Here is a 42,186-nt window from a genome sequence, read left to right on the forward strand (position 1 = left end):
CGCACCATGAGTGATGCGCGCCGCCAGGCTCTGGTCGACAAGGCCAGGGAGCTGGACATTCCCCTGATCGAGGACAACCCCTACGGCGACCTCTGGTACGAACAGGAGCCCCCTCTGCCCCTGGCTGCACGCAACCCCGAGGGTGTGATCTACATGGGCTCGTTCTCCAAGGTGCTGGCCCCCGGCCTGCGCATCGGCTTCATCGTCGCGCCCAAGTCCGTGTATGGCAAGCTGACCCAGGCCAAGCAGGCCGCCGATCTGCACACCCCCAGTTTCAACCAGCGCGTGGTGGCCGAAGTCATCAAGGACGGTTTCCTGGATCGCCATGTGCCCACCATCCGTGCCATGTACAAGGCTCAGCGCGATGTGATGCTGATGGCTCTGGAGCGCGAGATGGCCGGCCTCGACGTGAAGTGGACACGTCCTGTGGGCGGCATGTTCCTCTGGGTCAGGTTGCCTGCGGGCATGGACGCCCAGGCCCTGCTGGCCAAGGCCGTGGAGCGCAATATGGCTTTCGTGCCCGGCGCGCCCTTCTACGCCGGCGATGCACAGAACAACACGCTGCGCCTGTCGTATGTGACGGTGTCTGCCGAGCAGATCAACGTCGGCATCAAGTCCCTGGCCGAGGCCATCAAGGCCAGCTTGTGATCTGAAGGCCCCCTGAGCGGCTTTGCCACCTCCCCCTCTCTGGCGCTTTGCGCCGGAGGGGGACGACAGCCTCGGTGCGCGGCGGCGCTTCCTCGCTGTCTCTGATACCCCATGGCATGTGAAATGCCACATCGACCGGCTCTGCGCCGGTTTTTCTTTTTGCCGACAATCGCTGCCCATGTCTGCCTCCGCACATACCAGCCCTCTCTCTCGTCCCTATATGACCGTGGACGTGTTCACGCATACCGCGCTGCTCGGCAACCCCGTGGCCGTGGTGCTGGGTGCCGATGGCTTGAGCGATGCGCAGATGCAGGCCTTCGCGCGCTGGACCAATCTGTCGGAAACCACTTTTGTGCTGCAGCCCACGCCCGAGGGGCTGGCTGCGGGCGCCGACTACCAGCTGCGTATCTTCACGCCTGCGGGCGAGCTGGCTTTTGCCGGCCACCCCACGCTGGGCAGCTGCCATGCCTGGCTGGCCCAGGGCGGCCAGCCACGCAACCCCGAACAGGTACTGCAGGAATGTAGAAAAGGCTTGGTCGCCATTGGCTGCGATGCGCAAGGCGCTCTTTTTTTCGAAGCCCCCTCACTCGACTCTCAGGAGATTTCCGAAGAGGAACTGGCACCCGTGCTGCAGGCTCTGGGCCTGCAGCGTGAGCAGTTGCTGATGGCACGCAGCCTCTACAACGGCTCGCCCTGGCTGGGAATGCTGCTGGACCACCCCGATACGGTTCTGAGTGTGGAGCCAGACTTTGGCGCACTCAAAAAGCTGGGTGCCAAAGCCGGTCTGGCGGCCATTTATGAGGTGGCAGAGGATGCCCCGCTGATTGGCCGCTCCAGCCGCGAGGCCCGCGCTTTTGCCAAGCAGGCGGAAGAAGCAGCTCAAGAAAAAGTGACCTCAGCGCAACCACGTCTGGAAGTGCGCGCCCTGATCGGCGATACCGCGAGCGAAGACCCTGTCACCGGCAGCCTGAATGCAGCGCTGGCCCAATGGCTGACGGGCGAGGGTCTGCTGCAGACTCCCTATATCGCCGCGCAAGGCGTATGCGTGGGCCGTGACGGACAGGTTCATGTCCAGACCGCAGCCAACGGCAAGCTCTGGGTAGGCGGCCACACCGTGACCGTCACCTCAGGCCGCGTCCTGCTTTAAACTTCAGGGCCGGCTCAGAGCTGAACTGGCGTCATCCTGCAGATCTGGTCGGCCATGGTTTCGGCCTCCTGCGCGTTGTGCGTGACCAGAATCGCCGTCTGCCCGGTGGCCCGCAGAATGTCGCGGACCTCCAGCGTCAGGCGCTCGCGCGTGGCGGCATCGAGATTGGAAAATGGCTCATCGAGCAGCAGCAAGGCCGGGGACGGCGCCAGGGCCCGCGCCAGCGCCACACGCTGCTGCTGACCGCCGGACAGCTCGTGCGGGAACTTGCTACCTGAATTCGCCAGCCCCACCACGGCAAGCAGCTCCTGCACACGCTTGTCGCGCTCTGGCTTGCCCATGCGGCGCAGGCCGAAGCCCACGTTCTGCACGGCCGTCAAATGCGGGAACAGCCCGTACTCCTGAAACATCATGCCCACATGGCGCTGCTCGGGAGGCAGATGCGTGCCGGGGCCGGAGAGCAATACCTCGCCCAGATGAATGCTGCCCGCGCGCACCGGCTCAAAACCCGCAATCGCTCGCAGCACGGAGGTCTTGCCGCAGCCCGAGGGACCCAGCAGGCTGGCGATATGACCTGCAGGCACCTGCAGATCAAAGCCCTGCAGCACGGTGTGCAAGCCCTTGGGCGTGTCATAGCCCAGTTGCAGCTGCGCAATTTGTAGAGAGGCGGTCATGCAGTCACTTCATCACGACTTATGCAAAACGGATTCGGGCAAGACGACTGCCTCAGGAGGCCGTCCGTTGCTGCATTCTTGTTTGCACAAGTCCTGTTCATCCTATTCATATTCAATAGCTGCTTGCGCAATACCCATAAGCGCTTGAGCCGATTTTCATGCATATTCATCGCTGACTACCCGACAGCTGGGCACGCGCCAGCAGCATGACGGGAACCAGCCCCGCGATCACAATGCACAGCGCGGCGATCGCGCCCTCCTCATAGGTGCCGCGCGCGGCTTCGGCATAGAGCCAGGTGGCCAGGGTATCGAAATCGGCCGGGCGCAGCAGCAAGGTGGCGGGCAGCTCCTTCATGGCGTCGACAAACACCAGCATGGCACTAGTGGCCATGGCGGGCCGCAGCAGCGGCAGATGCACGCGGCGCAGCGTGCCCAGGCGGCTTTCGCCCAGCAGGCGCGAGGCCTGCTCCAGCGTCGGCGGAATACGCACCAGTCCGGCCTCGATACCGCCCACGGGCATGACCAGAAAGCGAATCACGCAGGCAGCCACCAGCACAATGCCCTGCCCCATCAGCGGCAGGCCGCCCATACCGAACAGCTGGGCCAGCCCGGCGTCGAACGCCAGCGCTGGCGTCAACAGGCCGATGGCCAGCACCGTGCCCGGCACGGCGTAGCCCAGCGCCGCCAACTGCGCTGGCCAGCGTGACGGCGCTCGCGTGCTGATGCCGGTGCGCGTGGCCCAGGCCACAACAAGACCCGCGGCCACCGCGATCACGGTCACGCCCAGCGCCAGTCCCAGCGTGTTGAGCAGACTGGAGACCAGGCCCTCGGACACGCCCGAGCCCTGCACCAGACGCTTGCCGCTTTCCCAGGCCAGATAGGCAGCTGGCGCAGCAAAGCCGATCAGCACCGGCAGGCTGCAGGCCAGTGTTGCCAGCCAGGCCCTGCCTGCGGGCAGGCGGTGCGGCGCTATGGCCCGCATGCGCTGGGCCGAGCCAAAGCGCTGACGACTGCGCCCCTGACGCTCCAGCCAGACCAGTGCCACCACGGCCAGCAGCATGGAGCAGGCAATCTGCGCGGCACCAGCCAGATCGGAGCGCGTGACCCAGGTGGTGTAGATCGACACCGTGAGCGTGTGCACGCCCAGAAACTCGGACGCCCCGATATCGTTGAGTGTCTCCAGCAGAGCCAGGCTCAGACCCACGACCAGCGCCGGCCGCGCCATGGGCAGGGCCACGCGCCAAAAAGCACCCCAGCGGGTCTCACCCAGCGAGCGTGCGGCCTCCATCAGATGCGCCGGCTGGGTCATGAACATGGAGCGCGCCGTCATGTACACATAGGGGTAGAGCGTGAAGCCCAGCACAAAGATCGCACCGCCCATGGAGCGAAGATCGGGCAGGCGCCACTGGCGCGGGCTGTCGTAACCCAGCAACCAGCGCAGCGCGCCTTGCACCGGGCCTATGGGGTGAAGCAGGTCCAGATAGGCAAAGGCCACGATATAGGCCGGCATGGCCAGCGGCAGCAGCAGCGCCCAGTGCAGCCAGCGCCGCCCCGGAAAATCACAGGCCGTCACCAGCCAGGCACAGCCCGTGCCCACCACCAGCACCACCAGGCCCACCCCGCCCAGCAGCCAGGCCGTATTGGCAGCGGCATCGGGCAGCACATAGCGCAGCAGATCCTGCCAGTGCGCCCAGTCCGCCCCCAGCGCCAGCCAGGCCAGCGAGGCAATGGGCGCAAACACCCCCAGCGCAATCAACCAGCTTGCGCCCTGCCACACCGGCCCGACGGGTCTGAGCCCTGAACGAAGATAAGAAAACATCAAAAAATCAAAAAGGAAACGGCCCTTGGACAGGCATGCTCCATCAAAGGAACACCGAGCAAGAGCCGCCTCGCAGCGAAGGTGTTGTCCCCCTCCCGCGAAGCGAGAGAGGGGGAAGGCGCATCAGCGCCTCAGGGGGCTACTTATTTATCAAATCCCACCTTGTCGACCAGCACGCTGGCAGCCTTGCGGTGCTTGGCGATCTCGGTCAGCGGCAGCGGATCGATCTTGATCTCGCCAATGCTCTGGGCCACCACGGGGTCCAGCGCCACACCCTTGCGCACAGGGTGCTCGTAGTTGGCCTGGGCGTACATATTCTGAGCCGGCTCGGAGACCAGGAACTCCAGCAGCTTCACGGCCTGATCGCGGTTGGGCGCGTGCTTGGCCACCGAGGCGCCGCTGATATTGATATGCGTGCCGCTCTTGGGGTCGTTGAAAGTAGGCTTGACGACCTTGATGGCATCGCCCCACTTGCGTGCGTCCGTACCTTCCTTGGCCGCCTTCATATGGCCCACGTAATAGGTGTTGGCCAGGCCCACATCGCAGATGCCGCCCAGAATGTCGCGCGCCACATCGCGGTCGCCGCCCGTGGCCTTGCGCGCCAGATTGGCCTTGACGCCCTTGAGCCACTGTTCGGTCTTGGCTTCGCCGTCATGGGCAATCATGGCGGCAATCAGCGCCGTGTTGTACGGGTGCTGGCCGGCACGGCTGCAGACCTTGCCCTTGAACTGCGGCTTGGCCAGGTCTTCATAGCGGAAGGCGCCGATCTTCATGTCCTTTTCGGCATACAGCACGCGGGCCCGCATGGACAGCGCAAACCACTGGTTGTCTGCGGCGCGAAGCTGGGCCGGGATGGCCGCCTCCAGCGTGCTGGACTTGACGGGCTGGGTCACGCCACCGTCCACCAGATCCAGCAGATTGCCGATATCCACCGTCATCAGCACGTCGGCAGGCGAGCGCTGACCTTCGGCCTTGACGCGCTCCAGCAGGCCGTCCTTGACGAACACCGTCTTCACGCCGATCTTGGTCTGTGCCGTGAAGGCCGCCAGCAAGGGCTGGATCAGAGCCGGTTCACGGGTGGTGTAGAGCGTGATGTCCTCTGCGTGAGCGGACAGCGCAGGGGCGCACAGGCTGGCAACGGCGGCCAGTGCAAACAGGGGTCGTCGAAACATGAAGGGCTCCAGAAGGTGAACAGGCATAAAAAAACACGCTCCGCTTTGAAACCGACAAGCCTCCTGCCAGCCAAGTGCAGGAGATCCGTGAACCAGTACCGAAAGCGGAGCGTGTTTTTATGTTTTTGAGAATAGCTCTCAACTATCTTAACCGAGCGCCAGGCCATGCCCGCACCTCAATCCCGATGCGGGATGCGGAAATGCGAACCAGTCCGCTGTCACCCAAGCGCCACCTGGTCGCAGGCATGACAGCGCAGCAAGCGGCCAAGGCCCAACATCCGCGCCATGGGAAACCTCTACCTTGTGCGCCATGGCCAGGCCTCGTTTGGCGCGGATGATTACGACCAGCTCAGCCCACGCGGGCAGGAACAGGCCGTGCGCCTGGGTGAATACTGGCGTGAGCGAGGTCTGAAGTTCGACGCCGTCTATGCAGGCACGCTCAAGCGCCATCAGCAGACGCTGGCCGGCATCATCCAGGGCATGGGCAGCGCTTCCGGCCCCGAGGCACAAAGCCGGCCCGGACTCAACGAGTACGACAGCGAAGCCCTGCTGCGCGCCATCCACCCGGCCCCCCTGCCCAGACCCGATACGCCCGAGCTGTACCGCCATCATTTCCGTCTGCTGTGCGACGCACTGGCGCAATGGATGGGAGGCACCATCAGCCCGCAGGGCATGCCCGACTGGAACGGCTTTGCGGACGGCGTGCACCAGGTGCTCGAGGAGATACGCCACCAGCACAGCGGCCAGAACGTGCTGCTGGTCAGCAGCGGCGGTCCCATCTCCACTGCCGTGGGCCAGGTGCTTGGCACCGCGCCCGAGGTGACCATCGCCCTCAATATGCGACTGCGCAATATTGCGGTGACGGAGTTCAGCATCAGCCCCAAGCGCCTGATGCTGCAAAGCTTCAACACGCTCAACCATCTCGATAGCGCCGAATACAGAAGCTGGATCACCAGCGCCTGATCCCCCTCATGCCAGGAGCCGGCCAACGCAAAGTGCTACAAAGCCGCAATGGACTCCATCTTTCTCACCCTTGGCGATACGGCGCTGACGCTTGACATCGGCGCGCAGCAGCACCGGCTGCCCATCGGCATCGCCACCCTGGCCAAGGCCTTTGCCCAGCGCATGCCCAATGCGCTGATGCTGGAAAACGCGATTGCCGATGTGGAGGATGCCGTCATGCCGGCCGGGCGCTGGCTGCCTGCAGGCTCCAGTCTGCTGCAAACGACAGACCCGCTGCTACGGCAGTTGATCCACAGCGCCACGGCCGACCCGCAAGCCACACAGGCCTCGCGCGATGCGATCGAGAACCTGTTCGAGCTGCTGGCGCGCCAGGCCCAGCAGCCCGGCCATGCCGACCCGCATTTGCCGCAGACCGCTGAACATGCAGCCGCCCTGCTTATCTTGCGCGAAGCCATGCATCACTGGGGGCTGACTGCCCTGCAAGCAAGCGGTAACTAGCCATACCTGTGCGGCATAGCAGACAGAACGCTTTGCGGCTGCCTCCGGGCATCTTTCGGCGGCACACTCTCTGGATAAAAAGTTTCAGACAGAAGGACAAGCATGAAACGCCGCAGTTTTACCCAATCCCTGATCAGTGCCGCAGCGGGGGCTGCCCTGCTGAGCGGATTAGCCACCACCGCCCAGGCCGAAGGCCTTTCCAACCGCCCCATCCGCATCGTCGTACCCTTTGGTGCCGGCGGCGTGGCCGATGTGACGGCCCGTGTGGTGGCGCAGCAGCTGTCCACCCAGCTCGGCCAGCCCGTGGTCATAGACAACAAGCCCAGCGCGGGCGGTATCGTGGCGGCCGACACCGTGGCCAAGGCTGCGCCCGACGGACATACGCTGTTTCTCATGTCCAACGGCAGCGCCGTCACGGTGAATCTGTTCAACAGTCTGCCCTTCGACATGGTCAAGGACCTGACGCCCATCTCCACGCTGGGCTACTTTGAAATTGGCGTCATCACCGATGCCAAGTCGCCCTTCAAGAACCTGGGCGAGCTGGTGAGCTATGCCAAGGCCAATCCCGGCAAGCTGAATCTGGGCAGCATCAATGTGGGCAGCACCCAGCACCTGGCGGCCGAGCTGTTCAAGACCACGGCCGGCATCGATGCGCAGATCGTGCCCTTCAACGGCACGCCCGCCGTGGTGACGGCGCTGCGTGGCAAGCAGATCGATGCGGCCGTGGAAATTCTCACGCCCATCATGGGCCAGATCAATTCCAAGGCCGTGAACCTGCTCGCGGTGACGGGCGAGAAGCGCTCGCCACTGCTGCCCAATGTGCCCACGGCCCAGGAATCCGGCGTCAAGGGCTTTGTGGCCTCGTCCTGGAATGCGCTGGCTGCGCCCTCCAAGACACCAGCCCCCGTGATCGCGCGTCTGAACAAGGAAATCAACGCCGCCGTCAACAACCCCGAGGTCGCCAAGAAGCTGCGCGAACTGAATGTGCAGGCCCAGGCCAGCACCCCCGAGCAGACCGCCAAGCTGCTGCAGTCGGAAATCAAGCGCTGGGGCGATGTCATCACCACGGCCAAGATTCCGAAACAGTGATACTGATAGCTATGCTTTCAGTAGCTTATAGCGATTGATAGCATTGATTTTCAATACAAAACAGCCTGCAAATGCAGGCTGTTATTGCGTAAAAAGCTCCTGAATTCAAAGCGGCTGTGGTTGATTTCCCACCGTGCTCAGGGGAAGGTCATGAATTTCGCCCAGCAACCTGACCAGGCCCTGAGCCGATGAACGCACCATGGCCGCGCCACGCTCGGCCGTCGCGGCGGCGGAGTTGCCCACGGCTCCGGCCGGGTTGTAGTCCTCGATGGCCCAGCCCAGCTTGGCGCTGCGGCCATTGCCGATGAAGTGGTATTTGCCGGCCCGCTGCTCAGAGCTGGAAGCGAAGTTCTGCGCACGCTCCATATGCACGGTCTCGGGCGCCAGGTGCAGCAGCATCGAGGTCTCCACTTCGCCGCCGTGAATGCCGAAGCGATGCTCATGCGCGCAGAACTGCTGGTTGGCCGCATCGTCCACCAGCCCGAACCAGCTGGCGCTGTAGACCAGCAGGCCATGCCGGATGCGCAGCTCGCGCGCAACGATGTCCATCACGCTGACCTGGCCACCATGACCGTTGAGCAGCAGCAGCTTCCTGATGCCGGCGCGCGCCACGCAGGCGCCCAGCTCCGTCCACAGAGCAATCAGCGTGGCCGGCTGCAGGCTCAAGGTGCCTGCATAGTTCGTATGCTCGACCGAAAAACCGATGTTCTGCGGCGGCAGAAACAGCACCGGCAGCTCGGCTGGCAGTTGGGCCAGAGCGGCATCGATGACGCCCTCTATCAGGCTGGCATCCACCGACAGCGGCAGGTGCGGCCCATGCTGCTCCACCGCTGCCACGGGCAGCACGGCCACGGTGTCTGCGGCCAGGCCATTGTTCTGGGCCAGGGCAAAGTCATGGGCCGAGGCCTGGACCCAGAAGCGCGAGGGCCAGCGGGGAAGCGCGCTTGCGGGAGTGGTCGGGGTATTGCTCATGGCCATCATCGTAGCTGCGCCAGCGCCCCGAAACCACCACATGCCCCGGATTCCGGGCCCACCGCCCGTCAACCGCAACCAGCCGACATGCCCCACAATGGGCCGATGCCTGAAGCCTCCGCCAGCGCCCCGCGCCAGAGTGCGCGCACCGCCAACTCCAAGCCCCAGACCCGCGACCTGACCCAGGGCCCGATTGCCAGCACCTTGCTGGTCTTTGCCCTGCCGATCCTGGCCGGCAATGTGCTGCAGTCGCTCAACGGCTCGGTCAATGCCATCTGGGTCGGCGGCCACCTGGGCGAGGCCGCGCTGACGGCCACCGCCAATGCCAACAACGTGATGTTTGCGCTGATCGGCGCGGTGTTCGGCATCAGCATGGCGACCAATATCCTGATTGCCCAGAGCATGGGGTCGAAAAACATCGCGCAAGCCAAACGTGTGCTTGGCACCAGCGCGACGTTTTTTGGTGTTGTCTCGCTGCTGATTGCCCTGCTGGGCTGGCCGCTGTCGCGCCATCTCATGCTGTGGATGAGCACACCCGAAGCAGCGCTGCCGCTGGCCGAGGCTTATCTCAAGGTCATCTTTCTGGCCATTCCGCTGCTGTTCATGTTCAGCTTTGTAACGGCGGCCCTGCGCGGCGCGGGAGACACCAGAACGCCGTTCTGGTTTCTGCTCGTTGTCGTGGCGCTGGACATGGCGCTCAACCCTCTGCTGATCTTTGGCTGGGGCCCCGTGCCGCGCATGGGCATCCAGGGCTCGGCCGTGGCCACGCTGATTGCCAATGCCGTGAGCTTTTTTGCCCTGCTGGGATGGCTGCGCCTGCGCCGCCATCCCTTGTGGATAGGTCGCCGGCAGCTGGGACTGTTCAAGCCCGATCTGACGATCGTGCGCACTCTGGTGGTCAAGGGCCTGCCCATGGGCGTGCAGATCGTGATGATCTCGCTGGCCATGATCGCCATGATTTCCATGGTCAATGAGCATGGCGTGCAGACGGCATCCGCCTATAGCGCAGCGCTGCAACTGTGGACCTATGTGCAGATGCCGGCCATGGCCATAGGCGCGGCCTGTTCGTCCATGGCGGCGCAGAACGTGGGGGCGGGCCTCTGGCAGCGTGTCAGCGCCACGGCCAATGCAGGCATGCTGGGCAACCTCTTGATGACGGGCAGCCTGATCGTCCTCATCGTGCTGCTGGACCGCCATGTGCTGGGCTGGTTTCTGCCAAGCGGCAGCCCCTCACTGGAGGTGGCCCGCCACCTCAACCACATTGCCATAGGCTCCTTCCTCTTCTTCGGCGTGACCTTTGTGCTGGCCGGCGTGGTGCGTTCGACGGGTGCCGTCATGGCGCCAGTGCTCATCCTGGCAATTGCCATGTGGGGCATACGCGTGCCCGTGGCGCGCTGGCTGCAACCCGTGATGGGCGTGGATGCCATCTGGTGGAGCTTTCCCATCAGCTCCGTCTGCTCCATGCTGATGATGCTGGCCTATTACCGCTGGGGCCACTGGCGCCAGGCGCATATGCTGCCGGCTGCAGCCCAGGCCCCGGCACAGCCCGCAAGGACGAAGGCGCAGGCCCAGACGGCAGAGGAACTCCAAGCACAGGCCCCCGTGGACAGCGATGCGCTGATGGCCAGTGCCGAGCCTTGCAAGCGCATCGCCATCCCAGCCGAGGTGGGCGGGCAGCCGCCCAGCTCCGTCGCCAACCTGGCCGCGGAGGCCGGATCTGCTTCGCGCGAAGCTAGCCCAGGGTGATGCCTGTTTCCTTGACGATGCGCTTCCAGCGCTCATGGTCGGCGGCAATGAGCCGACCGAACTCCTGGGGCGTGCTGCGCCGCGGCATGTAGTTGTAGCCGGCAAGCCTGGCCAGCACATCAGGCATCTGCATGATCTTGTCCATCTGCTGGGCCAGATAGCCCACGATGTCCTGAGGCGTACCCTTGGGAGCCAGCAGCCCCGACCAGGAATTGAAATCCATGCCCGCTATGCCCAGCTCGCGCAGCGTGGGCAGCTGCGCAAAGGTCGGTACACGCTGGGGCAGCAGCACGGCCAGGGCCTTGACCTTGCCTGCGCGAATCATCTCCACCGAGGTGAAGGAGTCGAACGAAAAGTCCACCTCGCCCGCCACCACGGCCTGCATCTGCGGGCCCGTGCCCTTGTACTGGGCATTCACGATGCCCGGTGCCTCGATCACTTTCTTGAACTGCTCGGTGATCAGCGAAATCATGCTGCTGCCCGAGGAGGCGCTCAGCGGCTTGCCCTGCTTGGCCATGGCCGTCAGCTCCTGCATGCTGTTGACGGGCAGGTCCTTGCGCGGAATCACCACAAAGCCCACATCGCACAGATGGCTGATGGGCTCGAAGCTGGCCAGCGCCTCGTAGCCGGTCTTGTAGAGCACTGGGCTCAGGGTCTGCGCTCCCGCCGTGTTCATCAGCAAGGTATAGCCATCGGGTGCTGCGCGGGCCGCCAGCTCGGAGCCTATGACGCCGTTGGCGCCACTCTTGTTGTCGACCACGAAGGACTGGCCCGCAAGTTCGCCCAGCTTCTGCATGGTCAGCCGGGCCACGACGTCGGTGGTGCCACCGGCCGGAAACGGCACGATGACTCGTACCGGCTTGTCCGGATAGCCGGGCGCAGCGGCCGCATGCCAGGGCAGCGCGGTGGCAGCACAGGCAGCCGAGGTGGCAAGAAAGCGGCGGCGTGAGGTATTCACCATAATGCTTGTCTCCTGTAATTGCCCGGCAACGGACTCCTGCGACCGGCTCCGGCTCCGGCTGCGGGCTGCGGGCTGCGGGCTGTTTGAGCCTTGCAGGCCGAGCCATGATGGAGTCCGCCCGCGCCTTCTGTCCAATACCATGCGCCTATGCAAGCATTGGTTTTGCCAATCGGCCGCCCCCGTGCAGGGAACCAAAAACACCGCAACAGACTCCCACCGTCCGCCATGTCTTCTCAAGCCCTTTCCCTGACCACCGGACCCCGCCGCCTCTCGCAGCGCCTTTCACTCTGGCTGATGCTGGCACTGACCGTCTGGGTCTGTGCCTTCTCCACCGGTGCCGGCGCGCAGATCCTGCTCAAAAATGCGGCTTCGGGTGGCGCCACGGTGCAGACGCCGCGCGTGCAGGCCGAGCTGGTGGCCCAGGCCCCCGAGGGCATCACCGCCGGTCAGGTCTTCTGGCTGGGGTTGAAGATCACCCACCAGCCCGAATGGCATACCTATTGGAAAAATGCCGGCGATTCGGGCCTACCCACCGTGCTGCAGTGGCAACTGCCTCCGGGCCTGGAGGCCGGCCCCATCGCCTGGCCGCTGCCTCATGCGCTGCGCGTGGGCCCCCTGGTCAACTATGGCTATGAGGACACGGTGCTGCTGCCCGTGCCCATCAAGGTCGCTGCCGACTTCAAGGCACCGGCCTCAGGCGTAGTGGATCTGGGCCTGGCCGCCGAATGGCTGGTCTGCCGCGTGGAATGCATTCCCGAGTCCGGCAACTTCCAGTTGCAGATCCCCGTTCAGGGCAGCAGCGCCCCTCACAGCCAGGCCTTTGTGCAGGCCCAGGCAGGCCAGCCCCAGGCGCTGAGCCAGGGCGGCCAGGCCCTTGTCGAGTCCGGCAAGGCCGAAGGCACGAACCTGCCCGACGACCGAGTGACGCTGCGCATACCCGGACTGCCGGCCAGCCTCAAGGGCAAAACACTGGAGTTCTATCCCGAGAACGCCGACACCTTCAAACATGCCGCAGAGTCAGGCAAGGACTGGAAGCAGCACTGGGACGGAGAGGTCTGGGTGGGCGAGAACATGCCCCTGTCCGATATGCGCGGCGAAACCGCGACGCAACTGGCCGTGGTGCTGGCCCTGCCGCCTGCTGAGCGCGCTGCCGCGCTGGAGCGCGGCGAAAGCGCTGGCTGGCGCAGCGAACTGGCCGTGCAGGGCAGGTGGAGCGCCCCCGCACTGGCTGGCGTATCGCCGGCCCTGGCAGCGGCGCTGGAGGCCAACAAGACCGCTTCACAGCCCGTACCGGCAGGCAATACGGCCAGTGCAGGCAGCCTCTGGGCGGCCCTGCTGGGCGGCCTGATCGGCGGCCTGATCCTCAATCTCATGCCCTGTGTGTTTCCCGTACTGGCCATCAAGGTGCTGGGCTTTGCGGGCCATGGCCAGAACCGCCAGGCCCAGAGGCTGGGCGGGCTGGCATATACCGCCGGCGTGGTGCTGTCCTTTGTGGCACTCGGCGCACTGCTGCTGGGCCTGCGCGCGGCCGGCCAGCAGCTGGGCTGGGGCTTCCAGCTGCAGTCGCCCGTGGTCGTGTCGCTGCTGGCGGCGCTGTTCACCGTGCTGGGGCTGAATCTGGCCGGACTGTTCGAGTTCGGCAGCCTGCTGCCCAGCAGCATTGCCAGCGCCCAGGCGCGCAACCCGGTGCTGGACTCCTTTCTCTCCGGCGTGCTGGCCGTGGCGATTGCCTCGCCCTGCACGGCGCCCTTCATGGGGGCCTCGCTGGGCTTTGCCATCGATATGCCTGCGGCGCAGGCACTGACAGTGTTTGCCGCACTCGGCGTCGGCATGGCCCTGCCCTATCTGCTGGCCAGCTTCGTGCCTGCCGTCGTGGGCTGGCTGCCGCGGCCCGGCCCCTGGATGCAGACCTTCCGCCACGCCATGGCTTTCCCCATGTTTGCCACCGTGGTCTGGCTGGTCTGGGTGCTGGGCCATCAGGGCGGCATGGATGCCGCTGCGGCCCTGCTGGCCCTGCTGCTGGTGCTGGCCGCGCTGATTTGGGCCCTGGGCCTGCGCGGCAAGAGCCGCATCAGCCTCGGCGCTCTCGCCCTGCTGCTGGCCGCTGGCGTGGCCTATTACGCCCTGCCGCTGATCAAGGCCGAGCCTGCGGGCCAGGCTCAAACACAGGCCGGCGAACTCTGGCAACCCTGGTCGGCAGACAAGGTTCAGTCTGCCCATGCCTCGGGCCAGCCGGTGTTTGTGGACTTCACGGCCGCTTGGTGCGTGACCTGCCAGGTCAACAAGCGCACCACGCTCAGCAATGCCGAGGTGCTTGCGGCCTTTGCGCAGCACCAGGTGCAGCTGCTGCGCGCCGACTGGACGCGCCAGGACCCGGCCATCACCCAGGCACTGCAATCGCTGGGGCGCAGCGGCGTCCCCGTCTACGTGCTGTACCTGCCCGGCAAGCAGCCTGTGGTGTTGAGCGAGCTGCTCTCCAAAAGCGAGGTGCTTGACGCACTCAAACAGATCTAGGCCATTACCGCGCGCAAAGCATGACGCAATTCAGGCTGGCGCCACTTCCTCGTGCAGGCAGAGGTAGTTACCCTCGGTGTCCTTGAACCAGGCGGCTTTCTCGGACCCCAGCACGCAGACATGGTTGACGGTCTTGAAGTCGGGGAAGTCGTAGTCCTCAAACACCACACCCCGGCTTTTCAGTTCCCGAATGCTGGCAGCGATATCGGGCACCCGAAAGCTGATGGCCGTGTGCTCGGCCTTGGTGCCGCCAGGCTTTGGAAACAGGGCCAGCGCACTGCCGCCAACCAGGTAGACAAACTTTCCATCGGGCCGCAGCTCTCCTGGCTGCAGACCCAGGCTTTCTTCGTAGAAAGCACGAGCACGCGCCATATCCATCACCGGCAGCATCGTCGTCACAGCAGAATGGCTCAGCATAAGAACTCCTTTGCCCGGCGCTGCGGGGTCATGGCCCTGAGTCGAGCAGACCAAGCTTAGCCCCAGGGGTGAGCAGATGCCAGCCCCGGCAAGCTCAATGAACCTGGCGCAATCAACTTTACGACTGTGCACATCGGCCTCGCCTTGGAGTGGAGCGCGACTTCAAGCAGGCGCATAGTGCCTATGGCACAAACCAGGCAAAAGCTCTAGACTGGAACTGCCCACAAGCCAGGCGCAACCGCAGTTTCCAGCCCTTGCCAGCCTTGCACGCGTTGACCACTGCGGACTGCCTGAACTGCACAGGAGGTAAGCCATGCATGCCAACCTTATCCACCAGCCGTCTCACAAACGTCTTTGCCTGTTGCGTGCACTGGCGCTGGCCAGTCTGGCAATCGCCGGTCTGGCTCTGCCTTTTGCCTGGGACATCCTGGCCAGCATCAACAGCATGCCCAAGATGCACTGGTTGCAACAGGCACTGGCGCAGGCTCCTGCCTTCAGTTGGCTGATGATGTTTGTCTGGGGCGGAGCCATACCGTTGGTCTTGCTCAAGAACATGGACCAGACGCCGTCACACAAGCTTCGCACCACGGTGGTGATGCTGATCCTGATGTGGATCGCCGTCACCTGGTATGTGCACATGCCGGCCAGCAATCAGTGCAGCGCGCTTTATGGATCCTGGGATTGGGCCTGCTCGGTTCTGCAATGGGGCTACAGCATGAGTCTGGTGCTGTCCATTGCAGCCTATGCCTTCCTCATGCTGGGCCTGATGGTTACGGCGCTGGGCCTGTTTGCCGAAGGCCTGGAAGATGAGCCCGGCCACGCTGCATGACCCGTCCAGTCATCAAAAAAGCCTGTGGCATGGCCACAGGCTTTTTGCTTGCTGCTCTCGCTTCAGGCCTTCATGCGCCCGAACAGCCGACGGTAGCGAGAGGGTAGATCCTGCATGCGCATCATGATGGGCAGATCGGCCGTATTGAAGTCGCTGTCCCAGGCCGGTGCCCCCAGCACCTTGGCACCGGCACGCAGATAGCCCTGGATCAGCGCTGGCGGCTCGACCTTCAACGCATCTGCCGAGACATTGCTGATATGTGCAAGCTCCTCGGGCAGGGCTACGCAGGGGCGCACCTGCAGCTCGTGCTCGGCCAGATGGCTCTGGCGCAGTTGCTGCCAGATGCGTGCCGGGCCTTCGCCATGGGCCAGGCCCGGGTACTGCATGGGAATGCTGGCGCAGCCCACCATGGCCTCGAGCCGGTTGCGCTGCATGAATTCGGCCAACGCCCCCCAGAGCGCCAGAATCACGCCGCCCTGGCGATGCTCCGCATGCACGCAGCTGCGCCCCAGCTCGACCATCTGTGCCCGCCAGGCGTTGATGGGCGAGAGATCGAATTCCTGATCGCTGTACAGACCGCCGGCGCGCTGAGCCTGAGCGGGGGTCAGCAGACGGTAGGTGCCGATCACCTTGTTCTGCTCTTCATCGCAAACCATCAGATGCTCGCAGAAATCGTCAAAGACATCGATATCGTGGCCAGCCACAGGCGTCTGCAGCACAGCACCCATTTCTTCGGCAAAGATCTGGTAGCGTAGGCGCTGGGCCTGGCGAACCTCGTCCAGATGCCGGGCCCAGCGCACCTGCAGGCGCAAAGCGGGCGCTGCAGCGTGTGCGGGACTAGCGGGACGATGGGAAAGCGAGGGAGCCGATGACTGTGTCGTCGCGATGCTCTGGCCATTCAGCGCATCAAGAATCTCGGGATGCCTCATGTCTGCTTTCCTCCGGTGTTGGACGCAGTTGGCGGCCTGCCTGTGCCACACGGTGTGTCTGCGTGGCGCCATTGTGGAAAACGCAGATGAAGCCTGCGCGACATTTGGATGACGTTTTCGTGACAAGGCCTCGCAACAGCCATACCTGCACAGAGAGCTGAATTGCCGCTCGGGATTGTGGTGAATGGGAAAGCCGGAGTGGGCGACAATCGGCATATGAGTTTCGCCCCCCTGACCAATGACACCTTCCTGCGCGCATGCCGTCGCCAGGCTACTGACTACACGCCCCTGTGGCTGATGCGCCAGGCGGGACGCTACCTGCCCGAGTACAAGGCCACCCGCGCCAAGGCCGGCAGCTTCATGGGCCTGGCCACCAATGTGGACTACGCCACCGAGGTGACCCTGCAGCCGCTGGATCGCTTCCCGCTGGACGCCGCCATTCTGTTCAGCGACATCCTGACCGTGCCCGACGCCATGGGCCTGGGCCTGTCGTTCGCCGAAGGCGAAGGTCCGCGCTTTGCCAAGGTCGTGCGCGACGAGGCCGCCGTGGCCGAGCTGGCCGTGCCCGACATGGACAAGCTGCGCTATGTGTTTGACGCCGTCACCAATATCCGCAAGGTGCTCAATGGCCGTGTGCCGCTGATCGGCTTCTCGGGCAGCCCCTGGACTCTGGCCTGCTATATGACCGAGGGCAAGGGCAGCGATGACTACCGCACCGTCAAGTCGCTGATGTACTCGCGCCCCGACCTGATGCACCGCATCCTGGAAGTCAACGCCGACAGCGTGGCTGCCTACCTGAACGCCCAGATCGATGCCGGCGCCCAGGCCGTGATGATTTTTGACAGCTGGGGCGGCGTGCTGGCCGACGGTGCTTTCCAGGAATTCAGCCTGGCCTATACCAAGCGCGTGCTGGCTCAGCTCAAACGCACCGGTGTGGACGGCAGCGATGTGCCCCGCATCGTCTTCACCAAGGGCGGTGGCATCTGGCTGCCCGACATGAAGGACATCGACTGCGAAGTGCTGGGTCTGGACTGGACGGCCAATCTGGGCAAGGCGCGCGCCATTGTGGGCGGCGAGGTCGGCGGCCCCGGCAAGGCGCTGCAGGGCAATATCGACCCGAACGTGCTGTTTGCCGCTCCCGAGCAGGTCGCCGCCCAGGCGCGTGCCGTGCTGGACAGCTTTGGCAAGCCTCATACCGACAAGAGCACCACCGGCCCCACCCACATCTTCAATCTGGGTCACGGCATCAGCCAGTTCACCCCGCCCGAACATGTGGCCGCGCTGGTCGAAGCTGTGCACAGCCACTCGAGCCTGCTGCGCACAAAGGACTGACTCCCCCTGCAACAAGTGCCTTCCCAGGCATTTGTTGCAGAACAACGGGCCTCAATCACCCGATAAAATCAAATGGTTATTGAGCGACAATTGCCGGTCTGAGATGCAGCAAAGCGGCAGCAAATCATTGATTTCAAATCACTAAATCTCAGACCCTGAAAAACTCGGCGCCAGCAGTGCTTGGCGCTTTTTTATTTTTTCATCCACCTTGGCATCGATTGACGGAAGTTATCCACATATGGATGCTTCAAGATAACTGCATACCTCATGGCTGCTGGCTCTAGTGCTATTTTTTGAGAAGTTAAGGACTTTGCACAGCGGTTTGGAAGCATTTAGGTTTAGGGAGCTTCTCGGTTGACAGTGACTCGCCGCCTGATTTATGCACAGATATGGCGAGGCAGACTCCCTGCCAACACTCTGCCAAAGCAAGCTCCTCATCGCCTCATGAACACATATAAGTCTTTGTTTTAAATAAATTAATTATTCAACCACTCCGCCATCCTGCCGGCTTGCAAGCACGAACAGGACTTGCTCAGGCCTTTCGCGCACATTGTTTCTCACAAAGTTATCCACAGAACGCAAAGCCTTTGCAGGCCTCAAAATCTGCTATAGCTCTGAGGAACGGCGGCCTCTGCAGCGCCTTCCCCCGATCCAACTCCATGTCCCATATCGTTTACGTTGCCGTCCAGACCCCTGCCCACAGCGCCGTAGGTGATCTGTTGAGCTACGTTAGCGATGCATGGCTGGAGCCCGGCAGCTTGGCGCGCGTTCCTCTGGGAAAAAGAGAGTTGTTGGGTGTGGTCTGGGATACGCCCGCCGCCCCCGAAGCCATTCCAGACGGGGTGGAACTGCGCAGCATTGCCGGCCTGCTGCAGGGCATAGAACCGCTGAACCAGGCCTGGCGACGGCTGGTGGCTTTTGCCGCGCACTATTACCAGCGCAGCTTGGGCGAGATCGCCGTCACCGCCTTGCCGCCTCAGTTGCGCGATATGTCGCCCGAACAGCTGGCTCGGCGGCTGGCTCCGCCCAAGACAGCCAAGCCGCCAGCCGGCAAGCGCAAGAAGGTACAAGCCGCTGAAGCAGCACAAGCGAGCACCGAGACGATGGCTCACACGCCGGACACCAACAGCGCAACGCCTCTGCTCGCCCTCAGTGCCGAACAATCGGCGGTCTTCGAGCAAATTGAGCAAAACCCCGGCCCGTTCCTGCTCTACGGCAGCACTGGCAGCGGCAAGACCGAGGTTTATCTGCGTGCAGTGCAAGCCGTGCTGGATGCCAACCCGGAGGCTCAAGCCCTGGTGATGGTGCCCGAGATCAACCTCACGCCTCAGCTGGAAGAGCGATTTGTCGCCCGCTTCGTGCCTCAGTACGGCAAGGACGCCGTAGTCAGCATGCACAGCGGCATGACCAACCCGCAGCGTCTCAAAAGCTGGCTGGCCGCTCACACGGGCCGCGCCCGCATCGTGCTCGGTACGCGCATGGCCATTTTTGCCAGCGTGCCGCAACTGGGGCTGATCGTGGTCGACGAGGAACATGATGCCAGCTACAAGCAGCAGGAGGGCGCACGCTATTCAGCACGCGATCTGGCCATCTGGCGCGGGCGCGATACCGGCGCCAAGGTCATACTGGGCAGCGCCACGCCATCGCTGGAGAGCTGGCATGCCTCGGAACCCGATGTCGGCCGCTACCTGCGCCTGCATATGCCCAGCCGTATCGGCGCGGCCAGCATTGGCGCGGCCGGCTCAGGCGCGGCCGGTCTACCCAGGGTGAGAATGGTGGACATGGGCCAGCAACCCAAGCGCGCCGTGTTCTCGCCACCGCTGATCGAGGCCATTACCGAGCGCGTAAAGCGCGGCGAGCAAAGCCTGGTTCTGCTCAACCGCCGCGGCTTTGCCCCTGTGCTGTTCTGCGCCGACTGCAACTGGAAGAGCGACTGCCCCCATTGCAGCGCCCACCAGGTCTTTCACAAGGGCGACCGCACGCTGCGCTGCCACCACTGCGGCTTTACCCAGCGCGTGCCGTTTGCCTGCCCCAGTTGCGGCAACCCCGACATCCTGCCGCTGGGCAAGGGCACGGAACAGCTGCAGGAAGAGCTGGAGCGGCTGCTGCGCAATGTGCAGCGCCCCGACGGCAATCCGGCCCGTGTGGCGCGCATTGACGCCGACACCACCAAGGCCAAGGGCAGCCTTGAGCAGCAACTGGCCCAGGTGCATGCCGGCGACGTGGATGTGCTGGTCGGCACCCAGATGGTGGCCAAGGGCCATGACTTCCGGCGCATCACGCTGGTGGCCGCCGTACAACCCGACAGCGCGCTGTACTCCAGCGACTATCGCGCCCCGGAACGGCTGTTCTGCCTGCTGATGCAGGCCGCCGGGCGCGCCGGGCGCGATGCGCAATATGTGAAGGCCCAGGGCAGCCATCCTGAGATGTGGATTCAAAGCCATGACCCTCAGAACGCCGTCTACACCGCACTACGCAAGCATGACTATCCGGCGTTTGCCAGGCAGCAACTCAAGGAACGGCTGGACGCCGGCATGCCGCCCTATGCCTTTCAGGCCATAGTCCGGGCCGATGCACGCACCCAGGAAGCTGCCCAGGCTTTTCTGAATGCCGCCACCCAGGTCGCCAGAGAGGCCAAGCTGCCTTATCTGGACGAAGTGTTCATCTACCCGCCCATCCCCATGGCGGTGCAGCGCGTGGCCAATGTGGAGCGCGCCCAGATGCTGCTGGAAGCCGGCAACCGCAGCGCCCTGCTGCGCTTTCTCAATGCCTGGCAGCAGTATCTGCACTGGCTGCGCACGCTGCCCGAGCACAGGCCGCTGGTGCGCTGGCTGGTGGATGTGGATCCGCTCAGCATCTAAAGTCGTCTGAAATTTAAGGTTTTTAGCTCTTTAGCCCTTTACCCATAAGCGCTGACAGCTATCAATTTATATAAACCGCAGGCGCTTGGCAAATCCATCGGGATTTGCGCGAATGGGCAAGCCGGCATGGCTATTGCATGGTGTGAGGCTCGGCTCCACAAGAGGCCGTTTCATTCAATCACGGAGCACTACTTCATGCAAAAACAAGTCTTCCGCCAGTCCTTGCTGGCCGCCACCATCGCCGTTCTGGGCGTTCTGTCCGCCCCCGGCGCAGCTCTGGCGCAGGATGCATCGCCTGCGGCTGCGCAGGCGGCCAAGGCGCAGGCAGCCAAGCCCAATGTGGTGGTGCTGGCCACGGGCGGCACGATTGCGGGTGCTGGTGCCTCGACCGTCAACAGCGCCACCTACACAGCCGCCAAGGTACCTGTGGACAAGCTGCTGGCCGGCCTGCCCGAGCTGGCCCAGATCGCCAATGTGCGCGGCGAGCAGGTGTTCCAGATCGCTTCCGAGAGCTTCACCAACGACAATCTGCTGACACTGGCCAAGCGCGTCTCGCAACTGGCCAAGCAGTCCGATGTGGATGGCATCGTCATCACCCACGGCACGGACACGCTGGCAGAGACAGCCTACTTCCTGAGTCTGACCGTTCACACCGACAAGCCCATTGCCGTGGTCGGCAGCATGCGCCCGGGCACTGCCCTGTCCGCCGATGGCGCGCTGAACCTGGTCAATGCCGTCAGCGTGGCAGGCTCCAAGGACGCCAGGGGCAAGGGCGTCTTCGTCACAATGAATGACGAGATCAACACCGCCCGCGATGTGAACAAGGACATCAACATCCAGACCGGCGCCTTCAAGAGCCAGTGGGGCCCGCTGGGCATGGTGGTCGAGGGCAAGAACTACTGGTTCCGCGCGCCCGTCAAGCGTCACACCATGAACTCCGAGTTCAATATCGACAACATCGACAAGCTGCCCCAGGTGGACATCGTCTATGCCTATGGCAGCGTCCAGCCCACGGCCGTGAATGCGCTGGTCGATGCCGGCGCCAAGGCCATCGTCCATGCCGGTACCGGCAATGGCTCGGTGGCCGACCGCATGGTCAAGCCGCTGCAGGATGCCCGCGGCAAGGGCGTGTTCGTCGTGCGCTCGTCACGCGTGCCTTACGGCTTTGTGCTGCGCAATGCCGAGCAGCCCGACGACAAGTACGACTGGGTGGTCGCCCACGACATGCGCCCCGAAAAAGCACGCCTGCTGACCATGCTGGCGCTGACCAAGGGCGCCAACACCAAGGAACTGCAGCGGATGTTCTGGGAGTATTGAACACTCCCCCTGAGGCGCTTCGCGCCTTCCCCCTCTCTCTTCGGGAGGGGGACGACACCTTCGGTGCGGGGCGGCGGGGCCGCCTAGGCCCTTCCTCGGTGTCTCTTTGTTGGGGTGTGCTTGTTTGCGGTTTTTAGCCAAAACAGCGGTTTGCGCAGGCTGGTCTTGCGCAAGCCGCTCTTGTTTTTGATCAGGTCATCAGCGCCACGGCGGCGGAGAAGCTGAGGAAGGCCAGGCTGGTCGACACCAGGATGATGCGCGCCACGCGGCCGCCGTGGGCGCCGTAGCGCTCGGTCAGCAGCGACACATTGCTGGCGGACGGCAGGGCTGCCAGCAGCACCAGCACCACCAGAGTTTCGTGCTGAAGCCCCAGTCCCATGGAGATCGCTGCCAGTCCGACGGCCCAAACCAGCAGCGGATGGACGACAAGCTTGGCCAGCGCGATCGGTACATAGTCGCGCGCTGCCACGCGTTCGTGGCTGTTCATCTGCGAGCGCGCCAACACCGCGCCTATGGTGAACAAGGCCACCGGCGAAGCCGCTGCGGCCAGCATGGCCACGGTCTTGTCCACCGGGCCGGGCAATACCCAGCCCATGGCCGACGCCAGGCCGCCCAGCAGAATCGACCAGGGCATGGGATTGGACGCCATGCCCTTGAGCGAATTGCGCACTGCCAGCCAGATTCCTTGCCCTCCCGCCAGATCGAGCCGCGACAGCGCAATGCAGGCCGAGGTGGTGATGACCATGTCGATGGCCATGGTCACGATCACCGGCCCCGCACTCTGCGCGCCCAGCAGCGCCGCCAGCATGGGAACGCCCATGAAGCCGGTGTTGGGGAAAGCAGCGACCAGTGCACCGAATGCGGCATCGTTCCAGCCCAGGCGTGCGCGTGTCAGCAGCACGGTCGTGCCCACCATCAGCGCCGCACAGAGCAGATAGACCAGGGTGACGTTGATGTCGAGCAGCTGATGAATCGGTGTTTGCGCACCAAAGCGGTACAGCATGCAGGGCAGCGCAAAGTACAGCACAAAGGCATTGAGGCCGGGGATCGCTGCCTGGGGCAGGATGCCGCGCCATGTGGCGGCAAAGCCGCAAGCCACCAGGGCAAAGAAGGGAAAGGTGATGAGTAGAACGGACAACACGCACAAATTGTGACAGCGCCCGACTCCAACCCCCTCACGGCCTGCGATGAAAATTTTTCAGTGCAGACCTACCCAAAAACAAAGCCTGCGCAAGGCAGGCTGCTGTGACAGGTACAAGGACAGCACGTCAGAGCTTGAGTTCCTTTTCCACATCTGCAGTCTTGCGGCGCGCCAGCGCCAGGTTGGCACGAGCCTTGTCCAGCACCAGATAAAAGAACACGCCGTCATTGGCGGCCACGGGACGGATGATGTGATATTGCTTGCCCAGAGTGATCAGTATGTCGTCGATCTGGTCGTTGAGATTGAGCATGCGCATGGTCTTGATCTTGGCACGCACGACCTCGGTGTTGCCGGCCGCGGCCAGCTCCATGTCCACGCCGCCGCCGACGCCGACGCTGCCCATCAGCATGCCGCTTGCGCTGTCCACGAGAGCGCCACAGACAGCACCGTCTGCGGTCATCAGAGCGTTCAGAGAATCCTGGATAGAGGCCATAAATCCACCTTTTGAAAAGCAAGACAAGGAACTCGTGCGACGGATGCGCACCCACTCAGACTCAGAACTCCAGTGAACCTGTGATCAAGAGGGCAGGTACCCTGTGGCAACCTCACCGGCCGCCCAAAGCGCACGACCCAGCAAGGCGTTCTGATCCACCACCAGACAGAGAACGGCCGGGAAGGAGCCGTTCACCGCCTGGAAGACCACCGTGCCCGACTCCGTCTCGAAGGTCAGGCGCTTGCAATCCCTGTGTCCGATCTCATTGGCCACAGCCTTGGCCATGGCCATGAGCGAGCCTGCCATGGCCGACAGTCGTTCGGTCGGCAGATCGCTGCGAATGCGCAGCGCTGAAATCTCGAAACCGTCAGGGGTACAGAGCAAGGCGATGTGGACGCCCGCCACCGGGGAAACCACGCGCGCCAGGATTTCCCGACCTGCCTCCACGGCATGTGGCGGAATCACGAGAGAGTTATGGGTCTTCATAGAGTCTGACTTTGCAAGGACAGCAGCGATGCCAGCACGCTCAGGGCATCCAGCATCTGCTGGCGATCACGTGGATCAGCCTCAACAAGCGGGGTGAGGTCATGGCCTTTGGCAACCAGGGCGGAGCTGAATGCCTCCAGCCTTGCTCCGCTGGCGGGACGGCAACTGAGAATGACCATCAAAGGTGCCTGGTCCAGCTCTGCGATCCCCGTCAGCATCTCGCAGGCGTAGTCCACCGCGCCCGCATCGTTGACGTCCACCATCAGCAGCGCTCCCACCGATGCAGAAAGCACCCAGCGGCGCACGAAATCAAAACGATCCTGACCGGGGCTGCCTACCAGCTGCAGTCGCTCGCCAGAGCCCAGGTCGATCTCGCCAAACTCCGCCCCTACCGTGGTGAACTCCTTGCTGTGCGTCACCTTGTCCAGGTTGCGCACATCGCTGCCTGCCATGAATTCCCCGCACAGGCTGCGCAGCGCCGTGGTCTTGCCCACGCCCATGGGCCCCAGCAGACTCACCCGCAGCAGGCCCAGGCCGGGCTGCATGGGCATGAAAGATGTCATGTACGTCCTCCACGGGTAATCCAGCCCGTCAGCCTGCTGAGCCATTGACGCGTCACGGATGCGGCTGGCTGCTTCTGGGTAATTGATTTCTGCGCAGCGGAGGGGTCCTCGGAGCCGCGCAGACTACAGCGCAGGACTGCCTGAATCTGAGGCAGGGACAGCAGGGTCGATAGTTGCGACATCTCAATGCCGGCGTGCTCGGCCAGCGATCTGGCATCGATAGGCCCACGCGCGAGCAGCGCCAGCGCACGCATGTTCTGCGCGCTGTTGACGCTGCCAGGCAAGGCGACCCAGGATTTGATTTGAAAGCAATGCGTACAGTCGACTCCCTGCGACTGAAGCTCTTGCAAGGCACGCTGCAGCGGCAGGGGCTCACCGGCCCTGTGCCGGGCTCTCCAGTCCATGAGGAAAACCGCGGCACGGTCGAGCATGTCGATCAGGTCGGACAGCGTGAAGTCCACATCAAGATGTACTGCCCAGCCCTGGGAAGAACGCCCCAGCGGCTGCATGGCCGGCTCGCCGCCGAGATAGACCACGCAAGGAGCTCTCGCCTCGGCCCTGGCCAGCAGGCTCTCCAGCCCTTCGATCACCAGCACTTCGGCCGCATGGCGCGGAACCTGACGCCAGCCGGAAAGCGACTTGCGCGCGGCCACGGCGAACAGCGCTTCAAAGCGCTGCTGCACGGCAGGCGTCCAAAGTTCTGCGGCCAAGCTCACTTCACCGATGGTTCTCGCCATGCACAACACCCTGAGGGTTGAGGAAAAGACAATGAATCCCTCAACCATCGAAAATTCGCTGGCGCTGTCGGGATCAAGGCCGGACACGATGCAATCTTCACGCTACACAACTAACACCTTATTACAACAATTATTCAAGTAACAGGAGAGCGCACGTGTAGGTGAAACGCTCGCTGAGTCCCTGATTTTTGTCAGTTGTGAGCACTGTCATCAGGGCTCTTCACAGCGAAGCGGTATGCTCCCAGTCCTTGTTTTTGATGATGGGTCACTCTGCTTCATGTCTGCTGGTCTCAACCTCGCTCAGCTCCAGGCCGTGCATTACACCGAAGGTCCATGCCTTGTTCTGGCAGGCGCCGGCTCGGGCAAGACCCGTGTGATTACGCACAAGATAGGCCGTCTGATCGAAACCGGTCTGGCGCCGCGCCGCATTGCCGCTATCACTTTTACCAACAAGGCCGCCGCCGAAATGCGCGAACGCGCCGCCGGTCTGATTGGCCGCCAGGCCAAGGAGGTGCTGATCTGCACTTTCCACTCGCTGGGCGTGCGCATGGTGCGCGAGGACGGCCACATTCTCGGTCTCAAGCCCCAGTTCAGCATTCTGGACACCGACGATGTCACCGGCATCCTCAAGGACTGCGCGGGCGGCACCACCGATGTGGCGACGGCCCGCCAGTGGCAGTGGACCATCAGCGGCTGGAAGAACCAGGGCTGGGACAGCCGCAAGGCCCTGGCCATGGCCCAGGACGACAACGAGCGCAGCACCGCTCTCATCATGCAGCGCTATGAAGAGCGCCTGACCGCCTACCAGAGCGTGGACTTCGACGACCTGATCGGCATGCCCATGCGCCTGCTGCGCGGCCACCCCGAGGTGCGCGAGAAATGGCAACGCCTGCTGGGCCATGTGCTGGTGGACGAGTACCAGGACACCAATGCCACGCAGTACGAGCTGCTCAAATTCCTGGTGGGCGAGCGCGCTCACTTCACGGCGGTGGGCGACGACGATCAGTCGATCTACGGCTGGCGCGGCGCTACGCTGGACAATCTCAAGAAGCTGCCCGTGGACTTTCCGCAGCTCAAGGTCATCAAGCTGGAGCAGAACTACCGCTCCACCAGCGCCATTTTGCGAGCGGCCAACAATGTGATCGGCCCCAACCCCAAGCTGTTTCCCAAGACACTGTTTTCGGAGCTCGGCGAGGGCGAACCCGTGCGCATCGTCGACTGCGACACCGAAGAGCATGAGGCCGAGCGCGCCGTGGCCCGCATTCAGGGCCTGCGCGCCAATATGAACCCGCAGCCCGCGTGGAAGGACTTCGCTATCCTCTACCGCGCCAACCACCAGGCCAAGCCCTTCGAGAAGGCGCTGCGCAAGGCCAATATCCCCTACAAGGTTTCGGGCGGCACCAGCTTTTTCGACCGCGCCGAGATCAAGGACCTGTGCGCCTGGTTCCGCCTCTGGATCAACAACGACGACGACCCGGCTTTTCTGCGCTCCATAGGCACGCCCAAGCGCGGCATAGGCCACACCACGCTGGGCAAGCTCGGGGAATTCTCTGCCGCGCACAAGCTCAGCATGTTCGGCTCGCTGTTCAATGCCATGCTGGAGGAGGCGCTGCCGCGCAAGGCCTTCGAGAGCCTGCTGGAATTCGGCCGCTATATCAACGACCTGGAATACCGCGCCCGCCACACCCTGGGGTTTGAGGCCTCGCGCGGCTTTCTGATCGACTGGCTCAAGGAAATTGGCTACGAACAGTATCTGTATGACAGCGAAGACAGCGAGTCTGTCGCTGCCGCGCGCTGGAGCAATGTGCTGGAGTTCTGCGACTGGATGGCCCAGCGTGCTGGCGGCCAGATAGAAGATGCTGCAGGCGCCGGCACCCAGACCGAGGTCAAGAGCCTGCTGGAGGTCTCGCAGAACATCGCCCTGCTCTCCACCATCAGCGAACGCGAGAAGGAGCAGGACATGGTCGTGCTCTCCACCCTCCACGCTTCCAAGGGTCTGGAATGGCCCCATGTCATGCAGGTCGGCGTGACCGAGGGCATGCTGCCATTCAAGCTGGACGATGACGACGGCAAGCAGCAGCAGGTCAGCGATGAAACGGCAGCACGGCTGCAGGAAGAGCGCCGCCTGATGTATGTGGGCATCACCCGCGCCCAGCGCACGCTGGCCGTGAGCTGGACCAAGCGCCGCAAAAAGGGCCGTGAGATGGTGGCCTGCCAACCCAGCCGCTTCATCAAGGAGATGGGCCTCGATGCGGCCACGGCCAAGGAAGACCCGCGCGAGAAGCTGCGCAAGCTGCGCGAAGAATTTGCCGCGCGCAAGAGCCAGGCTGCGCCAGGCGCCGCCAACTGAAGAGCCGAGATGACCTTTAGAACCTTGATTTTCATAGCTGCCAGCGCTTTATCCATCAACGCTTGCGCGCAGTTTGACTCCAAGCCTACCAGCACTTGTGCGCGAGACTGGCAGATGAGCGACAAGCAGTTGCAAGGGGAATGGGTGGGTTCCGTCGCCGGCAGTGAGGGAACCGCCCTCATGGTGCTGGGCCCGCATCCCGAATGGCAAGGCAATGTCAAAGGCAGCGTCAGCCGCCTGGGCAGCAACCATCCCATGGTGGGCGATGTGAACGAGGGCACGGTCACGCTTGAAGAAAGCGCAGACGGCTCACGCATCACCGGCACCTGGCTGGGCGAGGTGGTCAAGGGCAGCTGCGGTACAGAAATTCACGGCAGTTACCAGGAGGGAGAAAATGTTCCACCACGTGCGTTCATCATGCGCAAGGCCCAACCCTGAGCAGGGCTGGGTGTTGCCAACCGCAACCGGCCTGTGCATTGATTGATCCCATGAGTATTCGCTTTTTCACCCCGCATCCCCTGTCCCTGAGCATCGGCCTGGCGCTGGTCGGCGGCTTGAACCCAGTTACCGCCAACAGCGCAGAACTACCCTCCCCCGAAAGCTGGCAGCAATGCGCAGCCACCACCAGCAACACCGACCGTCTGGCATGTTTCGACGCCTGGGCAGTCAAGCAAAGCCCGGCTGTTGCGCCACCCGCTACCAGCTGGAGTGCCCCAGCGGCCAGCGCACAAGCAGCACCGGATCCTGCCTCGGCAAACCACGCCACGCCAGCCAGCTCAGCGACGGCGAGCACAGCCGGCGCCGACAGCGGCCTGGGTCTCTCGCCTACCAACGGCGGCTGTCGCGATCCTCGCTACACCGAGGTCTCGCGCTACTACGAACTGGAGCCCGGCACGGACTGCGGCACCTTCAACTTCCGCGGCTACCGCCCCATGTCCGTTTCCGTGGTCGTGGGCGACGAGGTCAATCAGCAACCCTATTCGCCCAGTCGCGGCCTGACGACCGAGCAGCCATACCAGAAGCACGAGATGCGCCTGCAGCTCTCGGCCCGCACCAAGATTGCTTCCGGCCTGCTGACCGGCCCCACTTCGACAGGCAAGGATTCGCTGTGGTTCGGCTATACCCAGCAGTCCTACTGGCAGCTGTTCAACGGCGATATCTCGCGGCCCTTCCGCACCACCGACCACGAGCCCGAGGTGTTCTATGTCTACCCGACGGACGCCCAGCTTCCGCTGGGCTGGCGCTGGCGCTACTCGGGCATAGGCATAGCTCATCAGTCGAACGGCCAGAGCAACCCGCTGTCGCGCAGCTGGAACCGCTGGTATCTGATGACCGGGGCCGAGCTGGGCAACCGCTGGCAGCTGCATCTGAAAGCCTGGCAGCGCATGAAGGAGAGCGCGCTTGAGGACGACAACCCCCATATCCAGGACTACATCGGTCGTGGTGAAGTCAAGCTGGGCTGGAACGTCAACGAGCAGAACTATCTGGGCCTGACTGCACGCGGCTCGCTGGGCCAGGGCAAGGGATCCGGTCGTATCGAGTGGCTGCGCACCCTGGGCGAAGGCTGGAACGGCGGCAAGAGCAATCTGCGCCTGCATGTTCAGCTGTTCAGCGGCTATGGCGACAGTCTGATCGACTACAACAACAAGCGCACGGTACTCAGCGTGGGCCTGAGCCTGCTGGACTTCTGAAACCTGCCTGGTCCGCAGCCGCTGGGCCGAGCCGTGATTTACGCCAGAAAGCCAGAAGCCCGGGCCTGAGCCACCAGCAACTCGGTAAACCGCGCATAGCCTGCGGCATTGGCATGTACCTGATCGGCGCGCAAGGCACTATTGCCCAGCACCTCGCTCCAGGCATCGGCCAACAATGCCACCCGGTTGTCCTTGGCCAAGGTTTGGTAGATGAAGTGATCCTTCATGCGCCCCGTCAACGCTGCACTCAGGCTCAGCTCCGGCACGGCCACCAGCAGCACGGGCGTCGCCCTGGCTTTGCACAGCTGCAGCATGCGCGTGATCTCGCCTTGCACAACTTGCTCGCTCCTGCGCTGCAGCCAGTCGTTGCCACCGGCGCACAGAATCGCCAACGATGGCCCGTGCTCATCGAGCAGCCCCGGCAGACGGTCCGCAATCTGTTTGCTGGTCTCGCCCGAAACACCGGCATTCACCACCTTCCAGCCCGTGCGCTCGGCCAGCAGGGTGGGGTAGCCGGCATCTGCATTGGCGCCAACACCTTGTGTCAAGGTGTCTCCAAGCGCCAACACGGTAGCCCCGGCAGGAACGGCTGCGGCCTTGGGTGTCTTCTTGCCACAGGCACTTAGCAGCATGGCGCCCCCCGTCAGCAATGCTGCGGCACGCATGCCTTGAAGAACATGGCGTCGGTACGGGTCAAATATCGGCTTCATGGCATCTCACAAAACAGCGGGCTTGCAACGGCTGGAGGGTAGCTCCTTGGGCGCGAGGATAGCTCGGCCTCCGCTGCCCCAATGCAAACCGCGCTGCACAACGGTAAAACTGCAAAGCAGCAGCCGTAAAAAAACCGCTGCGCCCAAGGCCCAGCGGCTATGCGTGCCCAGATTGCCAATCAGTCGGGCACGACTGCAGTCACCTCGATCTCCACCTTGGCCCGGTCCTCGATCAAGGCGGCCACCTGCACGGCCGTCATGGCCACGCTGAATGAGCCGATCAGCTCGCGATAGGCCTTGCCGATCTCGGCCTGCTGCGCCAGATACTCCTTCTTGTCGGTGATATACCAGGTCATGCGCACGATATGTTCGGGCCTGGCTCCACCGGCCTGCAGCACCTCGACGATATTGTGCAGGGCCTGTCTGGCCTGCGCCGCGAGGTCGTCGGTATGAAACCGGCCTTCGGCGTCCCAGCCTATCATGCCGGCCACATAGATCTGGCGGCCGCTGACGGCCACGCCATTCGCATATCCCTTGGGCCGGGGCCAGCCCGGAGGCAGCAGTACTTGCATGTTCAACTCCTGTTTTCTGTTGGATTGGATGAACTTTGCCAACGCTCGATTGCGTGGCGGATATGTTGCGGCGCAGTGATGGCCTGATGGGTTTGAAGACTGGTGAAGACCAGCACTTTCTGCGCCGTCACGCGCAGCTGTCCCTCAGGACCTGTGCAATCCACATCGAGCGTCAGCGAACGATTGCCTAGCTTGGCAACCGACAGGCCCAGACTCACGGTTTCACCCATGCGGGTGATGACACGAAAGTCGCACTCCAGATGCACGATGGGCAGGCCCACCTTGTCCTTGTCCAGCATGTCCGCATAGCTCAGGCCCAGCGCCTGGTTGAACCAGTCTTCGACCAGCCCGTTGAACAACACCAGATATTGGGGAAAGAAGATGATGCCCGCTGGATCGCAGTGCGCAAAACGAATCGGCACCTGCGTCACAAAGCGTTTTGAAGCCATTGCCACTTCATTCATACCCAAACAATTCCTTCAGCAAAATCTGCCTGCAGCGCTTTTCAATCAGGCGCATGCAGCTTTTAAAAACATAGCAATCAGGTTTGATGCAGGCGAAAGCGCTGCAACTTGCCCGTGGCCGTGCGCGGCAGCTGATCGACGAACTGTACGGCCCGTGGATATTTGTAGGGCGCGACCCGGCTCTTCACAAAATCCTGCAGCTCCATGACCATGGCATCGCTGGCCACATGGCCGGCACGCAGCACCACAAAGGCCTTGACGATCTGGCCTCGCTCGCTGTCGGCCACGCCAATCACCGCGCATTCAGCCACAGAACCGTGCTGCATCAGGGCCTCTTCGACTTCGGGTGCAGCGATGTTGTATCCGGCCGAGATGATCATGTCGTCGGTGCGTGCCTGATAAACGAAATAGCCGTCGACATCCATCAGATAGGCATCGCCCGTCAGATTCCAGCCCCGGCTCACATACTTGGTCTGACGGCTGTCGTTGAGATAGCGGCATCCCGTTGGTCCCTGCACGGCCAGCCTGCCCACGGTGCCGGGCGGTACCTCGACCCCCGCATCATCCACCACCTTGGCACGATAGCCGGGCACGGCCTTGCCGGTGGCACCGGGACGAGCCTCCTCTTCGCGGTGCGAGATGAAGATGTGCAGCATCTCGGTAGAACCGATGCCGTCAATGATTTCAATACCGGTCGCCTCCTTCCACAGCGCGCGTGTGGAGGCGGTCAAGGCCTCGCCCGCCGACACGCATTTGTGCAGCCGGGTGCGGCGGATGCGTTCGCCCTGCTGGGCCATCACACGGTAGGACGTGGGCGCCGTGAACACCACACTGGCACCAAATCGCTCAATGCCATCGACCAATTGCACGGGGCCGGCTTTCTCCAGCAAGGCCATGCTGGCCCCGATGGACATAGGGAACAGCACCTGCCCACCCAACCCGAAAGTGAATGCCAGCGGAGGACTGCCTATGAACACATCGTCGGCATTGGCACGCAGCGTATGCACGGGCCAGCAGGCGCAGACCGCCATCACATCGCGATGAAAATGCATGGTGGCCTTGGGCACGCCCGTGGTGCCCGAGGTGAAGCCCAGCAGGCAGGTATCGGTCGCTGCAGTTTCCACGGCCTGGAAGTCATCGCCCACCTGCTCCATCAGGCGCTCCAGGGCATCGGCTTCCACACTGTTGAAATAGCGCACGGCCTTGAGCGTGCTGGTTTTTTCCTGCGCACCCAGCACCTCGGTGCGCAGCGCCGCATCGCACAACGCATGGCTGATCTGCGCTATGTCGATGATGGTGGACAGCTCCTTGGCCCGCAACAGCGGCATGGCGGCCACGGCAATGCCCCCGGCCTTGATGACGCCAAACCAGCAGGCCACCATCATGGGATTGTTGGGTGCGCACAGCAACACGCGGTTGCCCGGCTGCAGACCCAGCTCCTGCGTCAGCACATTGGCGATGCGATTGGCCTTGAGCTGCAGATCCGCATAGCTCCAGCGCAGGCCTTCGGCCTGAATGCACAAACGGTCGCCGCGCCCCTCGCTCACATGTCTATCCAGCAGCTCCACGGCACAGTTCAGGCGCTCGGGGAACCGCAGCTCGGGCAGCTCAAAAATGAACTCGGGCTGCTGCTCGGGCGGTGGCAGGTTGTCGGCAGCAAAGGTATCGATATGCGCGGTGTAAGACATGATTCCGATCTTTCAGGCGAAAACAGGATCAAACGCTTGATACAAAAGCGCCATCAGCTATGACTTTTGATAAGGTCACGCCCAATGATGAGCTGCTGCACCTCGGTCGCGCCTTCGTAGATGCGCAGGGCGCGAATCTCCCGGTAAAGGCGCTCCACAGGCTGCTCGCTGACCACGCCCAGGCCGCCCCAGATCTGCACGGCGGCATCGATCACCTGCTGGGCGTTTTCCGTCGCCGTCATCTTGGCCATGGCGGCTTCCCTTGTCACGTTCTCGCCCTGGTCACGCAACCAGGCTGCGCGATAGGTCAGCAGCGCCGCACTGTCGATCTGCGTGGCCATCTGCGCCAGCTTGGCCTGGGTGAGCTGAAAATCAGCCAGCACGCCGCCGAACATCTTGCGGCTGGTCGCGCGCTGCAATGCCTCATCCATGGCACGACGCGCAAAGCCCAACGATGCGGCGGCCACCGAGGTGCGGAACACATCGAGCGTGCGCATCGCCACCTTGAAGCCCTCGCCGGCCGCGCCCACGAGCTGGGCGACAGGCACGCGGCAGTTCGAAAACTTCAAACGCGCCAGCGGGTGTGGCGCGATGACGTTGATACGCTCGGCAATCTCAAAGCCCGGGGTGCCGGCCTCCACGATCAGTGCCGACAGACCACGCGAACCCGCAGCCTCGCCGGTACGCACAAAAACGACATAGAAGTCGGCAATCCCCCCGTTGGAAATCCAGGTCTTCTCGCCGTTGATGACATAGTGATCACCTTCCAGCCTGGCCTCGCAGGCCATGGCCGCCACGTCCGAGCCGGCGTCGGGCTCGGACAGCGCAAAGGCTGAGATCGCATCGCCCCTGGCCACCAGGCTCAGATAGCGTTTTTTCTGCTCTTCGCTGCCCGCCAAAGAGATCGCTCCCGAGCCCAGGCCCTGCATGGCAAACGCAAAGTCGGCCAGCCCGCTATGACGCGCCAGAGTCTCCCGGATCAGGCAGATGGCTCTGGTGTCGATCTGCTCTCCTGCGCCGCCATGGATCTCACCCGCAACCGCATGACGCAGCCAGCCGGCCTCGCCCAGGGCCTTGACCAGTTGCCGGCATTCGGCATCCACATCGGGGCCATGGGAATGCGCAATGTTCTGCCTGGCCCAGGCATCCAGCGACTGGGCCAGACGAGCGTGATGAGCTTCAAAAAAAGGCCACTTCAAATAGCTGGTGTCTGCCATATCAGTTTCCTTGAAAGACTGGCTTTTGCTTGGCGACAAACGCGTGATAGGCACGCGAGAAATCCTCGGTCAGCATGCACAGGGCCTGGGCCTGGGCTTCGGCTTCGATGGCCTGCTCAATCGTCATGGCCCATTCCTGGTGCAGCATGGTCTTGGTAATGCCGTTGGCAAAGCTGGGACCGGCAGCCAGATCGGCGGCCAGCCTCTGCGCCTCGGCCAGCACGCTCTCAGGTTCGCTCAGACGGTTGAAGAAGCCCCAGCGTTCACCCTCCTCTCCGCCCAGGCTGCGCCCCGTATAGAGCAACTCACTCGCACGGCCCTGGCCAATGATGCGCGGCAGCATGGCGCAGGCCCCCATGTCGCAGCCCGCCAGCCCCACGCGGTTGAACAGGAATGCGGTCTTGCTGCGCGCAGTGCCCAGGCGCATGTCCGAGGCCATGGCCATGATGGCCCCTGCCCCCGCACATACGCCATCGATTGCCGCAATGATGGGCTGGGGGCAGGCTCGCATGGTCTTGACCAGTTCGCCCGTCATGCGGGTGAACATCAGCAACTCGGGAGCCTTGAGCGCGACCAGCGGACCGATGATTTCGTGCACATCACCGCCCGAGCAGAAGTTGCCGCCCGCGCCGACCAGCACCACGGCCTTTACATCCTGCGCCCACTTGAGCTGCTGAAACAGGTCGCGCAGTTCGGCGTAGGAATCAAACGTCAGCGGATTCTTGCGCTCCGGACGATTGAGAGTGATGGTTGCCACGCCAGCCTGCACCTGCCACTGGAAATGCGTGGCCCTATAGCCCGCCAGCTGCTTGTGATTGCCAGCTTGCAGCGCTGGATCGATTGCATATTCGCTCATGTCTGTCTCCAAAAATCCGGTTCACATGACTTCGCCACCAGCGACGGCTATGGCTTGCCCGGTAATACTTGATGCGCCTCGCCCACATAGCCACAGCACGGCGTCCGCCACCTCGTGCGGCTGTACCAGGCGGCCTTGGGGGTTGGATTTGACGAACTCGGCCATTGCCTGCTCTGGTGTGCGACCGGTCTTGGCTACGACGCGGTCAATGCTGGTTTTGACAATCTCTGTTTCGGTATAGCCGGGGCAGACGGCGTTGACGGTGATCCCGGTCTTGGCGTACTCCAGCGCCAGGGCTCGTGTCAGGCCCACCACGCCATGCTTGGCCGCCACATAGGCTGCGACATAGGCATAGCCCACCAAACCAGCCGTGCTGGCCACATTGACGATACGTCCCCAGCCCGTAGCGGACATGGCCGGCAGCACTTGCTGGATGCAGTGCATGGTGCCACTCAGGTTGACGGCCAGCATCTGCTGCCAATGCGCGGCATCCATCTTCATGAACGGTGCACTGCCGGCCTGACCTGCGTTGTTGATCAGGATACTGATGGCACCTTGCGCAGCCACTGCCTTTTCAAACGCCGTTTTCACCTGTGCTTCATCCGCCACATCGGCCAGCACCATCCGGCATTGACCGGGATGTTCTTCCACCAGTTTTTGCAGCGGCTCGGCGCGACGCCCCAGCACCGTGACGCGAGCGCCCTGCGCCAGCAACTGGCGTGCAATCGCCTCGCCAATGCCTTGGCCCGCGCCCGTCACCAGCGCATGTTGATGTTGATCGTTCCGATCGCCTGTCATTGAGTTCTCCATCGCTCACGAAACTGGCGCGAACCGCCCCTCGGACACCAAGGAAGAGCCGCCCCACGCCACGGGTGTCGCCCCCTCCCATAGCGCGCAGCGTGTGGAGAGTGGGGGGAAGGCGCGCAGCGACTCAGGGGGCGCTTCATTTCAAGGCCTTTTCGCGCTCGAACAGGGCTTCCATCTGGCGCTTGCCTTGGAAGTATTGTTTGGGCCAGACGATAGGCGTGTAGCCTATCTTGGCGGCCTCGGTCAGCGTCCAGGCCGGATTGGCCAGATGCGGTCTGGCAATCGCACACAGATCGGCACGTCCTGCAGCAATGATGCTGTTGGCATGGTCGGCCTCGCTGATCGCGCCCACGGCCATGGTCGCAATACCGGCCTCTTGTCGGATGCGGTCTGCAAACGGGGTTTGATACATGCGGCCGAACACCGGCTTTTCGAGCTTGCTGACCTGCCCCGATGAGCAGTCGATCAGATCGGCACCTGCGGCCTTGAAGGCCTTGGCAATCTGTACCGCATCTTCGGGCGTGATGCCGCCAGGCACCCAGTCATGAGCCGAGATACGCACGGACATGGGCTTGTCCTGCGGCCAAACGGCGCGCATGGCCTTGAACACTTCCAGCGGGTAGCGCAAGCGGTTTTCCAGGCTGCCGCCATATTCATCGCTGCGCTGATTGGTCAGCGGCGAGATAAAGCCCGACAGCAGATAGCCGTGCGCACAGTGCAGCTCCAGCCAGTCCACGCCTATGTCGGCCGCCATTTGCGCAGCATGCACAAACTGCTGCAGCACCTCATCCATGTCGGCGCGTGTCATGGCCCTGGAGATCTGGCTCACTCCCTGCAGATATTGCTGCTCCGACGCTGCCATGACGGGCCAGTTGCCCTGCTCCAGCGGCAGATCCGTACCTTCCCAGGCCAGCCGCGTCGAGGCCTTGGCACCCGCATGGCCGATCTGCATGGCGAACTTGGCATCGGTGTTGGTGTGAATCCAGTCGCTGATGCGTTTCCAGGCCTGCTTTTGCTCAGCGCTATAAGTACCTGGGCAGCCGGGCGTGATGCGCCCCTCGGGGCTGACACAGGCCATCTCGGCAAACACCAGACCGGCGCCACCAAGCGCACGCGCCCCCAGGTGAACGAGGTGAAACTCACCAGGCACGCCATCAACCGCAGAGTACTGCGCCATGGGAGAGACCACGATACGGTTCTTCAGCGTGATGCCGCGCAGGGTATAGGGCAGGAACATGGGCGGCGGCGCCTTGGCATCGACCGCGACACCGTTTCTTTCGGCCAGCCATTTCTCATAACCACCAAGCCACTGCGCATCACGCAGGCGCAGGTTTTCATGGCTGATGCGCTGACTGCGCGTGAGCATGGAATACATGAACTGCTCGGGCTCCAGCTGGTCGCAATAGCGCTGGCCGCAGACCTCGAACCACTCCATCGCATTCCAGGCCGCATTCTGAATGCGCAGCGTCTCAACGCGACGCGCTTCCTGATAGGCCGCCAGCACCTCGGGAATATGCGCAGCCGCATCACCCCGCTGCTTGAACTGGCGTGCCAGCTCGATCGCATCCTCGATCGCCAGCTTGGTTCCTGAGCCAATGGCGAAATGTGCCGTATGCACGGCATCGCCCATCAGCACCACATGGCTGCCCTTGCGGTTTTTCAACCACCACTGATCGCAGACCACGCGCTGAAAGTTGATCCAGGCCGAGCCGCGCAAATGGCGGACATTGGTCATCAGTTTCTCGCCCTGAAGATTGTCCGCGAACAACTTTTCACAGAAGGCAATGGACTGCTCTTGATCGGCGGTGTCGAGACCGCTGGCTTTCCAGCATTCCTCCGTGGTCTCCACGATGAAGGTCGAGGTCTTGTCGTCGAACTTGTAGATATGCGCCTGAAACCAGCCATGTGGCGTGCGCACGAAATCAAAGGTGAATGCCTCGTAGACCTTGTTCGTCCCCAGCCAGATATAGCGATTGGGGCGGGTGACGATATCGGGCTTGAAGATGTCGGCGTACTTGCTGCGGATGCGCGAGTTCACGCCATCGCAGGCAATCACAAGGTCGACATCCGGATAGTCCTCGTCGCTTTGCACATCGGTCTCGAACACCAGGTTCACACCCAGCTGTTCGCATCGTGCTTGCAGGATATTGAGCAGATGCTTGCGGCCAATCCCCACAAAACCATGTCCTCCGGAGCGAATCTTGCGCCCTTTGAACAGCAACTCGATATCGTCCCAATGGTTGAAAGCCTGCTCGATCTGCGCGGCTGTCACCGGGTCCCAGTCGCGCATATTGTCCATGGTGGCATCGGAGAAAACCACGCCCCAGCCAAAGGTGTCGTAGGGCTTGTTGCGCTCCACCACCGTCACCTCATGCTCAGGGCTCATCTGCTTCATCAGCAAAGCGAAGTACAAGCCGGCGGGGCCACCACCTATGCAGACAATTTTCATGACAGTGATCCGTTCCTGGCTTTTGAAAAATTACTTTATATCTAAATTATTAATGCATGAAATTTTCACTAGAATCCGGCCAAACCCTGAACCCAAAGCACGTTAGTTTGCGCACCATGCCAACCATGGCCCAACACAATCCGGATTTCTCCATCGACATGCCCGAAGCCCCGGGACGCGAGGCTGGCCTGTCCCACTCCGACCATCAGGCCGTGCGCCTGTGGCTTCGCCTGCTGACCTGCAGCACACAGATCGAGCAAGTCATTCGCAGCCAGCTACGCACAGAGTTCGGCACGACCTTGCCTCGTTTTGACTACCTGGCACAACTCAGCCGCTTTCCCAAAGGTCTGCGCATGAAGACCCTGTCGGAATATCTGATGGTGACCGGCGGCAATGTGACCGGACTGACCGATCAACTGGTGGCCGAAGGCTGGGTGGAACGAGTGGCTGACGAGGAAGACCGCCGCTCCATGATCGTGCGCCTGACCCGCTCGGGTAAAAAGCAGTTCAAGGCCATGGCTGCCGCGCATGAGCTATGGCTTGAGCAGTTGCTGACTCCACTGGGCAGCAAAAACGCCAGCGATCTGTATGAACAACTGGGCAAGCTCAGACAGGTGCTGAGCTCGCCAGAAAGTGCCTGAGCCCGAAAAAACACCGTTTTGTGACAATTTCATGGAGAATGTCCTGCACGCAGTCCTGCGTGACACAGGCTTGGGGGCATGGTTCATGGATTTACTGCATCTGCGATATCGGCTCAAGTCCGGGTTCTACTATCTCTACGACATGCGTGATGCGCCCAACGCCATCACGGGAGAGCGCCCCTATCGCCTCAAGACCGAGCTGGTCGCCATCGCGTTTGACCGAATCACAGGCCGCGTGCACCAGCATGGTCACCCCACCCGCATTCACTCCTGGGCCATGGGCGCGCAACGCCGGCTGCGCATGGCAGGAGACTGGGAAGGCGCAAACCGGCTGGTCGTGGTCTCCGGGCCGCTGCCCGAAGAAGAAATCAACAAATGCCTGAGCGTGCAAGGCTATTGCCGCTGGATGCTGATGCGTCTGGCCAGCATGCCGCATGGCAAATTTGCAGCCCATCGTGCAGGCAGCCGCAGCAGCTGGCAAAGACGTGAATCCGGCCAGCAGCGCCGTGCGGCCTGACCTCCAATCAAATTTCCTTCCAGCGCTTATTGATCAATCACATAGCGCTATCAAATCAGGAATCAGCATCTTCAGCGGAATTGTCATCCGCCTCGGCCACTTCGGGCATTTTCACAATCGTCACCGGCAGCCGACTGTGTCTGGCCACCTCGCGTGAGACCGAGCCGATCAGAATGCTGCCCAGGCCGCTCTGGCCCGTGGCACCGATGATGATCTGATCGCATTCATTGCTCTCGGCAATATCGATCAGGGTATTGGCCTCTTCGCCCAGGCTGATCTCCACTTCATAGGAGGCCCCGGCTTCCTTGAGAAGATCCTGTGCAGGCGCCACCAGATCCATGCCGGCTTCGATGCTGGCGTTGGCGATCAGATCTGAATCTGTGGTTGCAAGCTCCAGCAGCGTGGCCTCCTTCTGCACATGAGCTATCACAAAGTGAGCATCCAGTCCGCTCTGCAAAAGCTTGATGCCGTGGCGTACGGCCTCAAGTGCGACATCCGATCCATCCACCGCAATCATGATCTTGAGCATGGCAACCTCCTGTTCGTCTTGCGCACCAGTGTAGGCCCAGGCTGCAAAGACGGGTTGCGAATCTGGGGCAAGCACCGGCTATTGCAGCAGTGCTTGCGGGCATCTGGGAAAATAGCGGGCTATGCTGCAGTTTGACCTTCTCAAGACCGACCCGACCAGCCACGCGCGCCGTGGCACCTTGACGCTTAATCACGGCAAGGTCCAGACCCCCATCTTCATGCCCGTGGGCACCTATGGCACCGTCAAGGGCGTGATGCCGCGCAGCCTCGAAGAAATGGGCGCACAGATCATCCTGGGCAACACCTTCCATCTGTGGATGCGTCCAGGCCTGGACATCATGAAGTCCTTCGGCGGTCTGCACGACTTCGAGAAGTGGGACAAGCCCATACTGACCGACTCGGGGGGCTTCCAGGTCTGGTCGCTGGGTGCTATGCGCAAGATCACCGAAGAAGGCGTGCATTTCCAGAGCCCCGTGAACGGAGACAAGCTGTTCATGTCGCCCGAGGTCAGCATGCAGATCCAGACGATTCTGAATTCGGACATCGTCATGCAGCTCGACGAGTGCACGCCCTACGAAACCAACGGCAAGAAGACCACCGAAGCCGAAGCGCGCAAGTCCATGGAGATGAGCCGTCGCTGGGCCAAGCGCTCCAAGGAGGAGTTCCAGCGCCTGGAAAACCCCAATGCCTTGTTCGGCATCGTGCAGGGCGGCATGTACACCAATCTGCGCGAGGAATCGCTGCAGGGTCTGCTGGAAATCGATTTCCCCGGCTATGCCGTGGGTGGTGTCTCCGTGGGCGAGCCCAAGGACGAAATGCTGGAGATCATGGCCCACACGCCGCATCTGCTGCCCGCCAACAAGCCGCGCTACCTGATGGGCGTTGGCACACCCGAAGACCTGGTGCAAGGCGTGGCCGATGGCGTGGACATGTTTGACTGCGTGATGCCTACCCGCAATGCACGCAACGGCACCATCTTCACGCGCTACGGCGATCTGAAGATCCGCAACGCTCGTCACAAGGTGGATCACCAGCCCATAGACACCACCTGCACCTGCCATGCCTGCGCGGGCAAGAGCGGCGTGAGCTGGGACGATGGCGGCCGCGAAGGCTTCAGCCGCGCCTATCTGCACCATCTGGACCGCTGCGGCGAGATGCTGGGCCCCATGCTCACCACCATCCACAATCTGCACTATTACCTGAACCTGATGCAGGAAATCCGCAACGCGCTGGACGCAGGCAGCTTTGCCCAGTTTCGCACCCAGTTCAAGGCCGATCGCGCACGCGGGGTCTAAGCCTTCGACTCCATCTGCTGCAGCAGAACACAAAAAAGCCAGAGCCAGTCTCTGGCTTTTTTGCTTTCAGATTTCACCATTGAAACCTTCAATTGAAAAATTTCGTCAATTGCCCACTGCAATGCAGCGCAAGAGGCCGATTTTCTGTATGTTTTTGTTAAAACATCAGCACATTGAGCGACAACAACCGGCATCTTTGGCGATTGGCATCGAAATCCACCAACAGCCACTGAAAAGCACGACACGAAACGCTCGCGGCATCCCCCTCCATGACCGAAGCTTCCTCACCCAAGCAAACGCCTTCGCTACAGACCACCGCCACCCAGGCATGGACGGTCGCGCTCGCCCTGGGATGCATGGTGTTCGTGGCAGCCTTACTCGGTATCCTGGGACGTCCTTTGGGGTTTTTCTCGGCGATCTGGCCAGCCAACGCGCTCCTGCTGGGGGTGCTTCTGCACAAGCCTGGCTGGCTGCGTCCTGGCTCGATCCTGGCGGTCTCGGCAGGCTATATCGCTGCGGATCTGCTGACAGGCAGCCGGCTCGATGTGGCGATCCTGCTGAGCATGGCCAATATGGCGGGCGTCGGAATGGCCTGGGCGCTGATGCACAGGCAAAGCCGCGCCACCTTGTTCATGCAACGCCAGTCTTCCGCCTTGCTGCTCTTTGTCGGCAGCGGCATGGGCGCACTGGCAGCAGCAATACTGGGCGGGCCGGTGGTGACTGCCGTGTTCGGAACACCGCACTGGCAGGCTTTCTCCATGTGGTTGAGCAGCGAGTGGCTGAACTACATGACATTTTTACCCATTGTTCTGGCCTGGCCGACACGCAAGCAGCCTGCACCGAACTGGACCGAGCCCTCCCCCATGCGCCGCGTCCTGCCTTTGCTGTCTGTCATTGCGCTGGAGGCCATCAGCTACTGGATCAAAGGTCCCGGCTCGCTGGCGTTCTCGCTGCCGGCCCTCATATGGTGCGCGCTGAGCTATCGCATCTTCAGTCTGACACTGATCACGGCAGCACTTTGCCTGAGCAGCATCATCTTCATTTCGCTTGGCACGCTTGAATTCACACCCGCTCATTTTCTCGAAACGCTGTC

General features: G+C 62.6%; 38 protein-coding genes and 1 pseudogene (1 of these 39 cut by a window edge). 18 read left to right on the forward strand and 21 right to left on the reverse strand.

All coding sequences use genetic code 11. The annotated features are described in order from the left end of the window. Positions 1-648 carry the 3' portion of a PLP-dependent aminotransferase family protein gene (locus tag CSE6_RS21410; RefSeq protein WP_059441426.1) on the forward strand. The gene continues 531 nt to the left of window position 1, outside the view, so only the last 648 of its 1,179 coding nucleotides appear in the window; its start codon lies off the left edge, out of view; the stop codon is at positions 646-648. 220 nt (positions 649-868) lie between these two features. Beyond that, positions 869-1,795, forward strand: a complete 927-nt coding sequence (locus tag CSE6_RS21415; protein WP_083994783.1) for a PhzF family phenazine biosynthesis protein — start codon at positions 869-871, stop codon at positions 1,793-1,795. A 14-nt stretch (positions 1,796-1,809) separates the two neighbouring features. Here CSE6_RS21415 and CSE6_RS21420 read toward each other — a convergent pair whose 3' ends face one another. The 3 genes from CSE6_RS21420 to CSE6_RS21430 all read right to left on the reverse strand — a co-directional run bounded on the left by CSE6_RS21420 (position 1,810) and on the right by CSE6_RS21430 (position 5,460). After that, the gene (locus CSE6_RS21420; protein WP_034353083.1) at positions 1,810-2,469 is read right to left on the reverse strand and encodes an ABC transporter ATP-binding protein; all 660 of its coding nucleotides are present in this window, start codon (positions 2,467-2,469) and stop codon (positions 1,810-1,812) included. A 166-nt stretch (positions 2,470-2,635) separates the two neighbouring features. Next, a complete protein-coding gene (locus CSE6_RS21425) occupies positions 2,636-4,288 on the reverse strand; it encodes an iron ABC transporter permease (RefSeq protein ID WP_034353081.1) in 1,653 nt (550 codons plus the stop codon). 143 nt (positions 4,289-4,431) lie between these two features. Further along, positions 4,432-5,460 carry an extracellular solute-binding protein gene (locus CSE6_RS21430; RefSeq protein ID WP_034353197.1) on the reverse strand — a complete coding sequence of 343 codons (1,029 nt, stop codon included), beginning with the start codon at positions 5,458-5,460 and terminating at the stop codon, positions 4,432-4,434. 285 nt (positions 5,461-5,745) lie between these two features. On the opposite strand from CSE6_RS21430, the gene CSE6_RS21435 reads away from it, so the two are divergent. The 3 genes from CSE6_RS21435 to CSE6_RS21445 all read left to right on the forward strand — a co-directional run bounded on the left by CSE6_RS21435 (position 5,746) and on the right by CSE6_RS21445 (position 8,010). Beyond that, a complete protein-coding gene (locus tag CSE6_RS21435) occupies positions 5,746-6,423 on the forward strand; it encodes a histidine phosphatase family protein (protein WP_059441428.1) in 678 nt (225 codons plus the stop codon). Between the two features lie 48 nt (positions 6,424-6,471). Continuing rightward, entirely contained in the window at positions 6,472-6,921 is a 450-nt protein-coding gene (locus CSE6_RS21440) for a hypothetical protein (protein ID WP_059441429.1), read from the forward strand. Between the two features lie 102 nt (positions 6,922-7,023). After that, on the forward strand, positions 7,024-8,010 hold the full coding sequence (locus CSE6_RS21445; protein ID WP_059441430.1) for a tripartite tricarboxylate transporter substrate binding protein: 987 nt from the start codon (positions 7,024-7,026) through the stop codon (positions 8,008-8,010). A 105-nt stretch (positions 8,011-8,115) separates the two neighbouring features. Here the strand turns inward: CSE6_RS21445 and CSE6_RS21450 are convergent, their stop codons facing one another. Next, on the reverse strand, positions 8,116-8,991 hold the full coding sequence (locus tag CSE6_RS21450; RefSeq protein WP_083994784.1) for a creatininase family protein: 876 nt from the start codon (positions 8,989-8,991) through the stop codon (positions 8,116-8,118). A 96-nt stretch (positions 8,992-9,087) separates the two neighbouring features. On the opposite strand from CSE6_RS21450, the gene CSE6_RS21455 reads away from it, so the two are divergent. After that, positions 9,088-10,728, forward strand: a complete 1,641-nt coding sequence (locus tag CSE6_RS21455) for an MATE family efflux transporter (RefSeq protein ID WP_059441431.1) — start codon at positions 9,088-9,090, stop codon at positions 10,726-10,728. On the opposite strand, the gene CSE6_RS21460 is transcribed toward CSE6_RS21455, so the two are convergent. Continuing rightward, positions 10,715-11,689, reverse strand: coding sequence for a tripartite tricarboxylate transporter substrate binding protein (locus CSE6_RS21460; RefSeq protein WP_059441432.1), 975 nt, complete (start codon positions 11,687-11,689; stop codon positions 10,715-10,717). The genes CSE6_RS21455 and CSE6_RS21460 overlap by 14 nt on opposite strands. A gap of 225 nt (positions 11,690-11,914) precedes the next feature. Here CSE6_RS21460 and CSE6_RS21465 point away from each other — a divergent pair, with 225 nt between their 5' ends. After that, positions 11,915-14,203, forward strand: a complete 2,289-nt coding sequence (locus CSE6_RS21465) for a protein-disulfide reductase DsbD (protein ID WP_059441433.1) — start codon at positions 11,915-11,917, stop codon at positions 14,201-14,203. Positions 14,204-14,233: 30 nt separating this feature from the next. Here CSE6_RS21465 and CSE6_RS21470 read toward each other — a convergent pair whose 3' ends face one another. Beyond that, the gene (locus CSE6_RS21470; protein WP_012836833.1) at positions 14,234-14,620 is read right to left on the reverse strand and encodes a VOC family protein; all 387 of its coding nucleotides are present in this window, start codon (positions 14,618-14,620) and stop codon (positions 14,234-14,236) included. Between the two features lie 313 nt (positions 14,621-14,933). On the opposite strand from CSE6_RS21470, the gene CSE6_RS21475 reads away from it, so the two are divergent. Next, positions 14,934-15,449, forward strand: coding sequence for a hypothetical protein (locus tag CSE6_RS21475; protein ID WP_034353055.1), 516 nt, complete (start codon positions 14,934-14,936; stop codon positions 15,447-15,449). 62 nt (positions 15,450-15,511) lie between these two features. Here the strand turns inward: CSE6_RS21475 and CSE6_RS21480 are convergent, their stop codons facing one another. Next, entirely contained in the window at positions 15,512-16,378 is an 867-nt protein-coding gene (locus CSE6_RS21480; protein WP_059441434.1) for a GNAT family N-acetyltransferase, read from the reverse strand. Positions 16,379-16,594: 216 nt separating this feature from the next. Here CSE6_RS21480 and hemE point away from each other — a divergent pair, with 216 nt between their 5' ends. The 3 genes from hemE to CSE6_RS21495 all read left to right on the forward strand — a co-directional run bounded on the left by hemE (position 16,595) and on the right by CSE6_RS21495 (position 21,888). Then, the gene (gene hemE, locus CSE6_RS21485) at positions 16,595-17,710 is read left to right on the forward strand and encodes a uroporphyrinogen decarboxylase (RefSeq protein WP_059441435.1); all 1,116 of its coding nucleotides are present in this window, start codon (positions 16,595-16,597) and stop codon (positions 17,708-17,710) included. A 659-nt stretch (positions 17,711-18,369) separates the two neighbouring features. Further along, positions 18,370-20,571, forward strand: a complete 2,202-nt coding sequence (gene priA, locus CSE6_RS21490) for a primosomal protein N' (RefSeq protein ID WP_059441436.1) — start codon at positions 18,370-18,372, stop codon at positions 20,569-20,571. 195 nt (positions 20,572-20,766) lie between these two features. After that, positions 20,767-21,888 carry an asparaginase gene (locus CSE6_RS21495; RefSeq protein ID WP_059441437.1) on the forward strand — a complete coding sequence of 374 codons (1,122 nt, stop codon included), beginning with the start codon at positions 20,767-20,769 and terminating at the stop codon, positions 21,886-21,888. A 190-nt stretch (positions 21,889-22,078) separates the two neighbouring features. Here CSE6_RS21495 and CSE6_RS21500 read toward each other — a convergent pair whose 3' ends face one another. The 5 genes from CSE6_RS21500 to CSE6_RS21520 form a co-directional block, all read right to left on the reverse strand. After that, positions 22,079-23,029 carry an AEC family transporter gene (locus tag CSE6_RS21500; RefSeq protein WP_059441448.1) on the reverse strand — a complete coding sequence of 317 codons (951 nt, stop codon included), beginning with the start codon at positions 23,027-23,029 and terminating at the stop codon, positions 22,079-22,081. A 127-nt stretch (positions 23,030-23,156) separates the two neighbouring features. Continuing rightward, a complete protein-coding gene (locus tag CSE6_RS21505) occupies positions 23,157-23,522 on the reverse strand; it encodes a hypothetical protein (RefSeq protein ID WP_059441438.1) in 366 nt (121 codons plus the stop codon). Positions 23,523-23,606: 84 nt separating this feature from the next. Continuing rightward, positions 23,607-24,008 carry a roadblock/LC7 domain-containing protein gene (locus tag CSE6_RS21510; protein ID WP_034393644.1) on the reverse strand — a complete coding sequence of 134 codons (402 nt, stop codon included), beginning with the start codon at positions 24,006-24,008 and terminating at the stop codon, positions 23,607-23,609. Further along, positions 24,005-24,571, reverse strand: a complete 567-nt coding sequence (locus CSE6_RS21515) for an ATP/GTP-binding protein (protein WP_034393641.1) — start codon at positions 24,569-24,571, stop codon at positions 24,005-24,007. The genes CSE6_RS21510 and CSE6_RS21515 overlap by 4 nt, the downstream gene beginning before the upstream one ends. Continuing rightward, a complete protein-coding gene (locus tag CSE6_RS21520; protein ID WP_193751157.1) occupies positions 24,568-25,356 on the reverse strand; it encodes a hypothetical protein in 789 nt (262 codons plus the stop codon). The genes CSE6_RS21515 and CSE6_RS21520 overlap by 4 nt, the downstream gene beginning before the upstream one ends. A 229-nt stretch (positions 25,357-25,585) precedes the next feature. Here CSE6_RS21520 and CSE6_RS21525 point away from each other — a divergent pair, with 229 nt between their 5' ends. The 3 genes from CSE6_RS21525 to CSE6_RS21535 are packed head-to-tail and all read left to right on the forward strand — an operon-like array spanning position 25,586 to position 29,349. Next, the gene (locus CSE6_RS21525) at positions 25,586-27,658 is read left to right on the forward strand and encodes an ATP-dependent helicase (protein ID WP_059441439.1); all 2,073 of its coding nucleotides are present in this window, start codon (positions 25,586-25,588) and stop codon (positions 27,656-27,658) included. A gap of 9 nt (positions 27,659-27,667) precedes the next feature. Next, positions 27,668-28,096 (forward strand): hypothetical protein, encoded by a 429-nt coding sequence (locus CSE6_RS21530; protein ID WP_059441440.1) that lies wholly within the window; start codon positions 27,668-27,670, stop codon positions 28,094-28,096. A 50-nt stretch (positions 28,097-28,146) separates the two neighbouring features. Next, positions 28,147-29,349 (forward strand): phospholipase A, encoded by a 1,203-nt coding sequence (locus CSE6_RS21535; protein WP_059441441.1) that lies wholly within the window; start codon positions 28,147-28,149, stop codon positions 29,347-29,349. Between the two features lie 38 nt (positions 29,350-29,387). On the opposite strand, the gene CSE6_RS21540 is transcribed toward CSE6_RS21535, so the two are convergent. The 8 genes from CSE6_RS21540 to CSE6_RS21575 all read right to left on the reverse strand — a co-directional run bounded on the left by CSE6_RS21540 (position 29,388) and on the right by CSE6_RS21575 (position 38,112). Next, positions 29,388-30,059 (reverse strand): GDSL-type esterase/lipase family protein, encoded by a 672-nt coding sequence (locus CSE6_RS21540; RefSeq protein ID WP_059441442.1) that lies wholly within the window; start codon positions 30,057-30,059, stop codon positions 29,388-29,390. Positions 30,060-30,238: 179 nt separating this feature from the next. Continuing rightward, positions 30,239-30,631, reverse strand: a complete 393-nt coding sequence (locus CSE6_RS21545) for a RidA family protein (RefSeq protein ID WP_012836821.1) — start codon at positions 30,629-30,631, stop codon at positions 30,239-30,241. Positions 30,632-30,633: 2 nt separating this feature from the next. Next, entirely contained in the window at positions 30,634-31,095 is a 462-nt protein-coding gene (locus CSE6_RS21550) for a thioesterase family protein (protein ID WP_080745868.1), read from the reverse strand. A 77-nt stretch (positions 31,096-31,172) separates the two neighbouring features. Beyond that, positions 31,173-32,783 (reverse strand): benzoate-CoA ligase family protein, encoded by a 1,611-nt coding sequence (locus CSE6_RS21555; RefSeq protein ID WP_059441443.1) that lies wholly within the window; start codon positions 32,781-32,783, stop codon positions 31,173-31,175. A gap of 53 nt (positions 32,784-32,836) precedes the next feature. After that, on the reverse strand, positions 32,837-34,000 hold the full coding sequence (locus CSE6_RS21560) for an acyl-CoA dehydrogenase family protein (RefSeq protein ID WP_059441444.1): 1,164 nt from the start codon (positions 33,998-34,000) through the stop codon (positions 32,837-32,839). A gap of 1 nt (position 34,001) precedes the next feature. Further along, positions 34,002-34,856 (reverse strand): enoyl-CoA hydratase family protein, encoded by an 855-nt coding sequence (locus CSE6_RS21565; RefSeq protein ID WP_059441445.1) that lies wholly within the window; start codon positions 34,854-34,856, stop codon positions 34,002-34,004. 21 nt (positions 34,857-34,877) lie between these two features. Then, positions 34,878-35,654, reverse strand: a complete 777-nt coding sequence (locus CSE6_RS21570) for an SDR family NAD(P)-dependent oxidoreductase (protein ID WP_034353017.1) — start codon at positions 35,652-35,654, stop codon at positions 34,878-34,880. 145 nt (positions 35,655-35,799) lie between these two features. After that, positions 35,800-38,112, reverse strand: coding sequence for a bifunctional salicylyl-CoA 5-hydroxylase/oxidoreductase (locus CSE6_RS21575; RefSeq protein ID WP_059441446.1), 2,313 nt, complete (start codon positions 38,110-38,112; stop codon positions 35,800-35,802). Between the two features lie 116 nt (positions 38,113-38,228). On the opposite strand from CSE6_RS21575, the gene CSE6_RS21580 reads away from it, so the two are divergent. Both CSE6_RS21580 and CSE6_RS21585 read left to right on the forward strand, forming a co-directional pair. Then, on the forward strand, positions 38,229-38,753 hold the full coding sequence (locus CSE6_RS21580) for a MarR family winged helix-turn-helix transcriptional regulator (RefSeq protein ID WP_012836814.1): 525 nt from the start codon (positions 38,229-38,231) through the stop codon (positions 38,751-38,753). A gap of 94 nt (positions 38,754-38,847) precedes the next feature. After that, positions 38,848-39,270, forward strand: coding sequence for a hypothetical protein (locus tag CSE6_RS21585; protein WP_046461468.1), 423 nt, complete (start codon positions 38,848-38,850; stop codon positions 39,268-39,270). A gap of 55 nt (positions 39,271-39,325) precedes the next feature. Here CSE6_RS21585 and CSE6_RS21590 read toward each other — a convergent pair whose 3' ends face one another. After that, on the reverse strand, positions 39,326-39,799 hold the full coding sequence (locus tag CSE6_RS21590) for a universal stress protein (RefSeq protein WP_012836812.1): 474 nt from the start codon (positions 39,797-39,799) through the stop codon (positions 39,326-39,328). 121 nt (positions 39,800-39,920) lie between these two features. On the opposite strand from CSE6_RS21590, the gene tgt reads away from it, so the two are divergent. Together tgt and CSE6_RS21600 are read left to right on the forward strand one after the other, a co-directional pair. After that, the gene (tgt, locus tag CSE6_RS21595) at positions 39,921-41,093 is read left to right on the forward strand and encodes a tRNA guanosine(34) transglycosylase Tgt (RefSeq protein WP_034353010.1); all 1,173 of its coding nucleotides are present in this window, start codon (positions 39,921-39,923) and stop codon (positions 41,091-41,093) included. Between the two features lie 269 nt (positions 41,094-41,362). Further along, positions 41,363-42,186 (forward strand): annotated as a pseudogene (locus CSE6_RS21600) (diguanylate cyclase); the annotation flags it as partial.

Origin of the sequence: Comamonas sp. E6 (assembly GCF_001010305.1) — a bacterium.
GTDB lineage: Bacteria > Pseudomonadota > Gammaproteobacteria > Burkholderiales > Burkholderiaceae_C > Comamonas > Comamonas thiooxydans.

What these genes read in the sequence shown, in the direction of transcription:
- CSE6_RS21415 (WP_083994783.1), top strand. Translation starts at nt 869, where the DNA reads ATGACCGTGGACGTGTTCACGCATACCGCGCTGCTCGGCAACCCCGTG.
- CSE6_RS21420 (WP_034353083.1), bottom strand. Translation starts at nt 2,469, where the DNA reads ATGACCGCCTCTCTACAAATTGCGCAGCTGCAACTGGGCTATGACACG.
- CSE6_RS21425 (WP_034353081.1), bottom strand. Translation starts at nt 4,288, where the DNA reads ATGTTTTCTTATCTTCGTTCAGGGCTCAGACCCGTCGGGCCGGTGTGG.
- CSE6_RS21430 (WP_034353197.1), bottom strand. Translation starts at nt 5,460, where the DNA reads ATGTTTCGACGACCCCTGTTTGCACTGGCCGCCGTTGCCAGCCTGTGC.
- CSE6_RS21435 (WP_059441428.1), top strand. Translation starts at nt 5,746, where the DNA reads ATGGGAAACCTCTACCTTGTGCGCCATGGCCAGGCCTCGTTTGGCGCG.
- CSE6_RS21440 (WP_059441429.1), top strand. Translation starts at nt 6,472, where the DNA reads ATGGACTCCATCTTTCTCACCCTTGGCGATACGGCGCTGACGCTTGAC.
- CSE6_RS21445 (WP_059441430.1), top strand. Translation starts at nt 7,024, where the DNA reads ATGAAACGCCGCAGTTTTACCCAATCCCTGATCAGTGCCGCAGCGGGG.
- CSE6_RS21450 (WP_083994784.1), bottom strand. Translation starts at nt 8,991, where the DNA reads ATGATGGCCATGAGCAATACCCCGACCACTCCCGCAAGCGCGCTTCCC.
- CSE6_RS21455 (WP_059441431.1), top strand. Translation starts at nt 9,088, where the DNA reads ATGCCTGAAGCCTCCGCCAGCGCCCCGCGCCAGAGTGCGCGCACCGCC.
- CSE6_RS21460 (WP_059441432.1), bottom strand. Translation starts at nt 11,689, where the DNA reads ATGGTGAATACCTCACGCCGCCGCTTTCTTGCCACCTCGGCTGCCTGT.
- CSE6_RS21465 (WP_059441433.1), top strand. Translation starts at nt 11,915, where the DNA reads ATGTCTTCTCAAGCCCTTTCCCTGACCACCGGACCCCGCCGCCTCTCG.
- CSE6_RS21470 (WP_012836833.1), bottom strand. Translation starts at nt 14,620, where the DNA reads ATGCTGAGCCATTCTGCTGTGACGACGATGCTGCCGGTGATGGATATG.
- CSE6_RS21475 (WP_034353055.1), top strand. Translation starts at nt 14,934, where the DNA reads ATGCATGCCAACCTTATCCACCAGCCGTCTCACAAACGTCTTTGCCTG.
- CSE6_RS21480 (WP_059441434.1), bottom strand. Translation starts at nt 16,378, where the DNA reads ATGAGGCATCCCGAGATTCTTGATGCGCTGAATGGCCAGAGCATCGCG.
- hemE (WP_059441435.1), top strand. Translation starts at nt 16,595, where the DNA reads ATGAGTTTCGCCCCCCTGACCAATGACACCTTCCTGCGCGCATGCCGT.
- priA (WP_059441436.1), top strand. Translation starts at nt 18,370, where the DNA reads ATGTCCCATATCGTTTACGTTGCCGTCCAGACCCCTGCCCACAGCGCC.
- CSE6_RS21495 (WP_059441437.1), top strand. Translation starts at nt 20,767, where the DNA reads ATGCAAAAACAAGTCTTCCGCCAGTCCTTGCTGGCCGCCACCATCGCC.
- CSE6_RS21505 (WP_059441438.1), bottom strand. Translation starts at nt 23,522, where the DNA reads ATGGCCTCTATCCAGGATTCTCTGAACGCTCTGATGACCGCAGACGGT.
- CSE6_RS21510 (WP_034393644.1), bottom strand. Translation starts at nt 24,008, where the DNA reads ATGAAGACCCATAACTCTCTCGTGATTCCGCCACATGCCGTGGAGGCA.
- CSE6_RS21515 (WP_034393641.1), bottom strand. Translation starts at nt 24,571, where the DNA reads ATGACATCTTTCATGCCCATGCAGCCCGGCCTGGGCCTGCTGCGGGTG.
- CSE6_RS21520 (WP_193751157.1), bottom strand. Translation starts at nt 25,356, where the DNA reads ATGGTTGAGGGATTCATTGTCTTTTCCTCAACCCTCAGGGTGTTGTGC.
- CSE6_RS21525 (WP_059441439.1), top strand. Translation starts at nt 25,586, where the DNA reads ATGTCTGCTGGTCTCAACCTCGCTCAGCTCCAGGCCGTGCATTACACC.
- CSE6_RS21530 (WP_059441440.1), top strand. Translation starts at nt 27,668, where the DNA reads ATGACCTTTAGAACCTTGATTTTCATAGCTGCCAGCGCTTTATCCATC.
- CSE6_RS21535 (WP_059441441.1), top strand. Translation starts at nt 28,147, where the DNA reads ATGAGTATTCGCTTTTTCACCCCGCATCCCCTGTCCCTGAGCATCGGC.
- CSE6_RS21540 (WP_059441442.1), bottom strand. Translation starts at nt 30,059, where the DNA reads ATGAAGCCGATATTTGACCCGTACCGACGCCATGTTCTTCAAGGCATG.
- CSE6_RS21545 (WP_012836821.1), bottom strand. Translation starts at nt 30,631, where the DNA reads ATGCAAGTACTGCTGCCTCCGGGCTGGCCCCGGCCCAAGGGATATGCG.
- CSE6_RS21550 (WP_080745868.1), bottom strand. Translation starts at nt 31,095, where the DNA reads ATGAATGAAGTGGCAATGGCTTCAAAACGCTTTGTGACGCAGGTGCCG.
- CSE6_RS21555 (WP_059441443.1), bottom strand. Translation starts at nt 32,783, where the DNA reads ATGTCTTACACCGCGCATATCGATACCTTTGCTGCCGACAACCTGCCA.
- CSE6_RS21560 (WP_059441444.1), bottom strand. Translation starts at nt 34,000, where the DNA reads ATGGCAGACACCAGCTATTTGAAGTGGCCTTTTTTTGAAGCTCATCAC.
- CSE6_RS21565 (WP_059441445.1), bottom strand. Translation starts at nt 34,856, where the DNA reads ATGAGCGAATATGCAATCGATCCAGCGCTGCAAGCTGGCAATCACAAG.
- CSE6_RS21570 (WP_034353017.1), bottom strand. Translation starts at nt 35,654, where the DNA reads ATGACAGGCGATCGGAACGATCAACATCAACATGCGCTGGTGACGGGC.
- CSE6_RS21575 (WP_059441446.1), bottom strand. Translation starts at nt 38,112, where the DNA reads ATGAAAATTGTCTGCATAGGTGGTGGCCCCGCCGGCTTGTACTTCGCT.
- CSE6_RS21580 (WP_012836814.1), top strand. Translation starts at nt 38,229, where the DNA reads ATGCCAACCATGGCCCAACACAATCCGGATTTCTCCATCGACATGCCC.
- CSE6_RS21590 (WP_012836812.1), bottom strand. Translation starts at nt 39,799, where the DNA reads ATGCTCAAGATCATGATTGCGGTGGATGGATCGGATGTCGCACTTGAG.
- tgt (WP_034353010.1), top strand. Translation starts at nt 39,921, where the DNA reads ATGCTGCAGTTTGACCTTCTCAAGACCGACCCGACCAGCCACGCGCGC.